This window comes from Vagococcus sp. AM17-17 (assembly GCF_003471765.1).
GTDB classification, from domain to species: Bacteria; Bacillota; Bacilli; order Lactobacillales; family Vagococcaceae; genus Vagococcus; species Vagococcus teuberi.
The window spans coordinates 115,344-173,014 of the sequence record NZ_QRJY01000001.1 but is presented as its reverse complement, the minus strand read 5'-3'; the positions used below and the strand labels follow the sequence as shown (position 1 = coordinate 173,014).

The following is a 57,671-nucleotide window of genomic DNA, read 5'->3' as shown; positions in this document are numbered from 1 at the left end:
TGCTGCTTCCATTGATACGGCATAATCTAGTCCACGACCAATAAAGAAGGCATTGCGTGTTGTTCTTAAGAATGACTCGCTAAGATCAGCTATTAATTCTTTTTCACTAATCATTGAATCCATTATAGAGGCAATAATCGCCATTTCATGAGCTAAATCAATTGATGACGCTTTTTCTAATCCTTTTTTCAATCCAATAGATTGTGCTAAATAAGCCATAACTGCAATTTGAGATGTATAAGCTTTTGTTGATGCTACAGCAATTTCTGGACCGGCATGTAATAATAATGTGTAGGTCGCTTCACGTGATAATGTAGAACCTTTTACGTTCGTAATAGTCAGTGATGGCAAGTTCAATTCATTAACTTTAACCAATACTTGACGACTATCGGCTGTTTCACCACTTTGCGTTAAGAAAATGAAGAAAGGTTTTTCTGATAGAATTGGCATATCATAGCCCATCTCACTAGCTAAATGCACTTCAACTGGAATATTAGTTAACTCTTCGATGATTTTTTTACCAACTAAACCTGCATGCCAACTGGTACCACATCCAACGATATAGATACGATCGCTTGATGCCATATGAGAGATAATGTCTTCATCAATTGTTGTCTTACCATCCTCTGTTAAATATTCAGAGATTAATTTTCTCATCACACTTGGTTGCTCATCAATTTCTTTTAACATGTAATGAGGGTATAAACCTTTTTCAGTGTCTGTTGCATCAATGTCCGCTACAAATGACTCACGTGATAATTTATTTGATTCTCTATCAAAAATAGTCAACTCACTTGGTGTTAAAACGATGCGTTCACCATCTTTAATTTCAACGAATTCATTTGTTTCATTAATCATTGCCATTGCATCGCTACCAACATAATGGCAATTTTCGCCAAGTCCAATTAGTAATGGGCTTTTATTTTTCGCAAGGTATAACGTGTTACTATCTTCCACGTCCATTAACGCAATCGCATAAGAACCTTCTACTTTGTCTAAAGCAGCTTTAAATGCTTCAAAAGGTGTTTTACCTTGACGATAAAAATAATCAACCAATTCAACGACAATCTCACTATCTGTATCCCCTTTTAAGGCGATATCAGTTAAATAATCATTCTTTAAGTCTAAATAGTTTTCAATCACACCATTATGTACTAAACAGAATTTCCCACTTGTTGATTGATGTGGGTGTGCATTTTCTGTATTTGGCACACCATGAGTTGCCCAACGCGTATGACCGATTCCAATATGACCTTCAGGAACGTCATTTGCTAAAGTTCTTAACTCACTCACACGACCTGGTGTCTTTACAAGGTATGCTTGACTGTCATCCGCAACCATAATACCAGCTGAATCATAGCCTCTATATTCTAATTTTTCTAATCCTGTTAATAAAATATCTTTTGCTCGGTTATTTCCGATTACTCCAACTATTCCACACATTAATATTTTCCAACTTTCTTTAAAATAGTTGTTTCTACTTATTGCATAGATAAAGTTTTGTCAAACATGTTTCCCTGTTTTTTTGTCTTTATCTTCAGAGTGCAATCCCCTATGAGCCACCCGCCGAATTTTCGATAAACTCATTCCTCGTCACCTTTTAAAAAGGTCTGGCGCTAATTGGTATAGATAACCTAAATAGTCATATAAAATAGAAACAAGAACATAATAACCTTTAATAAAGTCTCAGTCAACATTTAAATGACTTAATATTGAAAATAAGTAACTATTGGTATAGACAAAAAGCGAGACTAACTAAATGAGTTTGTCATCACTAATATTTTTTATGGCATCTGATAACACTTTATAAATTCTTTCATAAGTACATTTAAAGAACAAAACTGAACAAGAAGAGAATAAATTTCTAATGATATCCCATAGATCAAGTTGATAGATAGAGATAATAAACGTGACAGATGGAAAGAACATCACTCCCCTTTACTAATCGGATAATTACAACAAAACTGATAATATAATACACATAAACAGTGAGTGAAATCCTCCACTCACTGTTTATCAGTTTAAATTCCGATTTCTTTTACGACAACATCAGCAATTTTATCAACATAATAATTAACTTTTTCTTCTGTTGGTGCTTCTGCCATCACACGAAGTAATGGCTCAGTTCCTGAAGGTCTTACAAGGATTCGACCATCCCCATTCATTTCTCCTTCAACTTCTTCAATAATCGCTTTTATAGCCGGAACATCCATCGCACCATATTTATCTGACACTTTAATGTTCACTAATTTTTGTGGGTATTCTTCAATGTCGGCTACTAATTCGGATAATTTTTTACCAGAAGCTTTCATTACTTGCATCAATTGAATGCCTGAAAGTAACCCATCACCTGTTGTGTTGTGTTGTAAGAAGACGATGTGTCCTGATTGTTCTCCACCAAGATTGTAACCAGATTTGCGCATCTCTTCAACCACATATCTATCACCAACTTGAGTTGTAACAGCCGTCATACCTGCTTCTTCAACGGCTTTATGGAACCCTAAGTTACTCATAACAGTGGCAACAATTGTATCTTTGTTTAACTCATCATTGGCTGCAAGATATTTACCACAAATATATAAAATCTTATCTCCATCAACGATTTGTCCTTTTTCATCAACAGCAATCACACGATCACCATCACCATCAAAGGCTAAACCTAAATCAGCTTCTTTTTCAACAACCATTTCTGCTAGTTTTTCAGGATGTGTTGAACCAACACCATCATTGATATTTAACCCATCTGGTCTAACGCCCATTGTATAGAACTCTGTATCTAAATCTGCAAAAAGTTGATTGATTAACGGAGTAGTTGCTCCATTTGCTCCATCTAGGCAGACACTCAAACCAGTGAATTCTTCATCAACTGTTTTCTTCAAGAATTCAATGTATTTTTGCGCACCTTCACGATAAATATTCAAAGTTCCAAGTCCTAATGCTGATGGTCGAGGTAAAACGTCGGTTTCAGCATCTAATAATGCTTCAATTTCTTCTTCTTCTTCATCAGATAATTTGAATCCATCTGGCCCAAAGAACTTGATACCATTATCTTCAGCTGGGTTATGTGACGCTGAAATCATCACACCTGCTGCTGCTTTTTGCGTTCTTGTTAAATACGCCACGCCTGGTGTAGAAATCACACCTAGTTGTAAAACTTCTATTCCAACTGAAAGGAGTCCTGAAATAAGTGCTTGTTCTAATAATTGTCCAGAAATACGTGTATCTCTTCCAACAAGTACTTGTGGTTTTCCTTCAGTTAAGTGGCTATGTTGACATAAGACATGCCCTCCACAACGTCCAATTTTGAATGCTAGTTCTGGTGTTAGTTCTTTATTTGCAACACCTCTCACACCATCAGTGCCAAAATATTTACCCATTTTAATTATTCTCCTCACTCATTTTACAATTTTTATAATGTATTATTTACTATCACTGGTCGTTTTTGCTTCATTTGGTTTAACTGTTATAGACACCATTTCCGGTGTCGCTTTCACACCATTTGGTACAACCACAGAATAAGAACTTGTTGTCGTTTCACGAATGTTTGTTGTATCAACCTTAAGCTCTATGCCATTTATTTCATCCAGTACTTCTTTTGGTCCTTCTATATCCACCATGTCATCTTTTAGTGTAAACGTAAAATCCTTAATCCCTTTTGGAATGGTCCCTGATTGGATTGGAGTGATTTTAACTCGTTTACTTGGGACATTGACTTTTACATTAACAGTCACTGTATCAGGTTCAATTCGAACATTCAGTGGTTCTCCAGCTTTATTGACAGCATATGGCTGCACTTTCTCTGAAAAATTCCCTGTAACGTTTGTTCGTTCACTGACACCAGCAATGACTCGATCAATTTCTTGAATGGACGATTCAGAGCCACTTACTTTTACATTCATTGGATCAATCGTCACTTCTTTTGTTGAGTATCCGTCTTGGTAAATTTTATTATCAATCGCTGGTTCAACTTTGAATGAATTGCTATCTTTATTTTCTATGGTAACAGATAATTTATTCGGTTTAACAGTTCCTTTAACCGAATTTGGTAACCCAACAATTTGCAATGGTACTTCATGTGTCCCAACACTATATTTCGTTAAGTCCATTACCACTGAAAAGCCACGTGTTTCAGCATTAGACTCCTTGTCTAACAAAATTTTATTATTACTTGTCAATTCCACAGAAACACTTTCTTTATAACCGGAAATAAAATACTTATCTTGGTTATAAGTAACATTAACTGGTACATTTTCAGCTGTTGCTTCCAAATTAGTTACTGTGTTATTTGTCTTATGTGATATGACAAATGAGTTGGCATTATAGTATAAAAGAATGGCAAAAAACAAAGATAATATTCTAATAAACCAAGGTGATTTACGATCATTTTTCATCGTTTTTTCCTCCCTTAGTAAAACTTTTTTTAATATCTTCGATAAACATTGCCAAATTTGATTGGGATACATCTTCTTGATCATCAGCTAATTCTTGTTTTAATACTTCTAAATAAGCTTCACGCTGAAGACCTGGTAAAAATGTCTTGTTATGCGTAATACTCACATCACCTGTTTCTTCTGATACTACAAGTGTCAACGCATCCGATGATTCACTCATACCAATTGCCGCACGGTGACGTGTCCCAAATTCTTTTGGTATTTTATTACTTTCTGATAAAGGCAGATAACTCGATGCTGATGCAATTTTATTATCTTTAATAATGACAGCCCCATCATGCAATGGTGTATTGGGTATAAAGATATTAATTAGTAATTGACTCGATATATCCGCATCGAGCGGAATACCAGTTTCAATAATATCAATTAAACTATCATTTCGCTCAATCGTAATCAATGCCCCTATTTTTCTCTTAGACATATATTGCAACGATTCATCTAACGCAGTAATAAATGATTGTTGCATATTTTTTTGTTTGTTAGAGTGCGTTAGTGCCGCACCTCTACCAAGATGTTCTAATCCGCGCCGAACTTCAGGTTGAAAAATGACGATTGCAGCAACTACACCATAAGTAATCACTTGATTCATTAGCCAAGAAACTGTATTTAAGCCAATAAAATCACTGACAATCCTTACAATGATAATCACAGCAATCCCTTTAAATACTTGAATCGCTTTTGTGTCATTAAGTAGCATCAAAAACTTATATACGACATACCACACGACTAATATATCAATGATATGTACCAGTACACTAAGCGTAAAATATTTATCTAATAAATTTTGCCATATCTCAGGTCTGAACAAGCTCGCTTGAGTTAACATCATCTTGCTCCTCCCCCTTTACAATTAAGTAGTTTACTCTATCTTGCTCCCCCCTAGCATTATGGTTACTTTCTCACACTTTTACTATTATAACATAGCATGGTTATCGGAAAACTTTCAATGACTTTTTTTAATAATTTAATTACTTTCAATAAAAAAACACACCCAACATTTGTCGAGTATGTCAATAAACTATAACGTCGCTAATACAATGAAGTTAATAACAAATAGAGCCGTCACTACCCATAAAACAGGTGAGACTTCTTTTACTTTTCCTTTAACCACTTTGATTAACACATAGAAAATAAATCCTGCAGCTATACCATATGAAATACTATATGCTAGACCCATAAATATTGAAGTAAAGAAGGCTGGCACAGCATCTTCAAGATTAGTCCAGGCAATTTCTTTAAATGACGCCATCATCATGATACCAACTAAAATTAACGCCGGAGCCGTTGCTTGAGAAGGCACTGCCCCAACAACAGGTGATAAGAAACTACTTAACAAGAACATAATGGCGACAACCACTGATGTTAAACCAGTACGTCCACCCGCACCAATACCAGCTGCACTTTCTACATAAGTTGTGACGTTACTTGTCCCAACTACTGATCCAGCTGTTGTTGCAATAGCATCAGCAAACAATGCTTTGTCCATTTTTGATTTAATCCCTTTACTTGTCATAACGGATTCTTCTTCTTCTTTTGAGAAAATACCAGTACGACGACCTGTCCCAATAAATGTTCCAATCGTATCAAAAATATCAGATAAACTAAATGCTAAAACCGTTAATAAGACTTGAGGTATTTTGGCTACATCAGAAAATAGTGAAGGCATGCCATTTGGACCAAAAGCTGCACCAAATGTCGTTCCTAAGTCTTTGATTGAGTTTCCTAATGAATTCTCTTGAAAATTAATCGAACTAAAATCAACAACCCCCATTGGAATAGCAATAATTGTAGTCGCTACTATCCCTATTAGAATAGCCCCTTTGACGTTTTTAATCACTAACACTGTAGTAATAACTAGCCCAATCAGTGCCAAAATAATAGCTGGGTTATTAAAATTCGCCAATGCTGGGACAATCCCACCATTTGATACAACGTTCGTTGCTTTATCCCCATCAACTACTGAAGAAACAATTGACGCTTCATCTGATGTAAATTGAAGTAATCCAGCATTTTTAATTCCAACATATGCAATAAAAATACCTATTCCACCGCCAATAGCATGTTGCAAACTTTCGGGAATTGATTGAATAATTAATTTTCTCAAGTTTGTGATGGTAATAATAATATTGATAATACCACATAAAAAGACCATCGCTAACCCCTGTTCCCATGAATAACCTAATCCCATGACAACAGTAAAAGTGAAAAACGCATTTAAGCCCATACCTGGTGCTTGTGCATATGGTACATTAGCAAACAATCCCATGACGAGCGTTCCAATTGCTGATGCGATAATAGTAGCTAGAAAGACTGCTTGAAACGGCATTCCTGATAAAGATAAAATGGTCGGATTCACAAATAAAATATAACTCATTGCAAAAAATGTCGTTAACCCCGCCATGATTTCCGTAGAAACCGTTGTGTTATTCTCTTTTAATCTAAAAAACTTTTCCATTTCTTAACATTGCACCTTCCATAATATAATTAGTTCGTTAATAACTCTAACAAAATTGATTATAGAATTAATAATGAGAAATGGCAACCATTTATTTATATTTATCTAAATTTTTCTTCGCATTGTTCGACTTTTACTTATTTAATAACAAAAAACACCTAATTTGCTCGATTTGAACAAATTAAGTGTGTGATTTATTGATAAATTGCTTTTATAGGATCTAATTTGGCGGCATTAATAGCTGGTATAACACCAAATATTAACCCAATTCCTGCTGAAATAGACGCTGAGAGTATTGCCATACTTGGACTAACAATTGCTGTAATACCATCTGCAAAAGTGGAAATCAGTGTTGCAAGTCCCCATCCAAAGAAGATACCGATGACCCCGCCAATTAGCGTAATAAAAGCAGCCTCTAATAAAAATTGTAATAAAATGGTGATTGGTTTCGCACCGATTGCACGGCGAATCCCGATTTCACGTTTTCGCTCAGAAACAGACACATACATAATATTCATCACCCCAATTCCTCCAACTAATAAAGAAATAGCCGTAATGAATAACAAACCTGTCACGACAGCTTGAAGCATCGATTCAATTTGTTGACGTGCTTGTTCATTTGAACGATCTTCTTCAAATGTTCCAACTAGATTGGGGTGTTGTTCTTTAAGTAACGTATTTGCTTGATCAATAATGGCTTGTCTGTCACTGTGGTCTGTCGTTTTTAATTTAATTGCATTGATTGGTTTATTCTTTGCAAGGTCATTAAACGCTTTTTTAGGCACTTCGTCAAAAAAGGCGGAATCATCCATTATCATGGCGTCATCATCAATTTTAGCCTTTACACCGACTACCAAAAATTTTATACCATCAACATCAATCGCTCTTCCAATAATATCTTTAGGTTTTCGGATGCCTAACGTTGATTGCATGGTATCATACGTGATAATAATACTATTTGATTCTAATTGCTCAGTAGTAAAACTATTTCCAAAACCAACTGGTGTATTCGTTTTACTTGTTGCCACAATTTGACCACTACCTGAAGTGTCAAAATAGTTTAGTGTACTCGTCACCATCTCTTTAGCACCGAATCCAAATCCATAATCAGCACTAATGGTATCAACACCATCGAGTCCTCTTAGCAGCTTTAAATCAAGTTTGTCAAACGCAAACGGCTCTTCGTCTTGAAAGCCAATACTATCATCACTCTGATCGACTTTATAGATTAGACGAATCACGTTAGCATCGGTAGATTCCATTACTTTTAAGCTACTTTGCTTCATCCCTTCACCGATTGCTGATACTGTTACGACAGCTGTGATTCCAATAATAATTCCAACCATCGTTAAAAAAACACGTAGTTTATGTGCCCTTAAACTTAGGAAAGTACTTAATAATAGATTTTTAAGCATTGATAAATTCCTCCTCGGTAAGGAATAAACCATCTTTCATATAAACCACTCGTGTGGCATACTTTCTCATATCAGGATCATGAGTGACCATGACAATTGTTTTTCCTTCTTTATTTAAATTCGACAAGATAGTCATAATATCTTCACTCGTTTCACTATCAAGAGCTCCTGTAGGCTCATCTGCCATAATGAGTAGTGGATCATTAACTAAGGCTCTAGCTATGGCGACACGTTGCTGTTGTCCTCCTGATAACTCAGTCGTTTTAGAAAACTCTTTTCCTTCTAAACCAACCATAGCTAAATAGTCTGAGGCGATTTGACGACGTTCTTTTTCTTTTTTCTTCCCACCATACACCATTGGTAATTCAACATTTTGAATCACATTTAACGATTGTATTAAGAAAAATTGTTGAAAAATAAATCCGATATATTCGTTTCTTAAAGTCGATTTTTGATTTTCAGTTAATTCTGACGCGTCTTTATTATCAAAAATATACTCACCATCTGATAGTTGATCTAAAAATCCAATAATATTCATGAGCGTCGTTTTTCCACTACCGGATTTCCCCATAATCATGATAAATTCGCCTTGCTCAATAGTAAGGTTGAGATTTTTTAAGACATGCAGTGTTGATTTGCCGACTGGATAGTATTTATTTATATCATTTAACTCAACTAATACTGGGTTGTCGTGACTCATTATTTTTCTCCTCCTTCATTTTCGGTAACTTCACCCCCAGGAGTTGGTTCACCTACTGTTAAAGGTACTTCGGATGAAATAATGACACGATCTAAGCCTTCTAAACCACTTGTTACGATAATTTTATCTTTTGATGCCCCTTGATCGGTCGTTTCAACTACCCGTTTTGCAATTGTGCCAAAATCATCAACGAGTACATAAACTTCTTTCGTTTTATCATCTACTTTTACGGCTTCTTTTGGTATTTCTATTTTTTTATCTTCTAGCTTAATTGAAGCTTGTACGTGGAATCCTTTACGAATTTCTTTTGCATCTTTTAAACTTAATTTTACTGTGTAAGTTGATAAAGAATTCCCACTATTTGATGCACCACCTTCTGTTGCTTGCTGGGTATTTGGAATATTAGACACATAAGTGACTTCACCTTTGTATAGTTTATTATCCGCAATGGTTCTAACGTCCGCTATTTGTTTTTCTTTAACTTTTTCTAAGTCTTTCTCATTGACACTACCTTCAACATAAAAATCAGTTGATGATAAAGTTAAAATGGCACTATCTCTGTTTTGGTCTTGTGGAATAATAACCTGACCGTCAAAAGGTGCAATGACTTTATTAACCTGTTTTTCGCTTAATTCATTAATTTGTGTTTGTAATTGACTCATTTTAATATCATAACTACCTAAATCATATTTTAATTCTATGCTTTCTTTCGATACAGGGCTACTGGTAGCTTCTCCTGATTCTGAGGTTGGCGCATTATTCATTTCATTTATTTCAAGTTGCATTTGTCTTGCAGCTTTTTCTTTTTCGGCTTGTGTTGATTCAATTTGAAATTTCAAATCTCTAATTTGAGAGTCTGTTGTCTCATCTAAGTATTGATAAAGCACTGTATCTTTTGTGACATTTTCACCATTTTTTACGTTTAAATCACCCAATTTACCTAGAGTTGTATCTTTGGTAAATTCTTTTGACATAACAGGTGTTACCACACCATTAATAAACACTTGATCAACATTTTCAACGGTATAAAACTCAATTTTTTCTTCTTCCTTTGTGTTTACTGGCTCTTTTTTCGATAACACCATTTTCCCACCGATTGCAGCAATCACTACCAACCCAATAATACTCCCAATAACCACTTTTTTCTTTTTCGACATCCCCAATAACTCCTTTTTCATTAATAATTTAAGTATACCTAAAAAAAGCATTGGAAAAATCAGTCGATGGTCCTATTGTGAATGAGTATAAGAAAAGCGGATAAGTCCGCCTTGACCTATGAAAAAATAGGAAATTTGACCCTGAATGAGCAGCGAAGCGCGCAATGGGGCAAATTTATCTTTTTTTCACTAGGTCAGGACTTGGGAGCTAGACATTGACGGCTGAACTTATAATCCCCTAGTCTATTAAAAAAACTACCTAGTTTTCACTAGATAGTTTCAACGTTATTTAAATAAGTTTGAGAAGAAATCTTTAATCTTTTGCCAAATTCCTTTTGCTTTTTCGACATTTTCTTCTGACAATAAATTATCTTTAAATTCTTTACCATTTTTCACAATGTCATCTTTAAACCCAGATAATTGACTGGTTAATTCTTTATCTGTGATGGCACTTGTATTAGTAAAGTTCACCATGTTATTGACGACTTGCGTTTTTAGTTCTGGTGTAATGGCTTCTTGCAGGCCGTTTTTCTCAATTTGTTCGTCAACCACATTGGTTACTTCTTGTTTCTTTTTCTCATCAGACATGTCACTTAATTTCTTATTAATTTTTTGTAATTCCATTTGAATATCAGCTAACATGACTAAGATGTTTTCTGAAGAATAATCTTTATTATCTTGGTTTTGTTGATCAATGGCAGAAACCACTTGCATTTGATCTTGTGCTACTTCACGCTTTTCATCACGCTCTTTTTGTTCTGTTTGATTAGAGGCAGGATCTACTTCATCATAAATCTTATAAATACCAGCTAATGCACCACTACCATCCATTGGTCGAACGCTTGCAATACGAATGTATGCATCATATACACCACTTGTAATAGCTGCTGAGCGGTACATTGCTTCTGTTCTTGCAGTAATTTTATCTGGTGTCACAATATCAACTGTCACACCCGACCCACTTTTTGTACGAGCAATCAACGCACTTGAATAAGCTTTTGACGAACTGGTAAATTCTGGAACGTCGGTCACATACTTCACTAAATCATTGCCATCAACAATGTATTCATTTATATTCTGAGTGTTTGTTCCACTTAACATGGATACTTTACTCAAGTCTTTTGTTAAAATATCACGTGTTTGTTGCTTTTCAGCATCTGTTAAGCCATTACCTAATGCGATATTTGGAATATCCCATCCTTCATCTTTCGCTTTTTCTGCAGCCGAAACTTGCGTACTTAATCCAACTGTTGAAAGTAGTGTAAGACCTAGTAAAATCTTTTTAAATTTATTCATAACATCACCTTTTCATCTTATTTCCTACTAAATGTAACACATCTATTCCTTATTTCCATCCATCTTTAGAATGAATTAAGTCTTTTTATTGATTATTTAACATTCTTTAAAAAAAATCAATTAAAAACAAACGCACTAGCTTTAACTAGTGCGATATTATTTTTATTCTAAAAAGTCTTTTAATTGTTTTGAACGAGATGGGTGGCGTAATTTTCTTAACGCTTTTGCTTCTATTTGACGGATTCTCTCACGTGTGACACCAAATACTTTTCCTACTTCTTCAAGAGTACGCGTACGGCCATCATCTAAGCCAAAACGTAAACGCAAAACATTTTCTTCGCGATCGGTCAGTGTATCTAATACACTTTCTAATTGTTCTTTTAATAATTCATAGGCTGCATGTTCAGCAGGACTTGTCGCTTCTTGATCTTCAATAAAATCTCCTAAGTGTGAGTCATCTTCTTCCCCAATTGGTGTTTCAAGAGACACAGGCTCTTGTGCGATTTTAAGGATTTCACGTACTTTTTCAGGTGATAAATCCATCTCCGCTCCAATTTCTTCAGGTGTTGGTTCGCGACCTAAGTCTTGTAGTAATTGACGTTGGATACGAATTAATTTGTTGATTGTTTCAACCATATGAACCGGAATACGAATCGTTCTGGCTTGGTCGGCAATCGCACGAGTAATCGCTTGACGAATCCACCAAGTCGCATAAGTAGAAAACTTAAATCCTTTTTCATGGTCAAATTTTTCTACAGCTTTCATCAATCCCATGTTACCTTCTTGGATTAAATCAAGGAATTGCATCCCACGACCAACATAACGTTTGGCAATACTAACCACTAAACGCAAGTTAGCTTCTGCCAGTTCTTGCTTTGCTTCAGGGTCACCTTCTTTAATACGTAACGCTAGAGCCACTTCTTCGTCAGCTGTAAGAAGGGATACACGACCAATTTCTTTAAGATACATACGAACAGGATCATTAATTTTTACCCCAGCTGGTGCAATTAAATCTTCTTCTTCTTCTTTTTCTTTTGTCTTCTTAGATTCTTGATTTTTTTTAGCGACACGCAAACTATGTTCACTTGGCTCGCCTTTTTCATCAACAACGCTAATTCCTGCGTCCTCAACTTTTTCAATCAATTCATCCATATCATCAGCATCTAATTCATAAGGAGTAGCTAATTTGTTTGTTAACTCATCATAAAACACCGAACCTTTTACCTTGTTCAACTTGATGAATTTGGTTACTTCTTTTTTGTATGCTTCATCTTTTACCATTTTTGACACGATGGACTCCCCCTTATATTATCACCAATTACTTAATTTTTTTTGTAATTGGATAATCTCTAATGTTACTTCCATTTCTTCAACAGCATTCCCTGTCTGCTTAGCTGTTTGTTGTCGAGTCATTAAATCGTCAATTTTAGATTGAATGCTCGCTTTTTTTATCACATGTAAACAATCACTAATCTCTGTCTCATTACTTTGTTGACTAATGTCCTGCATGGTAATTGTGACTAATAATTGTCTTAAATTTTCTTCTTTTAAATAATTAATAAAATCTGCTAGTTCAATTTGACCATATAGTTCATAAAAACTTGCTATATGCTGAAATAACTCTTGGTATTCATCATGAACAAACGAAAAATCCTTTTTATTTACTAATTGAGTAAATATTGCCTTCTCTTTTAATATACGATAAATCAGTAATCTTTCAGCTTTTTCAACCACCGTTTGTTTTCGGACTTGTTGAATTTGTGGTATCACAACTTCTGGTTGTTTTGGTATGACTTTTTTAAACTGATGCACTTTGTTTGACTGAATAAACGAATTTAACTGGATTTGCAAGGTATCTTTTGAAACGTGATACTCTTCAGATAATTGAGTTAACGCAAAATCTTTTTCAATAACTGATGGGATTTTCGCTAATTCCTGTAAGACAAGATCTAAATAAGTTAACACATCTGACTCATTGTCTAGATTAAACTCTTGTGATAAAAATTGTTTCTTAAACTGAAACACGGTTAACTGATGGTGTTTTAATTCATTTTCCAATGCTTCAAGACCATATGTTTTTCTATACTCATCTGGATCTAACCGATTGGGTAACATCACTACTTGAACACCTAGCGTTGTATTATCAGTTAATAACTCTACCGCACGATTTGTCGCATTTATCCCAGCAGCATCACCGTCATAGACAATCGTCACATCTTGACAAACTCTCTCGAGTCGATTAATCTGCTGTTCCGTCAAACTCGTTCCCATTGTAGCGACCGCATTTTTTACCCCTGACATATGAGATGCTATCACATCCATAAATCCTTCAAATAAGAATACATCATTCGACTTTCTAATATGGGGTCTTGCCAAATGAAAATTATAAATGACATCTCGTTTATTAAAAATTTCCGTTTCAGGACTGTTTAAATACTTTGGTTGTTTGACGTCTTGTTTTGCCTGTTCAGAAGGCATCATGCGACCTGAAAAGCCAATTGTTTTACCTTGAGCATCTTTTATTGGAAACATAATCCGGTTAACAAAGCGATCGGTATATGATCCATCATCTCTTTCGATAAACAAACCTGACTGTCCATAAAACGTTTCATCAAACTCTTTTTCCATAACTTTTAATAAAATTTGCCGATTGTCCGGAGCAAATCCTATCTCAAATTCTTCTATTACGTCTTTAGGAATATCTCGCGACTCTAAATAAGCCATCGCCTCTTTTCCAGCCTCTGTATTCACTAGTATATGATGAAAAAACTTTTTTGCATGCTCATGCATTGTGATTAACGTCTGGTGCGTTTGATTTTTTTCAGTGCTACGTTGTTCACTATAAACTGAAGTTGGTAATGAGACATTTAAAGGTACTGCCAACTTCTCAACAGATTCAGGAAACGACAATCCTTCTATCTCTTGAATAAACGTAAACACATTACCACCCTTGCCACACCCAAAACAATGAAAGATTTGTTTGTCCTCTGCTACAGTAAACGAAGGCGTTTTTTCGTTGTGAAAGGGACATAAACCAAGGTAGTTTTTACCAGATTTTTTTAATTGAACATAGTTTTCAACAACCTCAACAATATTTGTTTCTTGTCTAACTGTATCAATTAATTCTTGAGGGATTAATTGTGACAACGTAATCATCCCCTTTTACATAATTAAGTCAGAAAAGTCGCACTGAACCCAGCGCGACCATGACATAACTTTTCATAATAAATTATAACATAATTCGACATGTTTGCAACAATTTGTGCTTAGTTAAAAGAACCCATTTTTCCAGTAATCAATTTATCTAAAATTAACTTACCTAAAATTGAACAGATAACAAGCACGATAAAAATAGGGAGTGTTGTCGCATTGAGCCACGTAATTTCAAGTAGTGACTTGAATAGCATAGCTGCAACAAATGTTCCCACAGTTGTTGTCACAGCTAAGAATAATCTTAATGGATTAAACGGAAGACAAGCTTTAATCACTGCCATTGAGCTCACTGCAATTAACATATAATACATTAACGTCGTTTGATCGACTCCACTAATGCCAAACTTCGGTGAAATAAAGTAAATCACAAGGATATTTATTACCACCAGTAACGCATTTGGTAACGCTCGTCTTAACGCAGTTGGTAAGAATTTTGTTGTAATCTTGCGTTTATCTGATTCAAATGATAAAAAGAATGTTGGGTAACCTTCAATTGCCAAATCAAGCAGTGTAATTTGAATTGGAATAAATGGAAATCCAATCGCTGCTACCATACAAATGATTGACAAAATGAATGAATAGATTGTTTTAATAAAGAAAATACTTGCCACTTTTGTCACGTTGTTTACTACGCGTCGACCTTCAAATAATACGTCTGGCAACGTAGTAAAATCTGAGTTAAGCAAGACAAGATTCGCCATTTGACGTGTGGCGTTATCTCCTTCTGCCATGGCGATACTACAATCTGCTTCTTTCATTGCTAAAATATCATTGACACCATCACCTGTCATAGCAACAATATGGTCTTTTTGACGCAAAGCTTCCACTAACCATTTTTTCTGTTGTGGACTCACTCGCCCAAATACAGTGTAATCATCAACTATTTGTTTGACTTCTTCTTCAGTTTTGATAGTTGATAAATCGATATATTGCTCATAATTTTTTAATCCCGCACGTCTAGCAACATTTGATACGGTAATTGGGTTGTCACCTGAAATAACTTTTAACGCAACCCCTTCACTATCCAAATAAGCTAACGTTTCTTCCGCGTTTTCACGAATGGCATCTTCAATAATTAAAACTGATTGAGCGTCAACAGAACCAACTGTGTCGTTAATTTGTGTCGCCTGTGCATCAATACCTATTAATAAGACACGACTTCCCTGTTCTTGAGCTTGCATCACTTCTGTAGGTATGGAACTTTCTGATACTAATCTTTCTGGTGCACCTAAATACACACAACCAATGCCTTCAAATAACACAGCACCCCATTTTCTATCAGAAGAAAATGGTAATACATCTAATACGTTTAAGTCATTTGATGTCTTGAAATATGAACGTAAGGCTTGCATTGTAAGGTTATTATCATCTGTTGCATTGATATAATTACCCATTAACTTATTCGTATCAATTTGGCTATTTTTACTTGCCAAATCAATCATTTCTGAGACAATCATGTTACCTTGAGTAATGGTTCCTGTTTTATCCAAACATAACACGTCAACATGAGCTAACGTTTCAATAGAATGCATATCTTGTACTAATACTTTTTTCTTCGTTAATTTCACAACACCTGTTGCAAGCGCAATACTGATTAAAAGCACCATTCCTTTTGGTAACATTCCAAGTAGTGCTGCAGCTGAAGAAACAACGGATAGCTTGATGTCGCTGTTTCTTAAAAAATAAGCTTCTAAAAATAAAATGACCCCTAATGGAATAATAATGTAACTTGTAAATTTAGCCACTTTTCTAATTGATTGAACTAATTCAGACGTCACAGGTTTATGTATTTTAGCTTCTTCGGCAATCTTAATGGCATAATTGTCTTTTCCAACATGAATAACTTTCGCCACACATTGACCACTTGTCACGTAACTCCCTGACATTAGCTGGCTATCGACACCTTTTTTAATTAAATCTGCTTCACCGGTTAAAAGTGACTCATTGACTTCCACATTACCTGAAACAATAATTGTATCAGATGGTACTTGTTGTCCAGCTGATAAAATCACAATATCATCCATTACTAACTCAGTCGTAGGAATGCCAATTTTTTGATTATCACGATAGACATCCACATTTTCTTCGTTCACAATGGAAAGTTGTGCTACTAAATTTTTCGCACGAATTTCTTGAGACACACCAATCACAACATTTAAAATAATGATTGCCATAAAAAACATATTACTATATGCACCGACTAAAGCTAAACAAATCGCAATAATCACGTTTAGTAGGTTAAATAGGGTGAAGACATTATCAAAAATGATATCTTTATTACTTTTTGAAGTATCTGAAACATAATCATTCACTTGTCCTTTGGCTATTCGCTGATTAACTTCCTCTTTGGTTAATCCTGTTTCATTCATTTTCATTTTATCTACTCTCTCTTTTTCATTTATTCTTTCATTATTATATAGATATTTATAATAAGTTTAAAGTCTTTTAACAAATAATTAAACTCCTAACTAAAAAAAGCTTAGGAGTTTAAGCGTTCTACTCATCTTAACTGGTCGTTTTTTCATCAGGTAATGAGGCATATCGACCATTACTTATAGCAAATACTAAATGTGCATTTGTCGAAATATATTGATTATAGGCATTAGTATTAACAATTTGTCCTTTTTCTTTATATGAATCAACATAATACACTTCATAAGTAACTGAAGCACCTTTTGAATTAAAGTTTTCATAAATTAGTTTAGGGATGTCTCCTTCAAGTTGACCAAAAAATGACTTAATATATGGTCGTCCAACAGAATAGGTGACATTCACAGTTTTATTATCATTACCTGTCAATTTTTTACCTGCTTCAATAGATTGATCAATTAATTGACCAAATGGAACATTATCAGAAAAACTTTGTTTCGTGACAACCTGTAAATCCGGCGAGACGTTCGTTGCTTCTTCGGCAGAATAATTCGCAAAATTAGGAACAACCACGGCTTTTCCAACAGATATTGAGACACTCATTTTATCATGCTTGGCTAATTTTGTTTCTGGAGAAACTGTTTGCGATATGACAAAATCTGGTTCAATCTTATCTGAATCAGATTCTTTGAACTCGACATTGATCTCATTTTTCTTTGCCCAATCTTCAACCTCTGATTTTGCTTTTTTTCTAAAATCAGGTACAGAAATATTTTTTTCAAAAACTTCTTTTCCTTTAGAGAAGTAAACATTGGCAATATCTTGACGCAAATAATGATCTTTATTGACTTCTTTATCAGTAAATTCCAACCTAATAAATTTACCTGTTTCGATTTTATCATTGTATTCATCAATGATTGTGACATTTTCGGCTTTATTTTTTTTAATCCATTGTTCCACTTCTTCTTTAGACATCGTTTCAAAATCAGGTAACTCAATTTTCCCTTTTGGATCTGCTCCTTCACTTACCTTAAATGTTATATTAGAGCCTTTTTTAATCTTTTTATTTGGTGCAATTGATTGACTTATAATGCCGTTTGAATCTATTTTTAAGGAATATTCTTGTTTTATTTCAGGTTTCATTTTATTTTCAGTTGCCCAGTTTTTTGCCTCAACAACGGTTTTACCTGAAAAATCTGGTACTGATACACGGGTCATTTGATAATATACCATATACAACAACAGTAAACAGATACCAACTATCCCACCTATCAGGATTCGTTTTGTTTGTTGTTTTTTCTTATAATCAGGGTCTATTTCAACATCATGCTCTATCCCATTACCTGTCGAATGGTCTTCATCTAACCCCTTATCAGATTTTTTTCGTTTTCTTTTAACTTTTATTTTGGTGTCATTGACATGTTTTGTTTCTTCTTGAAACATAACATCTACATCGTCAAACTCTTGCTTATCATAGTCGGAAGCTGATGATTGCAAATCATCGGTTTCTAATGCGAGATTTTCGTTTGCATCTGACGACACGTCTTTATTATTTTTTTTTTCATTCAACATATTTTTATAATTATCACTATCAAAATTTGACAAAAAATCAGACATTCTCTTTTAAAGCTCCTTTTCTTAGAAGGTAGGAGTAATCAGATTGTAACGCTATCTCAGGTGAGTGTGTGACAACCACTACACATTTGTTGTGTTTATGAGCTAACATTTTAAATATTCCCACAATCTCTTGTTCCATCTCTTCATCCAGATTACCGGTTGGTTTATCAGCCAATATCACATCAACATTAGTTGACAAAGCTCTTGCGATTGCCACCCGTTGTTGTTCTCCTCCTGATAATTGCGTCACCAAGCGTTTTGATTTTTCATTTGGTATTCCCATATAATCTAGTAAATTAATGGCGACAGTTTCTTGCTCATCAGGTAGTTTATTATCAGTAATGGCCATTGGGACCATCACATTCTCAACGGCTGTTAAATACGGAATTAAATTATAATATTGAAATATTATGCTAATGTAATCTCTACGATAAGCATCATAGCTAATTTTTTCAATGTTTTTCTTCTCGTAAAAAACTCGACCTTCCTGCGGTGTATCAAGTCCCGCTAATAACGATAGTAAAGTTGTTTTACCAGATCCAGATTGTCCAACGATGGTATAAAATTTACCTTTTTCAAATGCGACGTTCGTATTTTTCAAAACGAACCGACGCGTATCACCATCTTGGTAATAGTAGTTTAACTTACTTGCTTTTAATATAGACACGACTTAGACTCCTTTACATCATTATTTTCTTAGGATTGAGCCTCATAATGTAAACTAGAGGAACAATCGTAGATAGTAACACAACTATTAATCCAACGAGATAAAATAGAACAATGTAGGAAGGAGTTAATCTAATTTCATATGTACTAACAACATCATCTTCAGTTAGATTGATGTCGTTTATCGGGCTACCATAAATTATGGTATTATACTCTGTAGCATGATCGCTTTGTATGGTCATCAATGAGTCAGAAAATCCTTTTGCTAGCAAATTACCAGAAAATACGGATAACGTCATTGCTACCAATGCTACTAACATTACTTCCACGACAATTTGTCCTACAACGTTGAATCGCTTCTCTCCAAGAGACAAGTATATCCCTAATTCGTGTTTTCGATCTCTTAAGAACAGTATCGTTGCTAACGTAATAATAAAAATAGACGCAATCACAGACACAATAAGCACGATATGAGAGATTTTTGCCATTCCTTTAATAGGACCAGCAATTGAATCAAACTGATCAGAACTTGCTTCTATTTTATAGTATCCTAACCCCTTATCCTTTAGAATTTGGTTTCCAAGCATTCGAAAGTCTTCAATGTCTTCAGGTTTGTTTAATACATACGTTACTTGAATAGATGTATAAGAAAACTCTTTTAACACTGTGTCTTTGTCCATTACTTTTTCATTTTCATCTAAAAAATTATCAGGGAAACTATCATATGAAAATGCCAACATTTCCTTTTGTGTTTTTTCGATGTAAGCATTTGGTAAGTATATAACATTTAACTTGTCATATAAATCAATGGTTTGATTCATTTTTTGATCCGTGTCTTTTTGAGTATTTCCTGGTGATTTTTTTTCTTTTACTTCTTTTACATCAAACAAACCAATAATTTCAATCGGATACTCTTTTGCTTTGGTTTCAGTCTCTGTGTCACCAGACCCTCCTTGACTAATATGAGCAACTAGTCGGTCAAACACCACTTTATCTCCTACATGAATGTTATTTTCTTTTGCCACTTTATCCGAAATGATGGCAACAGCCGATCCCTTTTTAATTTCATCAGCATTGAAAGTTCGCCCTTCTATTAAGCTAATTTTTTTAGATCGCTCATAAACGAGTTCTGGTCGACTCGCTCCCTTTATATTAAAATAAGAGATGCCTTCAAATTCACGCACATAACTATCATCTGAAGGCTGCACGTTTTTAATCTTTTTGGTTTGCATCATATCCGTAACTGAGTAGTCATAAAATTTCACTTGGTTTAAATGACCAATTTCTTTATAGACATTTGTATCTGGCTCTTTGATGTCCAAATCTTTTCCAGACTCTTCCATTTCTTGAATTTTATCTTCATTAAAAGATACCGCTGCATTGGCACCTAGTTGTGTTTTAATATTAGTCTCAACACCACGAGTTGCTTGTTGAATCGCAATCGCACCTGCCATTAAGTTTCCTAAAATAAATATCACTAAAAATAAAATGATCGATTTACCTTTTCTCCGCTGAATACTTAATAAGGCTCTTTTTAATAAGTGCCTTATCATTCATTTTATAATCCTTTATTATAAAATCCATTAAAATTTAATTTTTTCATAAAAAATAATTCAAACTCTTATAACTACTCTCTCCTTTTGGCTGAAAAAAAGATGGCAAAGCGTGCTGAAACGCCTTACCATCTTCAAAAAATTTATATTTGGTTATTTTGCAAACGATACATATCGTAGTATAACCCTTCTTCATCAATTAACTCATCATGAGTTCCTTTTTCAACAATATGACCTTTCTCAAGAACTAAAATAAGGTTGGCATCTTTAATAGTAGATAATCTATGTGCAATGGCAATCGTCGTACGACCTTTACGCATTTTCTCTAATCCTTCTTGAATCAGTGTTTCTGTTTCGGTATCAATATTAGCAGTTGCCTCATCTAATACTAAAATCTTCGGATCAGTGACGATTGTTCTGGCAAATGAAATCAACTGACGTTGGCCACTTGAAAAACTTGATCCACCTTCCAAAACAGGTGCATGATACTTTTTAGGTAATGTTTCAATAAATTTATCCGCTTGAACAAATTTTGCCGCATTAACAATCTGCTCATCTGTAATAGCGTTATTTAACAATCTAATATTGCTTGAAATGTCACCATAAAACATAAACGCATCTTGTAAGACTAATCCCATTTTCTCACGTAATTCTTCCATTGGATAATCTTTGATATTCACATCATCAATTAAAATATCACCATCATAAAACTCATAAAATCGCATCAACACATTGATAATGGAACTTTTACCACTTCCAGTATGACCAACTAACGCCACTGTTTCACCTGGATTGGCGACAAAGCTAATGTTATTCAATACATTATGTTTTCCATCATAAGAAAAACTAACATCTCTGAACTCGATTTTAGCGTTTGTGATGGTTGCATTAGCTCCTTCATTTTGTTGTGGCACTAATTCTTCATGATCTAAAATACGCATAATTCGACTTCCAGCGACAAGACCATCTTGAAATGTACTTAAAAAATCCATCATCTGTGTCATTGGATTAAAAAACTGTTGTACGTATGAAATAAACGCATAAATCATCCCAACTTCAACTAATGAATTCAATGATTTAAACCCAAAGAACCCTAAAATCATCGCGGTTGCTAAAGCAAAAAGTAAGTTGATAATTGGTGCAAGAAGTAATGAATTAGTTCGAATCATGGCATATTTTGTTTTTAAGTATTCATTATTATTTTCTTCAAATTCTTCTTCAAGACGTTCTTCTTGTCTAAAGTATTGCACAATTTGCATACCTGAGATGGATTCATTTAATTTTGTGTTTAATTGACTTAATCGCTCACGCATGTTGCGGTAAATCTTTGAACTAAATTTTTGATAATACCAGATAATCACCAGTAATATCGGGAAAAAGATCAAACAAGCAAACATTAATTGCACATTAATCGTTGCCATGGCAATAAATGACGCCACGATACCAAATAACGCAGATAAAACCATCAAAAAAACTAACCAAAAATCAAATAACGTTTCAGTGTCGTTCGTCACACGAGAAACAATTGATCCCGCAGGCGTCTGGTCAAAGTATCTCATGCCCATCATTTGTAGTTTGGAGAATAATTTAACACGGATAGATTGGTATGTTTGCAATGACCCTTTGTAATATAAAATCCATTGCCCAAACCATACAATAGCTTTAAATAACGTTCCTAAACCATAAAGGGCAGCAAAATATAAAATCGTCTGTGTCGTCACGCTAGTATCTGTTAGATGATTATCCATAAACACTTGCAAAATTTTCGGCAAAATAATATTAACGATCGCAAGTAACACGGCAAATACTAATGAGCCGACAAAGTATTTTCTAAACGGTTTAGCAAAAGTTATCAAACGCTTAACGATTTCTTTTTGCTCTTTCATCGTAAACGACTTCGACCATGCTGATTGTTGTTCTTCCATTAGTTTAGCCCCCCTTCAATTTTTTGTTCAAGTTGTTGATGGTCATACATTTTCTTATACCAACCATTTAACGCAATCAACTCGTTATGGGTGCCTCGTTCGATGATTTTTCCTTCATCGATCACAATGATTTCTTTTGCATGTTTTACACTACTTAATCTATGAGTCGTGATAATCGTTGTTTTATTTTGTCTTGTTTCTTTCAAACTAGATAATATTAATTCCTCTGTTTTAGCATCAACAGCAGATAACGCATCATCTAGAATTAATAATTCTGGTTCTGTTAATAGGGCTCTTGCAATCGAGATACGTTGTTTTTGACCACCTGAAAGAGAGACACCACGTTCTCCAACCATTGTGTCATAACCATGACTAAATCCCATAATATCATCATGTACTGCTGCTTGTTTAGCAATCGTTTCGACTAATTCTTGAGATGCTTTTGGGCGACCAAATCGAATATTATCTCTTACTGTCATCGAAAACAGAAAATGATCTTGTGGCACATAACCAATCGAATGAAGTAGTGCATCCAATGTATAATGTTGTAATTTGTTACCACCAAATACTATTTCACCATCATAATCATCGTATTCACGCATTAACAGTTTTAGTAATGTTGTTTTCCCTGATCCAGTTTTACCAACTATTCCAAGAGTATCTCCCTCATGTAAGGTAAAATCTATATGTTCTAATGCTGTTACCTCATCACCTGGGTAATTAAATTTGTCTACGTTATAATGGATATCTCCTTTTGCTGGCTGAGATACACCTGTTTTCATTTCTATAATCGCTGACTTTTCACTTAATAATTCATTAACACGGTCGTAACTTGCATTCCCTCGTTGTAAAATGTTGAAGAAACGCCCGATTGCGAACATCGGCCAAACCAACATCCCAATATAGTTAAAAAATGAGATTAATTGTCCAATTGAAATACTTCCAGTTTTAACTAAGTAGCCACCTAGCGAAATTGAAATAATGTAACTTAACCCAATAATAATTGTAATCAGTGGATCAAATAATGCATCTAAAAAGTTGACGCGATTATTTTTTCTAACAGAGTAGTCCACTTTTTCTTTAAAATCTTCTATTTCTTCTTTTTCTTGTCCAAAAGTTTTAATCACTTTTATCCCAGTAATTGTTTCTTGCGTTTTATCATTTAATCTTGAAAACGCATCTTGTGACTCTTTAAATGCTGCATGCAACTTGTCTCCAAGTTTACTAGATAACACAGCAAGCAGTGGAAACGGTAGTAACGCTAGTAATGTTAAACGCCAATCAATAAAAATAATCATCGCAATCACCGTTATAGCTCCTGTAATAAACGCATCAGCAAAGGTTAAAATCCCTCCACCAGCCACGTTTTGGATGGCGTTTAAGTCATTTGTGGCATGTGCCATTAAATCTCCTGTACGATACCGTTGATAAAACGTTTGGTCCATCTGAGTAAAATGATGGAACAATCTTTTTCTCATACGTTTTTCTAATCTAGCCGCGCCACCCCAGATGTGTGTTCGCCACACATAACGCAATAAATACACCACGATAGCCGCTAATACTAATAATCCAACCCAAAACATTAATTTTTGAACGGTTAATGTTTTATCAGCAATAGAGTCCACGACAATCCCAATCACTCTCGGCGGTAATAACTGAATAATAGCAACTAAGATTAATGCTCCTACACCGATAATATAGTTTTTCTTTTCTTCTTTGAAAAACCAAGCTAATTTTTTAAAAACGCTCAAGTTGTTCACTCCTTTTGACCATAAAAAAACAGGTGCGAAAAAAGCACCCGTTTTTTATGTTTTTTATTCATTCCAAAACAAAACAACTATTTTTTCTTCTTGTTGTTTTGAGCTGTCATGTTTTGCATCATTTGACGTATTTTCTTCTCTGACGGTTTTTGACCCATCTGTGACATCATCATACGCAACATATCCTCATTAACGGGAGGATTTTTCTGTAATTGATCTTCAAATGTTTTCTTTGCTAAAAAGAATCCACCGACTGCTCCTAAAATTAGGGCAATAATAATGAATAAAATAGCTAATCCAGTATTCATCTTTTCGACGCTCCTTCCTCCAATTAATCTACTCCACAATAATCAATTGTACTAGAAAATAACGTCAATGAAAAGACTCTTTTAACAAATTTAAGCATTATTTTCAATATCTATTAACAAATTAGGATTAAATTCTCCTTTTTTCAACATTTTAATCTCATGATAGTATGGTGCTTTGGCTGTTTTTTTATCTTCACCTACAAAAGGTGTTTCTAAAATTTTCGGTAACTCTTTTAATTGGTCGTGATAAACCACATAATTTAATGCATCAAACCCAATTGTCCCAAAGCCAATATTGGCATGACGGTCTTTATGTGAGCCTTGATCGTTTTTAGAATCATTGACATGAATGACTTTTAATCTGTCCAAGCCAATGATTTTGTCAAACTCTTCTAACACACCATCAAAATCTTCACGTACATTATAACCCGCATCGTTAATGTGGCATGTATCTAACGTCACAGATAATTTATCGTTATGTGTGACCCCGTCAATAATTCGTGCGATTTCCTCAAATGAACGACCGATTTCTGTTCCTTTTCCCGCCATCGTTTCTAGCGCAATTTGTGGTGTTTGATCACTTGTTAACACTTCATTTAATCCTTTAATAATTTGGTTAATCCCCGCGTCCACTCCCGCTCCAACATGAGCACCAGGATGCATTGTTATTTGTGTTGCACCAATAGCTGACACACGTTCAATTTCTTGACGTAAAAAGTCAATGGCAAACCCAAAGTTTTGAGGTTTCGTTGTGTTACCAAGATTGATGATATAAGGAGCGTGAACCACTATTTTATTAATGTCTAAATCATGTTGACGCATAAATTCTCGGCCTGCTTCAATATTTAACTCTTCAATTGATTTTCTTCGTGTATTTTGTGGTGCACCTGTATAAATCATAAAAGTTGATGCACCATATTCTGCTGATTGTTTTGCTGATCCTAACAGCATATCTTTTCCACTCATACTAACATGAGACCCTAATAACATAAAATAATTCCTCATTTCTATTAACTTACTTTATAGATTGTAGCGTTTTATCGAATTGACTACAAGATTATTGCCTAAAAAAATAACCGAACTAATTCGTTCGATTATTTTTGATAATTTAATTCAAATCGTTTCGCAAAAAGCGATAGTGAGTAGCAAATGGCAAAATAACACACTGTCATGATGATGAACATCACCAATACTGTACTAGGGTATTGGGCATAAATAATTTTAGAATTGTGTGTCAACTCTGGTAACGAAATCACAACTGCTAACGATGTATCACGAATTAACGAAACAAACTGGCTAACAAGTGGAGGAACCATCAATTTAATCCCCTGTGGTAATACAATATAATACATTGTTTGAGCAATATTAAGACCGGTTGAACGACCCGCTTCCATTTGTCCTTTCGGTACAGCTTCAATACCACCTCGAATAATTTCAGATAGCATTGCTGATTCAAAAATCGTCAATGCCACAACCGCTGACCAAAAAATACTAAACTGTATACCAATTTGAGGCAACGCAAAATAAGTAAAGAATATAATTAAAAGTAATGGTAAATTTCTGATGATATCAATGATCAGTCCAACTATTTTGGATAAATATGGTATGCGTAAAAATCGGATAACACCTAAAATCCCACCAATGATAAAACTAAAAACAATCGAAATAACCGCTACTTCGAGAGTTACTAATAACCCATCAAAAATAAAACGTAAATTAGGTAATGTCAAAGCTTGATCAAAATTCATTTCTTTCACTCCTTTCTTAATTTGTGGCAACGCGTGTTTCAATATATCGCATCAAATACGACAACGGCATCGTCATCAGTAGATAAATGAGGCCAATTAATGTATACGTTCCTAACGTATTAAACGTTTCACTGGCAATCAAGTCGCCGGTATACATCAGATCTGCTCCTGTAACCATAGCTAAAATAGAAGAATTTTTAACTAAATTGATAAATTGATTTCCTAATGAAGGCAACGCCACTTTAAATGCCTGAGGTAACACGATATAGTACATAATTTGGAAATAATTTAAGCCTGAAGACATTCCTGCTTCTTTTTGACCCGTTGATACAGCTTCAATACCTGATCGAACCGTATCCGCAATAAAAGCTGATGTATATAGTGTTAAGCCGATGGTACCTGATGTGATTCCATTAAATTTAAATCCATACAATGGTAATACAACAAAGAAAAACATTACCACAATTAATAAAGGAATATTACGGAAAAAATTAACGTAGATATTGCCAATTCGTCGAATCCATTTTTTTGTGGCTACTTGCATCATGGCTGTTATTGTTCCAATAATCAAACTACCAATTAACGCAATCAAACTGGCTGTCAATGTCACTTTTAGTCCAGATAAAATATCTTGATGATAAGTATTCCAAATTTCTAACATAGTCTCAACTCCTTTATCTTTTAGTCTTTAATCCATTTTATATATATCTTGTCATAGGTGCCATCTTTTTTCATGTCTGATAACAATCGATTGACTTCATTTACTAAGTCCGTTTGCCCTTTATTAAACGCAATACCATATGGTTCCTCAGTAAAATTACCACCAACTAATTCGTAATCAGGGTTTTCAGATGCCATCCCTAAAAGGATGCTATTATCTGTTGTCATCGCATCACCTTGTCCGGATTGAAGAGCCGTAAACGCTTCAGCATAGTTTTCTAATTCTAAGACTGTCACATCAGGGGCTTTTTTCCTCACGTTTACAGCTGAAGTAGATCCTTTTACTGCTAAAACTATTTTTCCTGCTTTTAAATCATCAATACTTTTTATGTCACTACCTTTTTTAACTAATAGTGACTGCCCCGCATCAAAATAAACATCTGAAAAATCCACTTGTTTTTTACGCTCGTCACTAATGGTCATAGTGGCAATAATCGCATCAATGTTTCCATTTTTTAAAAGAGGTATTCTTGTTTTTGATGTAACCTCAACAAATTCTGCTTTCTTTTCATCACCTAACAGACGTTTAGTGATTTCTTTTGCGATATCAATATCAAATCCTTCTACTTCTCTTTTTTCTATATTCATCAAACCGAATAACTTGGTGTCGTACTTGACTCCCCAAATCATTTTATCTTTCTCTTTGATTATATCTAACACATTTGATTCAGAAATACTTTTTGCCCCACAAGCTCCAAGTAAAAAAACGAAAGAAAGCATCATTAACATCAATAAACCACGATAAACTTTTTTCATATTGCTCCCTCCTAGTGACTAATAATTTTACTTAAAAATTGTTTCGCTCTTTCATCTTGTGGATCATCAAAAAAGGCTTCTGATTCGCGATCTTCTAGCACTTCTCCATCAGCCATAAAAATGACTCTATCCGCTACTTCTCTAGCAAATCCCATCTCATGAGTTACCACAACCATCGTCATACCAGACTCTTTTGCTAGAGACTTCATAACGTCCAATACTTCTCCAACCATCTCTGGGTCAAGTGCTGACGTTGGCTCATCAAATAACATATAATCAGGTGTCATAGCTAAACTTCTTGCAATAGCCACACGTTGTTGTTGACCTCCTGACAACTGTGAGGGATAAGACTCTTTTTTATCTAACATACCTACTCTTTCTAATAAACGCTCAGCACGTTCATTTGCTGCTTGCTTATCTAGACCCAATACTTTTATTGGTGCTAACGTAACATTTTCTAACACGCTCATATTGGCATATAAGTTAAATTGTTGGAATACCATCCCTAGATTTTTTCTGACATCATTTAAATTCGTTTTTGGATCAAAAATATTAGTTCCATCTACTATTAATTCTCCCGTTGTGATATCTTCCAGTGCATTGATACAACGTAACATGGTACTTTTCCCTGAACCAGAAGGGCCTAGCACAACAACAACCTCACCTGTCTCAATGCTTAAATTAATATTTTTCAACGCATGAAACTCACCATAATACTTTTCTACATTTTTAAATGTAATCATTGTTAAAAACCCCTTTCTTATAAAAACATGATAAACGATATCATTTTCTCATTAAAACCTAATATTATTCTATTAAGAACTAATTATATACTCAAAGCTTAATAGTTGTAAAGGTTTCTTAAATGGAAATTTCTGAAAAAATTCTTAAAAACGTTGTATTTAGAGAAACAATTTATCCTATTAAGAACAATAAATAATAAAATTTACAAGTTATGTTGCAGCTTATCCACTTCATTATGGACAGATAAAAAAGCTAAAAAAATGATGTTATGCATCACTTTTTTAGCTAATTCAAAACCATTAAAATATTAAAAGGAAATATTTTTTCTTACCACGACGAACCACAATAAATGAGTTCTCGATTTTATCTTTATCTGACAAAACATAGTCTAGGTCTTGAATTCTATCTCCGTTAATGTAAATGGCACCATTTTGGACATCTTCACGTGCTTGACGTTTTGAAGATTCAATACCAGAGTTGACTAGCAATTCAACAAGGTTTAAATCATCATTAGCTGATACTTCATAACTAGGAACATCTTTAAATCCTTGTTTAATTTCTTCAGCTGTTAATTCCTTGATATCACCACTAAACAATGCTTTAGAAATTTTAACAGCTTGTTCGTAAGATTTTTCACCATGAACAAGTGTTGTCACTTCTTTAGCCAACGCTTTTTGAGCCGCTCTTTCATGAGGTGCCTCATTAAATTCTTTTTCAATCTCAGCAATTTCATCTAGTGATAAAAATGTAAAGTATTTTAAGAATTGGACTGCATCACGGTCATCTGTATTTAACCAAAATTGATAAAATTCGTAAGGAGATGTTTTATCTGCATCTAACCAAACCGCATTTCCTTCTGTTTTACCAAATTTTGTACCATCTGCCTTTTTAATTAGTGGCATCGTTAGCCCATATCCTTGAACTTCATTCTCACGACGTAATAACTCAATACCTGAAGTGATATTTCCCCACTGATCACTTCCACCTAATTGAAGTTTTACTCCTTCAGTCTCATATAATTTTAGAAAGTCATAAGCTTGCAGTAATTGGTAGGCAAATTCAGTATATGAAATACCTGTTTCAATACGACGCTTCACACTTTCTTTACTCATCATATAGTTAATTGTAAAGTTTTTACCCACATCTCTTAAAAAGTCAATCAATGTGATGTTAGTTAACCAATCAGCATTGTTAGCTAAAATTGCGGGATTTGTTTTATCATCAAAATCAATAAAACGAGATAATTGATTTTTAAGACTATTGGCCCATGATTCAACAATTTCAGTAGAATTTAAACTACGTTCTGCATCTTTAAATGATGGGTCACCAATCATACCCGTTCCCCCACCAACAAGTGCAACTGGCACGTGGCCTTGTTCTTGAAATCGTTTTAAGGTTAATACTGGTAATAAATGACCGATGTGTAAACTATCTGCTGTCGGATCAAAACCAATATACAACTTAACAGACTCTTCATTCAATAATTCTTCTAATGCTTGTTCGTCCGTCATTTGATAGACGAGACCACGATCCTTTAATTCTGATAAAAAATTCGTTGTCATATTAGTTCCTCCTTAATTTTATTCATCTTTAATCTTAACCTATTCAAATCATAAAAGAAAGATGAAAACGTCATTTTCATCTTATAAAATCAAAACAATTTGACTAAGTATAATGATTAATTGTAAAATAATATAATTGAGCGTATTAATATAAGATGAGGTGATACATTGAATGAGGATAATCAGTTTGACCCCTCTAACGAATTGAACAGTCAAGTTCCCGAACAATTGGACACTCAAACACCTGAACCCAATAGCAAACACGATTGGCCATTTGTCCTAAATGTGACATATCGAGTCATTCGCTCACTAATGTTATTACTTATAGTTGTTGTACTAGCTGTTGCAACGTTAGGTGTTGGAACTGGTATAGGATACTTTGCCTCACTAGTCAAAACGGTAGATGTTCCAAAACCAGATGACCTTATAAAAAAAATCTCTAATTTGGATCAACAATCAAATATGACTTATGCAGACGGATCACAGATTGCTGTTATTCAATCCGATTTAATCAGAACAAACGTCTCTTCTGATAGCATTTCGGACTTTATAAAAGAAGCCTTGATATCAACTGAGGATGAGAACTTTTTTAAACATAAAGGAATCGTTCCAAAAGCCATTGCTCGTGCAACTATTTCTGATGTCATAGGTATTGGTAATAAATCTGGTGGCTCAACAATTACTCAACAGCTTGTCAAACAGCAAGTGTTAACTAATGAAACATCTTATCGTAGAAAAGCATCCGAGATTGTACTAGCCTTAAAAACAGAGAAAGTAATGTCAAAAGATGAAATTTTAAGTTCCTACTTGAATGTATCCCCATTTGGGCGAAACAATCATGGTGAAAACATTGCTGGTATCGAGGAAGCTGCTTTAGGTATATTTGGTGTTCATGCCAGTGATGTGACACTTCCACAAGCTGCCTTTTTAGCAGGATTACCGCAAAGCCCTATTGAGTATTCACCTTACACCAATGACGCACAACTAAAAGAAGACTTAAGTGCTGGATTGAATCGAAAAAATGACGTATTATTCAATATGTATCGTGAAAAAATTATCACAAAAGATGAATACGAAGCAGCTAAAGATTATGATTTGAAGCAAGATTTTCTCAAACCAGAACCAAAAGCACAAAATGATAATGGCTTTTTATACAACTATATTTATGACGAAGCCACGCGTGTGTTAATGCCTAGCTACTATGAAGCAGACGGGTATACTGAAGCCGACATTAATGAGTCAAAACAATTATTCGATCAATACTTTGAACGCGTGAAAAAAGATATTGCTCGTTCTGGTTATACGATTCATTCTACTATTGATAAGACAACACATAATGCCATGCAAGAAGCAGTTAATAATTTTGGATACTTACTTGATGACGGCAGCGGAAAATTGCTCGAAACTGGTAGTGTCTTGATGGATAATCAAACTGGACGAATCTATGGGTTTATTGGTGGACGAGATTACAATCAAAATCAGAATAACCACGCCTTCCAAACAAGACGCTCACCTGGCTCTACAATGAAACCTATTTTAGCTTATGCTCCTGCTATTGATAATGGGATTATCGGTTCAGAATCAAAACTTTCTGACTACCCATTGAAATATAAAAATGGGCAAGAAGTAAAAAATTATTCTGATAAGGGTAGTAATTCGTTCAAATCAGTCAGAGAAGCGTTAAAATGGTCGTTGAATATTCCTGTTGTGAATCTTTACAATGATATGCTTCAAAGCATTGATCCTAAACAGTATTTTGACAAAATGAATATTGGACTTAATCCAGATGAATATTACCGAGAATCAATCCCTCTTGGAGGAACGGATCATGGTATGACTGTACTAGAAGAAACTGAAACCTATGCCACTTTGGCAAATAAAGGGGTATATAATAAAGGGTATTCTATTGAAAAAATTACCAATGAAAAAGGTGACGTGATTTATGAGCATAAACAAGAGCCTAATCAAGTCTTTAAACCTGCCACTGCCTCAATCATGAATGACATGATGAGAGACGTATTAAAAAGTGGTACCGGGCAACCTGCTCAAGACGCGCTCAAATCTGTTAATCCAACACTAGCTAAAGCAGACTGGGTTGGAAAAACTGGTACTTCTGAAAACGAACAAGATTATTGGTTTACAGCTTCAACACCTGGCGTGACAATGAGTAGTTGGATTGGTTATGATGATAACACCAAAATGAACTCTACTTGGAACAAACAAAACATGATTTACTGGGCTTATATGACTAATTATGTTTACCAAAGAAATCCAGATGTCTTCAAAGCATCTGATAAATTCACCCTAGATCCTTCAGTAAAAAAAGAAAAAGTGGTTGAATTTACCGGTGAAAAAGTTGGGGTCGTTAAAGTTGATAATCAACAAATTAACCTAAAAGGCGCTAAAGAAATTGATAGCCTTTATGCAACTGATGGACCAAAAGATAGCGTCTTTAAGTTTGGTATTGGTGGAACCGATGCTAATTATAATGATGCTTGGAAAACATTTAGTAAACCTGCAACAAACAAACGTAAATAAATACATAAAAAAGAGTGATAGCTTATTTTTAAGCCTCACTCTTTTTTGTTATTTAACAATCAGACGATCCAAACTAGCAAAAGATAATGCAATATTTGCAATAGTACGTAATTGATTTAAACGATTTGTTCGAACTTCGTTATTGTCAACCATCACCATTGTGTCTTCAAAATAAGCTTCAATCAATGGGTTTAAATGACGCAGTTCTTCATACAATTCATTAAGTGTCAAATCACCCACTTGTTCTGAAACCGACATAATTGCTTCATAAAGTTTTTTCTCTGATTCATTTTCAAATAAATCAGGATTGACTGCACCTATTTCGTTATCTTCCACTTTATTTGATAAATTGATCACACGTGTCAACGATTCAATCGTTGGTCTAAAGTCCGATTCCGCTGCATGACTTTCTAGAATATCAGCCGTTTCAAACATGGTATGCAAGTTTTCTTGGCGACTTTCTAAAACTGCTTCGATGATATCATGGCGAATGTTTTTACCACTAAACCATTGTTTCATACGACCTTTAATGAATTCTGTTAGCACTTCTTCATCTGAGTCAATACTTAAACCAAAACGTTCAATGTCTTCATTGATTAACTCTTTCATTTGTTGTTGTAAACGAACGATTGGGAAGTCCCATCCTTTCGATTCGATAATACGGATAATACCATAAGCTTGTCTTCGTAACGCATATGGGTCATTTGATCCTTTAGGCATAAGTCCTACAGCAAAAAATGATAATAACGTATCAGACTTGTCTGCAATAGCTAAAACAGCCCCTATATTACTTTCAGGTAACTCGCCATCACTTGATTTAGGTAAATAATGCTCGCGAATCGCTTGAGCTACACCTTTACTTTCACCTTTAATTGTTGCATATTTTTCTCCAATTAATCCTTGTAACTCTGGAAACTCATCTACCATTAATGTTACCAAATCAAACTTATAAATTTGGGCAGCACGTTCTAACTCTTTCATCTCTGTGTCAGATAGACCAACTGATGTTCCGATTAATCTTGAAATCACAGAAACACGTTGCATTTTTTCATACATTGACCCAATTTTTTCATGGAATGTGACTGATTTTAGTTTTTCGACATAATCAGCAATAGATGATTTCAAATCTTCTTCATAGAAAAATTCTGCATCTTCCAAACGAGCTTGAAGAACTTTTTCATTTCCTTTTCTAACGTTATCAAGATAGTCAGAGTTACCATTTCGTACAGAGACAAAATGATTTAGTAAGTTTCCTTCTGAATCTAGAACTTCAAAATAACGTTGGTGTTCTTTCATCGACGTAATTAAAACTTCTGAAGGTAATGATAAGTAGTTTTTCTCAAAGTTTCCAACAAAAACAGTTGGGTATTCAACAAGGTTAACGACTTCTTCTAATAAATCGGCATCTTGAGGAATTGTCCATTGATTTGCTTCTTCTATATCATTGATTTGTTTACTAATTTTGCCTTGGCGAATCACTGGATTAACAATCACAAACTGTTCTTCCAAAGCTGTTTCGTAATCAGATGAGTGATTAATTGTCGCAACTTTTCCTAAGAAACGATGTCCACGAGATGTGTTTGAGCTGTTAATACCAAACAATGACATAGGGATAATTTTATCTTCAAGTAACGCCACTAACCAATGTACTGGACGGATAAAGCGGTAGTTCCCTTCTCCCCATGTCATGCTGATTGGAAACGTTAAATGAGCTACGACATCTGTTAAGCCTGGTAAAATCGTTTCAACAGGTTGGCCTTCAATAAATTTATCAACAAAGACATACTCAACATCTTTAATTGTTTCAAAATATAAATCATCAGTTGTTGCCCCTTGACCTTTAGCAAAACCAATCGCTGCTTTTGTCCAATGACCGTCCGCATCTTGTGCGATTTTTTTTGCCGGTCCTTTTGCTTTTTCTTCTATGTTTTCTTGTTTATCAGCTAATCCATTTACACGAATAGCAAAACGTCTTGGTGTAGAAAACACTTCGATATTATCAAATGACACACGGTGTTCATTCAAATAGTCTGCTGCTTTTTTAGCAAATTGTTTTGATGTTGGAGTGACTAAATGAGCTGGTACTTCTTCCAACCCGACTTCTAATAAAAATTGTTTACTCATGAATATCCTCCTCCACTGATTCTTTTAATAATGGGAAACCTAATTTCTCACGTTCTTCAACAAACCCTTTAGCTAACGCTCTAGCCATATTACGAATTCTTGCTAAATAACCCGCACGTTCTGTAACAGATACGGCTCCTCTAGCATCAAGTAAGTTAAACATGTGACTACATTTTAATACATAGTCATACGCAGGATGAATTAATCCTAATTCAATGGCACGTTTTGCTTCGTTTTCATAGCTATTAAATAAGTTTAATAATAATTCTTGGTCACTTTGTTCAAATGAATACACTGAATGCTCATATTCAGGTTGCACAAAAATCTCACCATATTTAACGCCTTTCGTCCACTCTAAATCATAGACACTTTCAACTTCTTGAATGTAAGAAGCCAAACGTTCTAATCCATATGTAATTTCTGATGTAACAGGTTTACACTCTAATCCACCCACTTGTTGGAAATAAGTAAACTGAGTGATTTCCATGCCATCTAACCAAACTTCCCAACCTAATCCAGCACAACCCATAGAAGGATTTTCCCAGTTATCTTCAACAAAACGAATGTCATGTTGTAATGGGTCAATGCCTAATACTTTCAAACTATCCAAATATAATTCTTGGATATTTTCTGGTGAAGGTTTCATCACGACTTGGAATTGATGATGTTGATACAAACGGTTTGGGTTATCTCCATATCTTCCGTCTGCAGGACGACGTGATGGTTCAACGTATGCTGCGTTCCAAGGCTCTGGACCAATCGCACGTAAAAAAGTATACGGACTCATTGTTCCGGCCCCTTTTTCCGTGTCGTATGCTTGCATTAACATACAGCCTTGATTTGACCAATAATTTTGTAGAGCTAAAATCATTTCTTGTATGGTTAATTTTTGACTCATTGTTTCTCCTCCTATTTTTTAACATAATAAAAAGTCCCTATGCTTGATAAACATATCAAACATAGGGACGACTATTCGCGGTTCCACCCTACTTCCGTTTTCACGGCAGCTTCATTTTAAAACACTCCAGAATGCCTTCAAGATGAGGTCTAATATTTGGCTTACACTCTCCCAAACTCGCTTTCATTAGCTCACTCAACTTTACTTAGTTCTTTCAACGTGTCTATCTAAGTTGTCTTTATTTTAATTGGTATTGTCTTGTTTGTCAATTTTGTTTTCTCTTTTTGGAATCATTTCCTTCCAATTTTGCATATCATCAATAAATTTTTTACTTTTTAGCTGCAACCCAACGTATTCTTCATAGATGGAATCAATCACTTGTCTAATTTGTTGTTTCGTCTCGTCAGATAAGTTAATACTTTTAATCTGTTCAAAACTAATGTGATTAAATAATCGAATAAAATGCAATGCTCTTGGTGAGTAGTGAAACCTTCGATCATCCATTGACCAATGTTTTTGGCACAACACACCGTGATATTTATCAGAAAAATCAAATGGTTCCTCTTGACTGCCACAAATGGCACACGATGAAAAATTAAGTTGGATGCCAAAACGTTGAAGCAGTTGTATTTCAAAAATATTGGTGATTATTTCGGCATCATAGCCCTCATCTATCAGGGTTAGTGAGTCTTTGATAAAACCAAATAAAAACGGATCATAAACATTATCGTCAATGGCAGCATCACTTAAATTAAGGATATAAGTAGCATAGGCTGATAAAAAAATATCCTGTTGAATCGCAAAAAAAGGATGAATATCTTTGGCAGAGTTTAAAAAAGAGAGACCTTCTTCTTTTAAATCACCAATGTAATTGGCTTGAGTAAAGGGTTGGATGGCTGAATTGATTTGACTGTTCTTTTTATTCGCGTGACGCACAAAAAACATGCGTTTGCCACTTGATTCAGTAAAAATTTTAACAAGTTTATCACTCTCACGATAATTTCTTGAAAAAAGAACAATCCCATTAACCTCTTGTGGTCCTCTCAATTTGTCACCTCCTTAAATGAATAAAAAACATGGAAAAATCCATGTTTAATAATCTGTTTCTCTGTATCCGTAATTTTGTAAATCACGACGTTTATCACGCCAATTTTTTTGTACTTTGACCCACAATTCTAAGAAGACTTTATCACCTAAGAGGTTCTCAATATCTTTACGACTTTTCGTTCCGATATTTTTAAGCATTTTACCACCTTTACCAATGATAATGCCTTTTTGGCTATCGCGTTCCACTATGATTGTGGCTTGAATATGAATTTTATCATGATCATCACGTTTCATACTTTCTGTTACGACCGCTACAGAATGAGGAACTTCTTGTTCTGTTAATTGTAAGACTTTCTCACGAATAAGTTCTGACACGATAAAATACTCCGGATGGTCAGTGACTTGATCATCTGGGAAAAACTGTGGCCCTTCTGGCATATCATTTACCAAGGTTTCTAATAAATGTTCCACATTATTTCCTTCCGTAGCAGATATTGGGACAATTTCTTTAAAGTTAAGCTCTTGACGGTAATCATCAATAATCGGTAACAATTCATCTGGATGAACGGTATCAATTTTATTAATGACTAGATATACAGGAGCATCCGCTTTTTTCAATCGTTCGATAATAAAGTCATCACCACGACCTCTTGGCATGTCCGCACTCACCATAAAGATAACGGCATCGACTTCACGTAACGCACTATAGGCTGTTTCAACCATAAAGTCGCCTAATTTATTTTTTGGTTTATGAATTCCTGGCGTATCAATAAACACAATTTGTGCTTCTTTTGTTGTATAAATTCCTTGAATTTTATTTCGTGTTGTTTGAGCTTTATTACTCATAATGGCAATTTTTTGTGCCACAATACGATTTAATAAGGTTGATTTCCCGACGTTTGGTCTTCCGACAATTGCGACAAATCCTGATTTAAAATTTTGTTCTGACATTCAATTTATCCTTTCTTAACGACCTACTAAAAATGATATTATTTTAGGTAGGAAGATGATCATCCCCACAAATATAGCAAAAAAGGCACTGAGTAACACTATACCGGCAGCCATGTCTTTTACTTTTTTCGCTAAAGGATGATACGTTTTATTTGTTACTAAATCAACTAATACTTCAAATGCTGTATTGGTCATTTCAGCCATCAATACTAACAAAATCGCACAAATTAACCATAGCCATTCAGCGATTGAAATGTGACAGAAAACACCTAGTATAACCGCACTGAGTCCTAACAATAAATGGTACTTCATGTTTCTTTCTTCTTTTATCACAGTCTTTAATCCATATAATGCATGAGTTAAAGACTGGATAAAACGTCGATTTTTCTCAGTTTGTTTATCGTTCCAAGCCATACGCATCTAAAATCTTTCTCTGTAGATCAAACATCTCTTTCTCATCTTCTGGTGTCATATGGTCATATCCATTAAGATGCAAAAATCCATGAATCGTTAAAAAACCAAGTTCTCTATCAAATGAATGGTCATATTCTTCTGCTTGTTCTTTCGTTCGATCAACAGAAATGAATAAGTCCCCAATATTTCTTGGTAAACCAAGTTCTTCTAAATCAAATTCAAAACCTGATAAATCATCTTCTTCTAATGCAAAACTGATTACATCAGTCGGACGATCTTTTTGACGATGCTCTTTGTTGATTTGATGAATTTCTTCATCATCAACAAACGTCACTGACATTTCCGTATTTTCTGGTAGATTAATGACTTCTTGTTTCGCTGCAAAATCTATAATCGTTGAAACCAAGTTTAATTGTTCGTCTGTAAGTGTGTTCGTTTTATCAAGGAGTACCAAATCCATTGTTAAATCCTTCTTTCTTCTTGTTCTTGTTTCATTTTTTCTGCTTCTGATTTCATTTTCGGGTATTTAATTCGCGAATGGAATGTTGAACATAACCCGTCCACTAAGGATTTTTCAATTATAGCAATCTCATCCAATGTTAAACCTGATTCATTTAACTGCCCATCTTCTAATCTTGATTGAATTAAGTTATGGACAAATTCTTTGATTTTTTCATTCGTTGGGTGATCCATCGCACGAACAGCTGCTTCAGCACTATCGGCAATATTAATCACACCAGCTTCACGAGATTGAGGTTTTGGTCCAGGATATCTAAATGCCTCTTCAGTTGTCTCTGGGTTTCGTTCTTGTTCTTTAATGAAGAAATACTTCATCAAGGTTGTCCCATGATGTTGTTGACACACATCAATGACAAATTGTGGCATATTCGCTTCTTCTAGAATCTTCACACCATCTGTCACGTGACTAAATATAATTTCTTTACTATCTGATGGTAACAAGAAATTGTGAGGATTTTCCGCCCCATCTGGTAAATTTTCCACGAAAAAGTTTGCGTGTTTGATTTTACCCACGTCATGATAGTAACTTGCCACGCGTGTTAATAACGAGTTTCCTCCAATTTGAGCGACGGCGTTTGCACTTAAACTAGCCACCATCATACTATGATGGTACGTTCCAGGAGCTTCTTCTAACAATTGTTTCAATAAAGGTTGATTTGGGTTACTTAATTCATTTAATACAATCACACTATCATCTGTTAACAATAGTTCGATGTACGGATATAGCCCAATAGATAAAATAAATGAAAATAGACCACTACCTGTTGAAATAAATAACGTTGTAATAGAACGACTATCTCCAATATTAAAGCCTTGATAAATCACTAATACTGCCATAAATAAAATGGGCATAATGATTAATAAAAAGAAAGACTCTTTCAACTGTGCCCCAATCCGTTTGTTTACTAAAAATGTCGCAACAAACGCAGAGAACATGTAAAATAGCGAGATAACTAAAAGTGACGTCGTACCGGCAAGGTTATAAAAGATAAAGATTGAGAAAATTGCTTGGAACATCCCCATCAGTAGTCCCCATCGTTTATCTAAAAACATATACAAAATAACCGAGCCAAATGCCGCGGGGAATAATAAAGAGACGTTACTTAAGCTATCTTTTTGTAACAGATAAAGTAATTTCATAAACAGGACACTTACCGTAATAGCAATTGTGTACAATGTCACACTTTTAACGCGAATCTCTTTATCTGAATGGCATAAAATATAAATAATCAATACAATTTGTAATACAATCGCTAATATCATCGATAAAAGCGGTGATGTCGAGGTTGATTGATTCGTTAAGCCAAGCAACTTAATTTTTTCCATTGCTTTTGAATCAATTTGTTCCCCTTCTCGAACAATGATTTCACCTTGATAAATCATCACAGGAAGCACATTATTTTTGGCATTTTCTTTCATTGTTTCTGTCGCTTTGTCGTTGACTACTTCATTGACAACAATCGCTTTATCAAAAATCATAACCAAGAGATTCAATTCTTGAGATGTTAGCTCTTTGTATTGAACCAATTCTTTGGCTGCTTGTTTTTCACTCTGTAATGTTGAGTTTCGAATATGTTTCGATAAAATTGTTTTTAACGTACTTTCTGCTGCTTGTTCTAGATTATCAAGATCACTTGAAGATAGCTCCAGTAATTCTTCATAAAACGTATCTGGAAAAGATTGAAAGAAAGCAATATCGGTTTGGTTAAATTTTTCAAAATTCGATTTTAGCATCGGCAATTTATCTTCTACTGTAGGTTTAGACGAACTTTTTTTGTCATTATACTGTTTTTCTGCTGCCTCATTGACTTGCTTAACCAATTTAAAAATCGTTTGGACAGACTCTACTTGTTTTGCTTCAACATCTGGATTAAACGTATATTCTGGCGTGATACTTTCCATCGCCAACCGTTGTTTTTCTTTTGTTTCATCCTTATTTTCAATTGTTTTATTAGCACGAATGGTCTCACTAGATAATTGCCCGACTTTATAAGTCACTTGCTTTTGTCTAACACTACCAAACATCAAACCAAACATGATTAAAGACATTAAAAATAGAATTAGAGGTGTATAATATTTTCCAAGTGCTTTAGGCACTTGTTGTATTGTTTTCATTTACCTCACTCACTCCTTTTTGCTCCTTTTAGTTGTCTGCATATGCCTTAATGATATCAGCCACTACTGGATGTCTTACCACATCTTGAGTAGAAAATTCGATAAATGTAATATTTTTGATTCCTTTTAGAATTCTTTCCGCATGAATCAAACCACTTTCAACACCGCGTGGCAAATCGATTTGGGTTTTATCACCATTGATAATCATTTTTGATCGATTTCCTAAACGGGTCAAAAACATCTTCATTTGAGCATTGGTTGTATTTTGTGCTTCATCTAAAATAACAAATGCTTCTTCTAACGTACGCCCTCTCATATAAGCTAAAGGTGCAATTTCAATCACACCTCTATCCATCAAACGCGTCGTATGTTCCATACCAAGTATTTGATATAAGGCGTCATAAACTGGACGTAAGTATGGATTAACCTTCTCTTGTAAATCACCAGGTAAAAACCCTAAATTTTCTCCTGCTTCAACAGCCGGACGTGTGAGAATGATTTTTTCTACCTCACCTTTTTTTAGCGCACTCACGGCCATAACAACCGCTAAAAACGTTTTACCCGTTCCTGCCGGTCCAATACCAAACGTGACGTCATTTTTTTTAATGGCATGAATGTATTTTTTTTGCCCGTCGTTTTTTACACGAATTGGATTGCCTTTATTGTCTTTTAATAAAGCATGTTCATAAAGACTAAAAAATGTCTCCAATTGGCCTTTTTTAGCTAACTGGATAGCGGTTAAGACATCACTACTATTAATTTTGTGTCCTCTTAATATTAGTTGTTGTATGGCTGTTAAGATGTCTTGAACCATCGAAACATCTTCAGCATTTCCTGATAAATGAACAACCTCTCCCCTAGAAGAAATTGATACATGTGTATAATCTTCAAGCATTTTGATATGTTTATCGTGAGTTCCAAATATATCATTGCTTTCAATGTTTTTATCTAACATAAAAACTAATGTTGTTTCTGACGTCAATCACTACAGCTCCTTCATCATCTTATAACCTAAATAATACCATATTATGTCAATAAAAAAAATCAGGACTCATTATTTTATGAATCCAACTATTAACACAACGATTAACTTCTTTATCAAATTTGCCTTAACTTTTGACGTCACTTTAACATTTTCTTTATCAAATTCATAAAACCTTCGTATATTCTTACGGTTCATTTAAGGTTTGAAGACTATGATTAAGACAGTTCAAAGAAAGAAGATGATGTCACAACAAATTGCCTGATTCTTTTGAGTGTTAGAGGCTCATTTGTCTCTACCTCCTTTATATAATGTGGACGAACGTGGTGTTTTCACTCTAAGGGTCTAAGCGTGTGTTTGTTCTCTATTTACCGAGGTGTAGGTTCGAATCCTACCGTCCACTTAGCACCACCATTTATCTTGAAAGGATGAGTCATATGAAGAAAAAAACGATTCTCTTGGTAACCCTTGCAACTGCCATTACTACACGTGTCCTTGTGTTAAAAAAACACCAACGGACTGCACTCAATAAACAGACTGGCTACTATAGCTAGTCTGTTTTTATACGTTCATTTGGTTAAAGGCTTGTATTTTTTGTTGTAACTCCCGCTCTTCTTCTGGACTAACCCTATGTTCACTTATTCTTTTATTAACCCATTCAGGTAATGATTCCGTCTTTTGTTTTAATTTTTTTGATTGTTGTGCTTTCTTTTCTACAAGAAGTCTTTCAAATTTCTCTTGTAAAACGTTTGGATTTCTGACATGTCGCGACCAAAAATCATGTGTCGCTAACCACGTAATCATCTCTTCAATCTCACTCATCTCGATGTTTTCCTCCTCATGAATCCGTCTTAAATCATTGGCCCAACGTGACACATTTACACGGCTCATCTCCCTTGGAAAATCTTTTGCTAGATTACTTTGAAATCTTTTGGCTAATTGCAACTGGCTTTCCGTATATCGACACGCACTCTTTTTATTCTTTGTATTATTATTTTTAGTATTAGTTATAGTATTCTCTTTAAACTTTTCTTTCATACGGTCATCAACTTTTGTTGGGGAGGTTGACTCTTTTTCTTTAATAGGCTCTTCAACTATTCTTATACGCCTCTGATCGATTTCTTTGCTATCTTTTTTGTACCGCAACTCCACTGTGATAAATCCCTGTTCTTTCAGTTGATTGACCCATTTTGAAACGGAAGTCTTACTCACGCCATAAAGTGTCGCAAAATAATCATTGCTTGCCCAACAATAGCCTTCTTGGTTGCAAAGTGCTGTAATTTCTCCGTACAATAATTTGGCATTCGGACTGATTGTTTTGGCGTATCTCACTTTTGCTGGAATAATACAATAATAATTCGGTTGTTGTGTCATTAACTTGTCCTCCATGACATTTTTTCTCTACACTTATATAAACGATTGCCAAATCAATTCTGTCACCTATTTTTTTATTTTATTTTAACCAACTATTATTTAACTATGTAATGATATAGCTATAAAACAGACTGACTAAGGAGAGAATAACGATGGAATTAAACTTATTTATGACTTGGATTATTGGTATTGGTGTTATTGCAAGCGTGATTTTTACCGGTATCCAATTACAACAGAATAAAAAAAATGACTATAAAAAAATTGTGTCAAAAAATGTGTTTGTTTGGGTTGCAGAATTTAGAGAATTAATGACGCAATTCTTACTTGAATACAACGGAACAAACGATAAGAACGAGTTGAAAAATTTGTTGTTTGAAATAAAACTAAACTGTTCAAACAATAACCCTGATCAAGTGGATTTAATTAATTTACTAACATTGGCAATCGAATTTGATGAATAACATGATAAAATATCTGATGATATCATTCGCCAAACTGATGTTGTGCTAGATAATGCAACAAGACTTTTTGCGTTAGAATATGGCGTGACAGAGCAAGAATTACAAATGAATCATCAAAAAATTTACGATAGCTATAGCCCACTAACTATCCGCTACATCAAAAAAGAAAAAATTAAAGACATTAAAAAGAAACCAACATCAACTAAACAATAAATAGATATTTTTTAAACGTGCTGATACACTTATACTATCAGTGCGTTTTTATTTTAAAAAATACGTGTTAAAAAGGAGAATGATCATGAAAAAAGGACTTGCCCCGATTTTTAACCAAGACACTAACGTACTAGTTTTAGGAAGTGCACCCAGTGAACAATCCTTAAAAAAGCAACAATATTACGGAAATAACGGTAATCAATTTTGGAAAATGTTATTTCACTATTACAATGTGCCATTTGAAACAGACTATAACCAACGTGTGAATTTCCTTTTAGATCACCACATTGGTTTATGGGATGTTTATCATTTATTTGAGCGTGAGGGCAGTTTAGATACGTCGTTTAAAACAGTTGAGTTAAATGATTTTAGCCAAATTCTAACTCAAGCAGATATCAAATTGATTATCACAAACGGTAAAAAAGCCTATGATGAAGTCATTAACAATCAGTTATTTCCAGAAATAAAAATCGTCCCCTGTATCTCAACTAGTGGAGCTGCAAATGGACAGATGGAAAAACGAAAAATGCAGTGGGAAGAAGCGTTGGAGATGGTGGATAAAGAATTTTAGTAACCCTATTTTTCAATGTAGAATCAATCATATTTTTATGATAAAATAACTCAGCGATTGTTCAAAATTGCACAATTTACTTTGAGAGGGTTTTTTATTTGAAAAATATACTTGATTACCAACCATTAAATCTTTATACCAACTACAAAGAGGAGGCTGAAAAAACACCGATGATTCCGATTATTTTCGATGAAACACTACCAGCTTTTGCCTCGCTTGGCTTAGAAACAACGTATAAAGACAGCCATGACAAACTATTAAAAAGAGCATATCAGTTAGCCCATTTAGGTGTTAAAAAAGGCGATAAAATCATCCTATATAAAAGTCCTAAATTTGATACGTATTTACTTGCTGTCGCAGCATCTTTCCTTGGTGCAATACCTGTCATGGTGTCTTATCATTTACCACCTGGAACCATTAGCGTGTTCGTTGAGCGTTTAGAAAATCCATTTATTTTATTTGATGACGTGACTGATGTTAATGTAAGAGCCGTTCAAAATAGTTCACATGATAAAAAGATTTCATTAGAGACATTATTAAATGCCTCAGCACAGCCTGTATCGCAAGAAGAGTTGGGCAAAGATGACATAGCATACATGACTCACACGTCTGGCACAACAGGTATCCCAAAACTGATTTGTCATTCTTATCACTCAATGGGATGGCGAACTAAATGGCAACGAGAAATATTTACTCATATTTCTAAAAAAGAATTGGTCGCGTTTCACATCTCTCCTGTTCATTCTCGTTTTAATATTGGGGTTTCTTCATTGATGAGTATGGGATTTCCTATGATGCCGCTAGCAAATGCGACACCTCAACGAGTGGAAAACATGCTAACAACACACCAACCTATTGCATTGGAAACTCATCCAAATAATTTCGTCCAATGGGCAAGACTGGCAAAAGAAAAACCTCAAGTGTTTACTAGCATTAAATTTTATCATTCGACATTTGATGCAATAAACAATGCTACTATGTTAGCCTTTTTAAACGCGTCAAAAGAAAATGACCCTATCTTTTTACAAGTTTACGGTCAAAGTGAATGCGGTCCAATGATTTTACGTTCACACACCATTGATTCACTAAAAGACTCTGATGCTCGTGATATGGGCGTTGGACTTGAAGGTTTAACAAAAGCCAGAATCACCGATGAAAATGGCACACTGCTACCTGTCATGACAGATGGACACATTCATTTTTTATCAAAAGGCCGTGCATTAACTTATTATAAAGAAGATGCTCGTTTTGAAGAAAATGTTTATGGTAAATGGTGGGATAGTGGCGATTATGGCATGATGGACGAGCGTGGTCACTTATACTTAAAAGATCGCCAAGTCGATTTGATTGAAAACATTGATAGCACGCTTGCACTGGAAGATTATTTATTAGATGCCTTGGATTTCTTGGAAGAAGTCGTGATTGTGCGTGGAAAAGATAACTCTCCTCAACCTGTTTTAGCTGTTGTTCCTGGAAAAGAAATGGATTGGGACGCGTGGTGGATGCAAGTAGCCGACCTCCCTCATTTAAATGAGCCCATTATCAAAACATTTGACGAAATACCTCATACCGCCACAATGAAAGTTCAACGATTACAGTTGGAGAGATGGCTGAAGGAAGGATAGGAAAAAACGTTAGAGATGTGAAAACATGTCTAACGTTTTTTAATATTATATAAAAACTAAATCTTTGCAATAATTAAAGGAAGTTATAGTCAAAATATGGCTTAATTTTTCTCTAATTAACTTATCACTCTACCCCTAATGCTTTAAATACAGCATCTTCTGGTGTTTGATAGAATATTAAGTTGAATGTCCCCATTAACTCAGGTGGAACCGTTCCTAAGTCAGCAGCACTTGTCATAGGAACCAATACTTTTTTTGCACCTGCATCTTTTGCTACTTGTAAACAATTTGCTAAATTATCGACTTTTACAATTGAGCCACCAATCGTAATATCTCCTAAGATGACTAAACTTGGTAAAACAGGCTTATTTAATGACACAGAACACAAAGCAATCATCGTTGGTAATGATAGTTTTTTTGTCATACCAATTCCATTTAAATCTTGTACATGGACGACAAAGTCTTTAGAAGTTAAACTTATAGACTGACTCACACTTCCAGAATTAGCCCGTAAATAACGAAACGCTGAATCCATTGCTTCTTTAGCCCCTGCATCAGAGTTAATTCCTGTTCGTTCAAATTTACCGTTTCCTGAAATCATTTGCGTTTCGAGTTTATAAGTTCCTAATTGACCTGTTTTTCCATAACCGACAGTATATAAATGTCCTGGTTTGCCTAAACCTTCAGGAATTAATGTACCGCCACCTTGTTCTGGAACCGAAACATATTCTTCTCGCTCCTCTTCAAGATCAATATATGAAAAATTAACGTCATAAAACTCCATTCCACCAATTTTTTTTAATTGTTCTTTCACTCGGCGACGCATTTCAAGAGCAAACCTTAAAACTTCCTCAACGTCCTGCTTTTCGTATTGTTCGTCTGGATAAAGAAGTTTCATCATACCTGATACAATGCGTCGAACAGCAATTGTGTCTCGTTGATTTAATTGACTTCCTAATTTAAAGTACTTATCAAAACTATCTCCAAAGCTAACTTTTCTTAACTCTCTCATCACTTCGGAAAAATAATCTGTTATAAACCCATAATCATTCGTAAAAAAATCTGGTCGATATTTGGGTATTTCCCAACCAGGTAGATAGCAATGCATTCGATCTAAAAAGGCTGAGTCTGCTCCCATCACCTCTGGAAAAGGTTCAAATAAGTGCGATGTTTTTAATATGACATCAACACTTTGATTGATATTGCCAACAAATACCATAGAGGCTGTCGCATTCTTTTCTTCTTTTCCTCTAGCAAACGATCCTGAAGCCATATAATCTTTCATAATTTGGACGCCATCATTATCTTTAAACTTGATTCCTGCCACTTCATCAAATGCGACACAATCCCACATACCAACCAGTCCCATGGTTCGACTAGCCATATTGTAAAATAGATTAGCTACAGTTGTCTGACCACCTGAAACTAGAATTGAATTAGGTGAGATTTCTTTGTAAACATGAGACTTTCCGGTTCCCCTAGGACCTAATTCGCATAAATTAAAATTATTTTCAATCAATGGAATTAATCTAGCTAAATGAAGCCATTTTACTCGCTTACTAAATTGAGTTGGCTCCATTCCTACTGATCTTAATATTAGATCCATCCATTCGTCTGTCGAAAATTCTTTACGAGCAAGTTTGTAGTCTTCAATATCCAATCCAGGCATCTGTATAGGATCAACTTTTTTGGCAATAAACGGACTGTTCCAACTGTCATTTTCATCATACCAATACTCCATTGATACAATGCACCAAATTCCTCCTCCTAGTAATCGATCATATTTCTTAGGGAATTCATCACTAATTTGTACATTTTTCAATCCTAAGTTGGAAAATTCAGCTTCATAACAATCGCGTCGTTCATTTAAATGTACAGTGACTTTATCAATCACTGTATAGCCGCCTAACTCACGAATTTTAGCCTTGATCTTTTCGGATTCATCTGGCCGAACATAATTTTTTGATAAAATAGTCTTTACATTTTGAACACCTTTTTCAACTAACTCTTCATCAAATGAAGAAGCATACATGCCTAGCAAGTATTCTAAAACATAAACAGGAACATTCGCTCCTTCTTTGATTTTCTTTGTTAAATCTTTCCTCACAATCTTTCCAGGAAAATATTCAGCGAGTTTTAGTAGTTCTGCTTGTTCCATAGACTTCCCTCCCTACTTACTAACACAAACACATTAAATATCGAAATCAAATTGCTGAGCAAATGGGTTGTCGATAATAAATTTAATGCGTTCTTCTATACCAGTCACTTGATTTTTCATCACTAAATAATAATCATCCTGAACTAAGTAACGACGATTAATGAATTCAAACACAAATTTTTGAAAACGACGATTTGCTTCCTCTTCTTTTGAATCTGCGATATACGTTTCTTCATTTGAAATGCGTTCCCCTTTATTGTCTTCAAAGTAAAGCCAATAGGATACCGGTTCAAATAACTCATTAATAACGGATTTTTGATAAAATTCTAACGTTGTCGATAATCCGGTGATTCTTCGATTACTTGTCATCAGTTCAACTTCAACTGGATCTTTGGTATTACTTATCCTAGATGATGTTATTTCTATAATCGGGACAAGCATCTCTTGAATAGAAGACCCTCCATGAACATAATTTTGACCTCCACCAGCTTTTTTGAAAATATTGGATGTTACTGGCACACAGATATTTCTTATATCATTATTTCCTAGTGACTCACCTAAGGAGTAATTCTTTGTCCCCACAACATCATATTCTTCATCAGTCACAATAAAGCGACGTTCAACACGGTCGTTTGGATTAGTTGATGGATTGTCTATCTTATCAGATTCCTCAATTGATTGCCTTTTATAGATAAATCCATGGTCGGCCGTTACTATAAATCGTGAAATATTTCCATCATTTGCCAGTCGGTTAACCAAATTAAAAATCTCTTTTATCGCTGTATCACACGCATCAAAAACCTGACTTTCATTCGAATGATCTCCTACTTTATCAACCTGATCATGATAAATATAAATAACAGATTTTCCATTTAAATTTTCTCTAACTTCAGTCTTATTCATCTTCACAACATCTGAATAATTGAACGCTATTGCATCGCTATCTTGCTGTTGTAAAATGGCAGATCGATTAATTAGGCCATTGGTTTTTTTACCATCAACCAACACGTCAGTATTTGTCGTATAATCTAATTGTTTATGAGGCAATAATGCTGCTTTACCAAATTCTGTAACAGATGGTAGTACCGAGAAAGCCCCCTTGTCCTCTGCACTATATTTTTTTTCTTTAGAAAATTGACGAACTAATTCTTTTCCTAATTCATAACGAAATGCATCAGAAATGATTACCACTGTTTTAATACTTCGATTCATCACAACTTTATGGTAAAAGTGACGAATAGATAATCGGTCAGAAAAATCAAACGATCTATTCCAAATCTGTCCTGTTTGATCTAAAAATCTCGAATAATTTAACTCTACTAAACGTTTCAACTGATCATATTTATAATCATGCTGTATTTGATCACTATTCCAAATAAACTTTCTATAGTGAGTATCAATCCAGTATAATTCTTTTTCGTATAATGTAGTCAAATCATCCATTGTCATAGAAAGCTTAAATGCACTGGAGTCAACTAAGTAGTATGCATGTTTTAGTAGTTGATACTCATGAATATAGTTGGATGCAAAGTGCAGTTTTTCTCTTTGTTTTAATGCCTCGATGATTGTATATCCTGATACTTTTGTTGTGGTGTCTGAAGAAAGCAATCTATCCAAATAAAACGATAAGATATACTCATGAATATCAGAAAAAATATCTGCTTCCATTAAGTCATCTATTTTCACTGTATCTAATATTTTTTTCCCATTAATCATTTTGAAGACACGCTGAGATAAATGTTGGAAACTTTCCGTGTAGCGAGTGTCATTCATAAATTGATCCATAAACGCAATAATGTTTGTTCGTTGATTTTGAACTTCAAAATCTTTCAGCTCTTCTGGCACTGTTGAATCTATTTGATAGTAAAAGTAATTAACATACAAGCATATCACCAATTTCTCAATCGATAACTGTGAATCTGAAAAGCCATATTTTAATCCAATAAAATCCCAAAATCGTGTTTTTAAATGATATTTTTCTAATACCCCTAATGGATCATCATCTCCACTAGCAAAAGACTTTAACACGTCACGTAGTAAGTCATTTAAACGAATGCTTTTTGTCTTTAATAAAACAGCCATGATCATTAACTCGATCGTATCAGCTTTATTTACTGTCGTGTTATGACTTAACTCACCAAAAGTTTTTACTCGATCTTTGGCATTAAAAAATGTACTATACTTTTCCATTGTCGAATGGAACTCTAAAGGAATTGATAACTCACTCATCAACATAGCTAAACGGTCTGCACTAAATTCTTCTGAATATTGTAATATGCTAAGTAAATGATTGTCTCCATCTTTATCATCCCATCGTTTAAACGGAGCGTAAACCAAATAGTTTGATTCTTTGTCTTCATATTCTAAATGTCTTTTTGCTTTAAATTGTGCATCGCTTTCTAGTACATATATTTTTGCGTGCATAATATTTATTTCTTTGATATCTTCTATAAAATCTTGGTTTGGATCAAACCAAAAAATAATTTTTCTTTGCCCATAATCTGGAAAAATCTCATTTAATTTTTCTTCAATTTGTTGTCTATTTACATCTGTCATTGTACTCACCTAATTTTTCTTTTCTAACACTATATTGACATACTTTCATACATTTCGCACGAACTTTTCAAAAAAAAGAAAGTTGTCAGAAACAACTTTCTCTCTTTTTATTTTTTAGGTTCTTTTACCCCTTTTGAGAGAATTTGGAACTTCTCTCCTGTATCTGTATCACGTTGTAATTTATCATAATTTACAATTACACCATCATCTAAATCAAGCTCAATTCTATTAAGCGCCAAATGTCCTAATTTTTCATCGTAGTCACGAAGCTCTTTTAATTGCTTCTGAATCTTAGTCATATCCTTCGACCACTTATTGATATCTTTTTGATTATCACTTGCTGCAATTTGTTGCTCACGCCATTCAATCCGATTATCATAAGCTTTTTGTAATTCGTGAAGATATTCTGTACGAACTTTACCTAACTGATCAGGTGTGTAACGATGTAAGTACATTAATGCCTTAAAACCATTTTGCTTTCCTGAATCTAGTTGCCAATAGATTGGACGATTAGAGTAGGTTTTTAAATGATCTTTATAAAAATCTTTAACGAAATATCGGCGAATCACCTCACGACTCTTACCTTTTCCTCCTAAAGTATCCGCGATAAATTGAAGATTTTCTTCTAACGTATCTGATCCAAATGTTACCTTCACAAACTCTATAAAACGATTGACAATATCTATCTGACTATCTTTGAAATACTCATCATCGGTAATCAGTAACACATTATCTTTGTCTGGTTTAAAACTAGTATAGCGTGAATCATCCCACTGACCACCTGCAAAGATCAATCCTTCTTCATCTAAAGAATAACGACCAAACATTACACCGATTGAGTAAGAGATGAAGTTTTTAATAGTTTCTAGTTTATTTAGTTTAGTTATAGGGATGTCCTTATCCTCAACAACTGAAGAATAATCATTATCCAAATCATACAGAGTTAAAAAATTATGATTTATACTCTCATGGTTCTTTCTTAATTCCTCAATATGTGTATCTTTTAAATGAGATTCATTTACAATGTAATCTAATATTTTATTACCTCTTAAATTAATTCTTTTAAAATCCCAAGAAATCTCTTCACTATCCCAATCTAGTTTAGACAAATTAATACATTTTTTTACTTTATCAATAGTGAGTGATTTTACCTTATCATCATATATAATAGGAATTTTTTCAAAATCTCCTACCTGTGAATTAATTGTTGGGTTTAATAATTTTAATATATTATTTCCTATTGGAGAATTTAATATACCTAAACAATAGAAAATATTTTCCGTTTTATTTGAAAATGCCGACATACCCGATACATCATGTATACTTCCATACTCTCTATATCTGACGCTAAGACCACCACTGGTAATTAGAGGCCAAGTAATTGATTCTTTAAAGTAATAATTTGTATTCTGTGGTCTTGATCTTACCTTTCCTTTCGAATCACAAAAGTTTCTTATCTCTTCTCCATCATTTTCCCAGTTTACAATATAATCATAATTACCATACCACCTTCTAAATGATCCTCCTTTGTTATAGGGAAACCATTTTTTTCTAGATAATCTTGCGTCTTCTAAAGATGTAGCATCAAATTTTATTTTGTTAAAATCAACTTCCCACCATAGCCTTAGAAATCGATTGTTATCAGCTGTTGCTAGTCCCTGTTTTGGGGTAACATAATTTGAAATTGGTTTTCCTATTTCAAAATCTTTTATTAATGCATCACTAGCCCAATAAGCAATTGGCATGCCTGGTATTTTTTGGAAATTATTTTGACTCATTTTAAATACTATATCAGATAAATCATCATTACTAGCATTTAAATATGCGTTTTTTTTAGCTTCTTGAGATTTATAATCGACCAATCTAACATATGTACCATTATAATTTAATAAATGATTCTTTCTAATAACAAACGTTGTTGTCTGTACAACTTCTCCACCGATTTCTTCAAAAGCTCTAGATCCAAGATTCGCCATATTTATTATTGTAGAGTTATTAACTAAATAATTACGTAATTTTTCAAAACTTGATAAAAACATCCAAGCTTGCTGTGTAATCATACTACAATAGCCATGTTTTCCTAATAAATACTCACACTGCTCAATAAACATAGCAAACAAATCACTTTTACTTTGAGGGTATTCTTTTTTTGCAAAGTCAGATAGAGTTTTATCCATACCACTACTCCCCATATAAGGAGGATTAGTGACTACAATATCGTATTTAGAAGATAATATTTTAGATATAGTGATAATATCAAATATTTTATCGACTTTTTGTATTGTGTCATCTAAAAAAAGACCAGCTTTTTGAGATTCTTTAAAGCGTTGTAGTCCTATAACAATGTCATCAAAGTGATAGTCTTCTTTGATTTTTATTAAAGAACCATAATCTTTTCCATGTGTATAATACTTAATTAAATTGTCAAGTTCATCACATACTTCTTCATCATCTAAAAATTCCTTTATCTCATTTAAAAAGTCATGATCTTTTTGTAGCTCTTTTGATTCAGGTACATCAAAACAATTCAGCTTTATTTGTTTTTTAAAGAGTTGTCTATTTTGTTCTCTTCCTTTCATCATTAATGCAAAATACGCTAATTGTTGTGCTCGATGATCGATATCAAGTCCAAACAAATTATTCTCTAAGATTAATGTTGCCGCATCACGTTTTGAGTAGCCTTCATGTTCGTATAGTTGCATAAACACATCAAAAGCATAGACAAGAACGTGCCCACTACCCATAGATGGATCTATAAACTTAATCTCTTCTAAATGATAATGTGCTTTTTCTTTTTGATCTTCTTTCAATTCAATCATCACTACGTCAGGTTGTTCAGCTGTCTCAAGATAGTATACCCAATTAAAATGTTGCGCAATTTCTTTTTCAGTCCTTGTATCACCATTTCCCATCATTTTTTCAATATAAAATCTTCCTAGTGAATTTTCTACCATATAACGAACTATCCAATCTGGTGTAAACAATTGAGTAGCTGCAGGAATATCTTGTTTTTTTATTTTTTGTGATTTTGGTCTCGAGAATACTAATTCTTTAGGTTCACTATTATAATACTGATATAACCACCCGATAATCTCGACTTGTCCACCTTGTGAAACATCAAAATTTTCTTCTGGAATACTTAATAATTTAGCAATCACACCATCTTTTTTTATATAGGATGCTGTAAATAATAACTCTGTGTCATCTTCTACTTGTTCAAAAAGTTCCGGAAGATAATCATTTAATTGATGACATATTTTGATAAAAACAAATTGATAAAGCTTGTCCATTGCTTCTGCAGAGTTATCCATCTTCCACTCGTTGACTTGTTGTTTCTCTGAAGTAGACAACTCCTCGTAAATATCCGAATCATAAATATCCGTGATGATATCAGGTTCTATTTTTCCAGTATTCTCACTAGACAACACTCGGTAACTGTCAGGTAAGTAATCATTGACTTCCATAAATCGAATCGCAATCAAACGATTAAACCACGTATACGCAACCTCTTCAATGAGAGATTGGTATTCCTCTTTATAATCAGAGGTTGATGATTTTTGTTTTAACTTTTCGATTAATCTATCTCGTTGAGTGATTGCATTGCCAGTCAATCGGAGTTGTGTCGACTCTATTTCTTGTAATGACTGATCAATTCTTTTTGCTTCTTCTATGCCTTTATCGGTAATCCCTAAACGATTAAGTTTCGTTGTGACTTCTTCGATTAATTCTTTTCGGGCATTGACTGCAAACTCCTTAATTGCCTTTTTATCCATGGTACTCTCCTTTTTATTTCACTTTAAAAAGACAGACATAAACCTAGTTATGCCTGTCTATGTTTTAAAACTGAATCGTTAACTCTGTATTTTCTGATAGTTGTTCTTTTAATTTACGATTTATTTCAGCTGTCAGTTCATCAATATCTGCTTCACTTCTTATGGTTTTTGCATGAAGTGATAGCGTTCTTAAAGGCACTGTTTTCTTCTTTATTTCAGCTACTTTAGGCGGAATAATATCTGTTTTATCTTCTTGGGTAGACGTTGTATCAGATTGTTGTGCTATAAGACGTTTATTTTCTTCCTGATCAAACAGGTGGTTAAAAATCTCATACTGCTCTTGAACTTCCATTAATAGAAAGCCTAAATCTTCTACAGTGTTGGCAGATTCTATTTTATCTTTTAATGACATAAACTTTTGATCAACTTGCGGGACAAATTCATCCCTAAATTCTTTATGCTCAAGTAACTTAAATGTCGCTTGTCTTTCTTCCTCTAATTTATTTAACACTTCTTCACTTTCAGACTCTAATAAGCGTGTGTACTCATCATTAAACAAACGAATATAATCGTTTAATTGAATCATATCTGAATAAGGGTCAGATTTTTTTAAAATAGCTTTCATGTCATTTAAAATTTGATTGATCTCTTTACTTGAAACAGCGCGTCGACTTTGTTCAATTAATCTAATTTTGTTTTGTGCATCTTGCCAAATTTTCTTTTGCGTACTATTTTCTTTATGGAAATTCGCAATTTTTTCGTATGTTTCCGCCCAATCAAATAATTCATCGCGGTAGTCTTTTACTGTATTAAAGAAATCTTCAACGTTATTTGTTTGATTGATTTCTTCTAAATATTTTTTAATCTGCTCATACTCATACACACTAGGATATGTATAGGTGGTTTCTTTATCAAAATAGGTTGATAGATCAAATAACTGACGTTGCAAATGCTTTTTAAAGTTCTCCATTGTACGTTCATTATTATTATCTTCAACAATATTTCGACTATTAAATAATTCTCGTCCAATATCATCGACTATTTTTTTTGATTTTCTAGAGATAATTGCACTTGGTTCAAGTTTGATTTTTTCACTGTCTCGTCTTTTTTGGATAATACTTAGTATATCTGTTGGGTCGTCCATACGTGAAACAGATAAATTATTAAATAATAAATCTATTTTACCTGACATAAATAAATTAGCTATACACCATTCAACATCTAGTTCAGTAAATCCATAAGGCTGTCTATTTTCAAAACGATCTCTGATAGTTTTCATCGTAATCGTTAAATGATTTCTTTTTTGATCATTAATGAAATTAAATATCTCTTGAACTGCTTGTTCGTTAGACTGATCTTCAACTAAATCATATTTACTTTCTTTGATTAAATGTAAAATATCTTCTTTTTCTTTTGGCGCATCAATTTGGCTTAATTTATGATAAACTTCTCCTGCCATTTTTTGTAAAGCTAATTGAAAGTTTGTTTTAAAATCTGAACTTGAAAAATCAATCTTACTACCATTATAAAAGAATGTTGCATGTTTGAGTAATTCTTCTAATTGGCGATTAATACTTGCACTTAATTCTTGAAGTTCTGTTGTCTTCTCCGTACGAATTGCTTCGAAATTTTTAACCACGCTCGAATAAGTCGTCGTCAAATATGCATTCATTTTTATATACATGGATAAATCTTCTTTAAACTCTTGTTCCTTTTGTAACTCTATATATAGCTTATCTCGTGAACTTTTCAAGGCAATTTCTGCCTCTTGACCAGCTAAATCTGAATATGGTGAAATAAAGTTAACTGTCATATCTGAGTGACTTGCTTGTTTGTATGGTCGTTGGTCTAATACTTGAGAATAAGTAAATGTATAACGATTTTTAAATTTGTTTCCACCAACCATTCCTGCTTTTTCAAAGGCAAAACTATTTCTATCTAAAACCCCATCAAAAATACGTTTAGATAATTCAATCACCAAATCACTTGGTTCGATGTTTTGATTGTTGATTTCTCTCATAATTTCTTGTTCTTCATCTGTTTGAAAAATATAACTATCTAGATTTTTACGAACATAGTTTTCTTTCATCAAAAGACGTAGTGCTTCTTCTACTCGTTTTTTAGTCGATAATCTGTCTTCGTTCACATTTTTTATGATTAAACTTGTAATATTATCTACATTAGGTTTAATAGCTAGGTCAACATATTTTATCATGTATAAAATGCGTAAGACATTGACATTAAAGTCATCTTCATCTGTCGGACGCTGAATACGTGTATTATTTGCTGCTTGAGTAATGACACGACTAATTGCTGTGTCAATCCATCTTTCTAAAGAATAATAGAATTGATCAAGTGATACCAAAGCATTGGTGTCATTGTCTTTATTACGTTCCGCAGCTTCTTTAAACATTGCTAGTAAAGAGCGTTCTCCTGAAGACAGGTTTGACCCATGATAACTATGATTACGAATTTCAGTTAGTATTTGACCTAATAAATTAAATTGATAAGGAATAAAAGGATAGACCTCTGCATAGTTTTGAGGACCGTCAAAAAGTTTTAACTCTGGACTATCAACAAATAATAATTTATTCTTTAGCTCTGTTTGGGCTGAATCGTATTGTAGTTCCAACATGTTTTTCGCCGTATCCTTTTTCTTTAAAATACGAGCCTTTATTACTTCATCTGCATTGGCTGAAGATAAACTAACAGTCGTTGCAAAACGGTCTTTAATTTTTGAAAAATCATTATCTGAATGACTATCAAAGTTAGTGACATGATCAATGGCTTCTTGACTTGTTACTAGTACCCAAGCTTTTCCTTCACATATTCTTCCTAAATCTTCAACGACTGTTTGAAGTTGCAATGTCAACTCGCGATTTCCTCCGACATATTGTCCGACTTCATCGACTAAAAACACAATATGATGATTTGCT

General features: G+C 34.1%; 42 protein-coding genes (2 of these 42 cut by a window edge). 5 read left to right on the top strand and 37 right to left on the bottom strand.

The window, feature by feature from the left end:
- The 24 genes from glmS to tyrS form a co-directional block, all read right to left on the bottom strand.
- A protein-coding gene (gene glmS, locus DW196_RS00860) for a glutamine--fructose-6-phosphate transaminase (isomerizing) (RefSeq protein ID WP_118249596.1) crosses the window boundary here: on the bottom strand, positions 1–1,443 show its 5' portion. The gene continues 366 nt to the left of window position 1, outside the view; the window shows 1,443 of its 1,809 coding nt (coding positions 1–1,443); the start codon lies at positions 1,441–1,443; its stop codon lies beyond the left edge, outside the window.
- Between the two features lie 578 nt (positions 1,444–2,021).
- Positions 2,022–3,377 carry a phosphoglucosamine mutase gene (gene glmM / locus DW196_RS00855; RefSeq protein WP_118249595.1) on the bottom strand — a complete coding sequence of 452 codons (1,356 nt, stop codon included), beginning with the start codon at positions 3,375–3,377 and terminating at the stop codon, positions 2,022–2,024.
- A gap of 42 nt (positions 3,378–3,419) precedes the next feature.
- A complete protein-coding gene (locus DW196_RS00850; protein ID WP_158563488.1) occupies positions 3,420–4,391 on the bottom strand; it encodes a YbbR-like domain-containing protein in 972 nt (323 codons plus the stop codon).
- Entirely contained in the window at positions 4,381–5,280 is a 900-nt protein-coding gene (gene cdaA / locus DW196_RS00845; RefSeq protein WP_071456912.1) for a diadenylate cyclase CdaA, read from the bottom strand. The genes DW196_RS00850 and cdaA overlap by 11 nt, the downstream gene beginning before the upstream one ends.
- Positions 5,281–5,469: 189 nt before the next feature.
- Complete coding sequence (locus DW196_RS00840) at positions 5,470–6,906, bottom strand: NCS2 family permease (protein WP_071456913.1); 1,437 nt, start codon at positions 6,904–6,906, stop codon at positions 5,470–5,472.
- Between the two features lie 194 nt (positions 6,907–7,100).
- Positions 7,101–8,321, bottom strand: a complete 1,221-nt coding sequence (locus DW196_RS00835; RefSeq protein ID WP_158563487.1) for an ABC transporter permease — start codon at positions 8,319–8,321, stop codon at positions 7,101–7,103.
- Entirely contained in the window at positions 8,314–9,021 is a 708-nt protein-coding gene (locus DW196_RS00830) for an ABC transporter ATP-binding protein (RefSeq protein ID WP_071456915.1), read from the bottom strand. Before DW196_RS00830 ends, DW196_RS00835 begins: the two co-directional genes overlap by 8 nt.
- The gene (locus DW196_RS00825) at positions 9,021–10,178 is read right to left on the bottom strand and encodes an efflux RND transporter periplasmic adaptor subunit (protein ID WP_118249592.1); all 1,158 of its coding nucleotides are present in this window, start codon (positions 10,176–10,178) and stop codon (positions 9,021–9,023) included. Before DW196_RS00825 ends, DW196_RS00830 begins: the two co-directional genes overlap by 1 nt.
- A 285-nt stretch (positions 10,179–10,463) precedes the next feature.
- Entirely contained in the window at positions 10,464–11,474 is a 1,011-nt protein-coding gene (locus DW196_RS00820; protein WP_071456917.1) for a DUF1002 domain-containing protein, read from the bottom strand.
- A gap of 162 nt (positions 11,475–11,636) precedes the next feature.
- Positions 11,637–12,755: an RNA polymerase sigma factor RpoD gene (gene rpoD, locus DW196_RS00815; RefSeq protein ID WP_071457838.1), complete on the bottom strand. Its 1,119-nt coding sequence runs from the start codon at positions 12,753–12,755 to the stop codon at positions 11,637–11,639.
- Between the two features lie 30 nt (positions 12,756–12,785).
- A complete protein-coding gene (gene dnaG / locus DW196_RS00810) occupies positions 12,786–14,621 on the bottom strand; it encodes a DNA primase (protein WP_118249591.1) in 1,836 nt (611 codons plus the stop codon).
- A gap of 119 nt (positions 14,622–14,740) precedes the next feature.
- Positions 14,741–17,062: a cation-translocating P-type ATPase gene (locus DW196_RS00805; protein ID WP_187363564.1), complete on the bottom strand. Its 2,322-nt coding sequence runs from the start codon at positions 17,060–17,062 to the stop codon at positions 14,741–14,743.
- A 130-nt stretch (positions 17,063–17,192) separates the two neighbouring features.
- Positions 17,193–18,674, bottom strand: a complete 1,482-nt coding sequence (locus DW196_RS00800; protein WP_118249590.1) for a PASTA domain-containing protein — start codon at positions 18,672–18,674, stop codon at positions 17,193–17,195.
- Positions 18,667–19,341, bottom strand: a complete 675-nt coding sequence (locus DW196_RS00795) for an ABC transporter ATP-binding protein (protein ID WP_118249589.1) — start codon at positions 19,339–19,341, stop codon at positions 18,667–18,669. Before DW196_RS00795 ends, DW196_RS00800 begins: the two co-directional genes overlap by 8 nt.
- 13 nt (positions 19,342–19,354) lie before the next feature.
- On the bottom strand, positions 19,355–20,893 hold the full coding sequence (locus DW196_RS00790) for an ABC transporter permease (protein WP_118249588.1): 1,539 nt from the start codon (positions 20,891–20,893) through the stop codon (positions 19,355–19,357).
- Positions 20,894–21,036: 143 nt separating this feature from the next.
- Positions 21,037–22,818, bottom strand: a complete 1,782-nt coding sequence (locus DW196_RS00785; protein WP_118249587.1) for an ABC transporter ATP-binding protein — start codon at positions 22,816–22,818, stop codon at positions 21,037–21,039.
- Positions 22,818–24,569, bottom strand: coding sequence for an ABC transporter ATP-binding protein (locus tag DW196_RS00780; RefSeq protein WP_118249586.1), 1,752 nt, complete (start codon positions 24,567–24,569; stop codon positions 22,818–22,820). The genes DW196_RS00785 and DW196_RS00780 overlap by 1 nt, the downstream gene beginning before the upstream one ends.
- Positions 24,570–24,655: 86 nt before the next feature.
- Complete coding sequence (locus DW196_RS00775; protein ID WP_071456925.1) at positions 24,656–24,886, bottom strand: YneF family protein; 231 nt, start codon at positions 24,884–24,886, stop codon at positions 24,656–24,658.
- Positions 24,887–24,976: 90 nt separating this feature from the next.
- On the bottom strand, positions 24,977–25,876 hold the full coding sequence (locus DW196_RS00770) for a deoxyribonuclease IV (RefSeq protein ID WP_118249585.1): 900 nt from the start codon (positions 25,874–25,876) through the stop codon (positions 24,977–24,979).
- Positions 25,877–25,980: 104 nt separating this feature from the next.
- Positions 25,981–26,634 (bottom strand): amino acid ABC transporter permease, encoded by a 654-nt coding sequence (locus tag DW196_RS00765; RefSeq protein WP_118249584.1) that lies wholly within the window; start codon positions 26,632–26,634, stop codon positions 25,981–25,983.
- Between the two features lie 16 nt (positions 26,635–26,650).
- Entirely contained in the window at positions 26,651–27,295 is a 645-nt protein-coding gene (locus DW196_RS00760) for an amino acid ABC transporter permease (protein WP_071456928.1), read from the bottom strand.
- 20 nt (positions 27,296–27,315) lie between these two features.
- On the bottom strand, positions 27,316–27,984 hold the full coding sequence (locus DW196_RS00755; RefSeq protein WP_370447139.1) for a transporter substrate-binding domain-containing protein: 669 nt from the start codon (positions 27,982–27,984) through the stop codon (positions 27,316–27,318).
- 137 nt (positions 27,985–28,121) lie between these two features.
- Entirely contained in the window at positions 28,122–28,853 is a 732-nt protein-coding gene (locus tag DW196_RS00750; protein WP_071456930.1) for an amino acid ABC transporter ATP-binding protein, read from the bottom strand.
- A 300-nt stretch (positions 28,854–29,153) separates the two neighbouring features.
- Positions 29,154–30,416, bottom strand: a complete 1,263-nt coding sequence (gene tyrS, locus DW196_RS00745) for a tyrosine--tRNA ligase (RefSeq protein ID WP_118249582.1) — start codon at positions 30,414–30,416, stop codon at positions 29,154–29,156.
- A 168-nt stretch (positions 30,417–30,584) separates the two neighbouring features.
- Between tyrS and DW196_RS00740 the strand changes: the two genes are divergently transcribed.
- A complete protein-coding gene (locus DW196_RS00740) occupies positions 30,585–32,954 on the top strand; it encodes a transglycosylase domain-containing protein (protein ID WP_370447137.1) in 2,370 nt (789 codons plus the stop codon).
- A 48-nt stretch (positions 32,955–33,002) separates the two neighbouring features.
- On the opposite strand, the gene glyS is transcribed toward DW196_RS00740, so the two are convergent.
- The 9 genes from glyS to DW196_RS00695 form a co-directional block, all read right to left on the bottom strand.
- Positions 33,003–35,078, bottom strand: coding sequence for a glycine--tRNA ligase subunit beta (gene glyS, locus DW196_RS00735; RefSeq protein WP_118249581.1), 2,076 nt, complete (start codon positions 35,076–35,078; stop codon positions 33,003–33,005).
- Entirely contained in the window at positions 35,071–35,976 is a 906-nt protein-coding gene (glyQ, locus tag DW196_RS00730; RefSeq protein WP_071456933.1) for a glycine--tRNA ligase subunit alpha, read from the bottom strand. The genes glyS and glyQ overlap by 8 nt, the downstream gene beginning before the upstream one ends.
- Positions 35,977–36,219: 243 nt before the next feature.
- Complete coding sequence (recO, locus tag DW196_RS00725; protein WP_118249580.1) at positions 36,220–37,023, bottom strand: DNA repair protein RecO; 804 nt, start codon at positions 37,021–37,023, stop codon at positions 36,220–36,222.
- 45 nt (positions 37,024–37,068) lie between these two features.
- Positions 37,069–37,974 (bottom strand): GTPase Era, encoded by a 906-nt coding sequence (gene era, locus DW196_RS00720; protein ID WP_118249579.1) that lies wholly within the window; start codon positions 37,972–37,974, stop codon positions 37,069–37,071.
- Between the two features lie 15 nt (positions 37,975–37,989).
- A complete protein-coding gene (locus DW196_RS00715) occupies positions 37,990–38,388 on the bottom strand; it encodes a diacylglycerol kinase family protein (RefSeq protein WP_187363571.1) in 399 nt (132 codons plus the stop codon).
- Entirely contained in the window at positions 38,372–38,848 is a 477-nt protein-coding gene (gene ybeY, locus DW196_RS00710; protein WP_071456937.1) for an rRNA maturation RNase YbeY, read from the bottom strand. Before ybeY ends, DW196_RS00715 begins: the two co-directional genes overlap by 17 nt.
- Positions 38,849–38,850: 2 nt before the next feature.
- Positions 38,851–41,022: an HD family phosphohydrolase gene (locus tag DW196_RS00705; RefSeq protein WP_118249577.1), complete on the bottom strand. Its 2,172-nt coding sequence runs from the start codon at positions 41,020–41,022 to the stop codon at positions 38,851–38,853.
- A 28-nt stretch (positions 41,023–41,050) separates the two neighbouring features.
- Positions 41,051–42,004 (bottom strand): PhoH family protein, encoded by a 954-nt coding sequence (locus tag DW196_RS00700; RefSeq protein WP_370447136.1) that lies wholly within the window; start codon positions 42,002–42,004, stop codon positions 41,051–41,053.
- A gap of 561 nt (positions 42,005–42,565) precedes the next feature.
- Complete coding sequence (locus DW196_RS00695; protein WP_158563486.1) at positions 42,566–43,378, bottom strand: helix-turn-helix domain-containing protein; 813 nt, start codon at positions 43,376–43,378, stop codon at positions 42,566–42,568.
- 152 nt (positions 43,379–43,530) lie between these two features.
- Between DW196_RS00695 and DW196_RS00690 the strand changes: the two genes are divergently transcribed.
- The 4 genes from DW196_RS00690 (at position 43,531) to DW196_RS00680 (ending at position 46,248) form a co-directional block, all read left to right on the top strand.
- A complete protein-coding gene (locus DW196_RS00690) occupies positions 43,531–43,839 on the top strand; it encodes a hypothetical protein (RefSeq protein WP_118249575.1) in 309 nt (102 codons plus the stop codon).
- A gap of 42 nt (positions 43,840–43,881) precedes the next feature.
- On the top strand, positions 43,882–44,052 hold the full coding sequence (locus DW196_RS11285; RefSeq protein ID WP_158563485.1) for a hypothetical protein: 171 nt from the start codon (positions 43,882–43,884) through the stop codon (positions 44,050–44,052).
- Positions 44,053–44,137: 85 nt separating this feature from the next.
- Complete coding sequence (locus DW196_RS00685) at positions 44,138–44,623, top strand: DNA-deoxyinosine glycosylase (RefSeq protein ID WP_118249574.1); 486 nt, start codon at positions 44,138–44,140, stop codon at positions 44,621–44,623.
- Positions 44,624–44,721: 98 nt separating this feature from the next.
- A complete protein-coding gene (locus DW196_RS00680) occupies positions 44,722–46,248 on the top strand; it encodes an acyl-CoA synthetase (RefSeq protein WP_118249573.1) in 1,527 nt (508 codons plus the stop codon).
- A gap of 124 nt (positions 46,249–46,372) precedes the next feature.
- Here the strand turns inward: DW196_RS00680 and brxL are convergent, their stop codons facing one another.
- From brxL to brxC, 4 genes are all read right to left on the bottom strand, one after another.
- The gene (brxL, locus tag DW196_RS00675; RefSeq protein ID WP_118249572.1) at positions 46,373–48,406 is read right to left on the bottom strand and encodes a protease Lon-related BREX system protein BrxL; all 2,034 of its coding nucleotides are present in this window, start codon (positions 48,404–48,406) and stop codon (positions 46,373–46,375) included.
- Between the two features lie 33 nt (positions 48,407–48,439).
- Positions 48,440–50,962: a BREX-1 system phosphatase PglZ type A gene (pglZ, locus tag DW196_RS00670; protein ID WP_118249571.1), complete on the bottom strand. Its 2,523-nt coding sequence runs from the start codon at positions 50,960–50,962 to the stop codon at positions 48,440–48,442.
- Positions 50,963–51,069: 107 nt separating this feature from the next.
- Positions 51,070–54,735: a BREX-1 system adenine-specific DNA-methyltransferase PglX gene (pglX, locus tag DW196_RS00665; RefSeq protein WP_118249570.1), complete on the bottom strand. Its 3,666-nt coding sequence runs from the start codon at positions 54,733–54,735 to the stop codon at positions 51,070–51,072.
- Positions 54,736–54,799: 64 nt separating this feature from the next.
- Positions 54,800–57,671, bottom strand: the 3' portion of a protein-coding gene (gene brxC / locus DW196_RS00660; protein ID WP_118249569.1) for a BREX system P-loop protein BrxC. The gene runs 758 nt beyond the window's last position; 2,872 of the gene's 3,630 nt are visible here — the last part of the coding sequence; the start codon falls outside the window, past its right edge; its stop codon occupies positions 54,800–54,802.

Coding starts and splice junctions, on each gene's coding strand:
- ybeY (WP_071456937.1), bottom strand. CDS start 38,848: ATGGATTTGGTACTCCTTGATAAAACGAACACACTTACAGACGAACAA.
- brxL (WP_118249572.1), bottom strand. CDS start 48,406: ATGGAACAAGCAGAACTACTAAAACTCGCTGAATATTTTCCTGGAAAG.
- cdaA (WP_071456912.1), bottom strand. CDS start 5,280: ATGATGTTAACTCAAGCGAGCTTGTTCAGACCTGAGATATGGCAAAAT.
- DW196_RS00760 (WP_071456928.1), bottom strand. CDS start 27,295: ATGTTAGAAATTTGGAATACTTATCATCAAGATATTTTATCTGGACTA.
- DW196_RS00825 (WP_118249592.1), bottom strand. CDS start 10,178: ATGTCGAAAAAGAAAAAAGTGGTTATTGGGAGTATTATTGGGTTGGTA.
- tyrS (WP_118249582.1), bottom strand. CDS start 30,416: ATGACAACGAATTTTTTATCAGAATTAAAGGATCGTGGTCTCGTCTAT.
- DW196_RS00750 (WP_071456930.1), bottom strand. CDS start 28,853: ATGATTACATTTAAAAATGTAGAAAAGTATTATGGTGAGTTTCATGCG.
- pglX (WP_118249570.1), bottom strand. CDS start 54,735: ATGGATAAAAAGGCAATTAAGGAGTTTGCAGTCAATGCCCGAAAAGAA.
- rpoD (WP_071457838.1), bottom strand. CDS start 12,755: ATGGTAAAAGATGAAGCATACAAAAAAGAAGTAACCAAATTCATCAAG.
- DW196_RS00820 (WP_071456917.1), bottom strand. CDS start 11,474: ATGAATAAATTTAAAAAGATTTTACTAGGTCTTACACTACTTTCAACA.
- DW196_RS00775 (WP_071456925.1), bottom strand. CDS start 24,886: ATGAATACTGGATTAGCTATTTTATTCATTATTATTGCCCTAATTTTA.
- DW196_RS00835 (WP_158563487.1), bottom strand. CDS start 8,321: ATGCTTAAAAATCTATTATTAAGTACTTTCCTAAGTTTAAGGGCACAT.
- glyQ (WP_071456933.1), bottom strand. CDS start 35,976: ATGAGTCAAAAATTAACCATACAAGAAATGATTTTAGCTCTACAAAAT.
- pglZ (WP_118249571.1), bottom strand. CDS start 50,962: ATGACAGATGTAAATAGACAACAAATTGAAGAAAAATTAAATGAGATT.
- DW196_RS00850 (WP_158563488.1), bottom strand. CDS start 4,391: ATGAAAAATGATCGTAAATCACCTTGGTTTATTAGAATATTATCTTTG.
- DW196_RS00830 (WP_071456915.1), bottom strand. CDS start 9,021: ATGAGTCACGACAACCCAGTATTAGTTGAGTTAAATGATATAAATAAA.
- DW196_RS00755 (WP_370447139.1), bottom strand. CDS start 27,984: ATGATTTGGGGAGTCAAGTACGACACCAAGTTATTCGGTTTGATGAAT.
- glmM (WP_118249595.1), bottom strand. CDS start 3,377: ATGGGTAAATATTTTGGCACTGATGGTGTGAGAGGTGTTGCAAATAAA.
- DW196_RS00715 (WP_187363571.1), bottom strand. CDS start 38,388: ATGGCTTGGAACGATAAACAAACTGAGAAAAATCGACGTTTTATCCAG.
- DW196_RS00805 (WP_187363564.1), bottom strand. CDS start 17,062: ATGAAAATGAATGAAACAGGATTAACCAAAGAGGAAGTTAATCAGCGA.
- DW196_RS00770 (WP_118249585.1), bottom strand. CDS start 25,876: ATGTTATTAGGGTCTCATGTTAGTATGAGTGGAAAAGATATGCTGTTA.
- DW196_RS00695 (WP_158563486.1), bottom strand. CDS start 43,378: ATGACACAACAACCGAATTATTATTGTATTATTCCAGCAAAAGTGAGA.
- DW196_RS00705 (WP_118249577.1), bottom strand. CDS start 41,022: ATGAAAACAATACAACAAGTGCCTAAAGCACTTGGAAAATATTATACA.
- glyS (WP_118249581.1), bottom strand. CDS start 35,078: ATGAGTAAACAATTTTTATTAGAAGTCGGGTTGGAAGAAGTACCAGCT.
- era (WP_118249579.1), bottom strand. CDS start 37,974: ATGTCAGAACAAAATTTTAAATCAGGATTTGTCGCAATTGTCGGAAGA.
- DW196_RS00690 (WP_118249575.1), top strand. CDS start 43,531: ATGGAATTAAACTTATTTATGACTTGGATTATTGGTATTGGTGTTATT.
- DW196_RS00765 (WP_118249584.1), bottom strand. CDS start 26,634: ATGAATTTTGATCAAGCTTTGACATTACCTAATTTACGTTTTATTTTT.
- DW196_RS00790 (WP_118249588.1), bottom strand. CDS start 20,893: ATGATAAGGCACTTATTAAAAAGAGCCTTATTAAGTATTCAGCGGAGA.
- DW196_RS00800 (WP_118249590.1), bottom strand. CDS start 18,674: ATGTCTGATTTTTTGTCAAATTTTGATAGTGATAATTATAAAAATATG.
- DW196_RS00840 (WP_071456913.1), bottom strand. CDS start 6,906: ATGGAAAAGTTTTTTAGATTAAAAGAGAATAACACAACGGTTTCTACG.
- DW196_RS00785 (WP_118249587.1), bottom strand. CDS start 22,818: ATGGAAGAACAACAATCAGCATGGTCGAAGTCGTTTACGATGAAAGAG.
- DW196_RS00685 (WP_118249574.1), top strand. CDS start 44,138: ATGAAAAAAGGACTTGCCCCGATTTTTAACCAAGACACTAACGTACTA.